Annotated in this window: 55 protein-coding genes and 1 pseudogene (1 of these 56 cut by a window edge); 37 read left to right on the forward strand and 19 right to left on the reverse strand. The window is 64.8% G+C overall.

What is annotated here, in order from left to right; all coding sequences use genetic code 11:
* Window positions 1-133: 133 nt before the first annotated feature.
* The 6 genes from ACODSP_RS16120 (at window position 134) to ACODSP_RS16145 (ending at window position 7,359) form a co-directional block, all read left to right on the forward strand.
* Complete coding sequence (locus tag ACODSP_RS16120; RefSeq protein WP_488966682.1) at window positions 134-1,066, forward strand: hemolysin family protein; 933 nt, start codon at window positions 134-136, stop codon at window positions 1,064-1,066.
* 108 nt (window positions 1,067-1,174) lie between these two features.
* Complete coding sequence (gene lnt / locus ACODSP_RS16125) at window positions 1,175-2,776, forward strand: apolipoprotein N-acyltransferase (protein ID WP_488966590.1); 1,602 nt, start codon at window positions 1,175-1,177, stop codon at window positions 2,774-2,776.
* Between the two features lie 156 nt (window positions 2,777-2,932).
* Window positions 2,933-3,382: a helix-turn-helix domain-containing protein gene (locus ACODSP_RS16130; protein ID WP_054165993.1), complete on the forward strand. Its 450-nt coding sequence runs from the start codon at window positions 2,933-2,935 to the stop codon at window positions 3,380-3,382.
* Between the two features lie 150 nt (window positions 3,383-3,532).
* Window positions 3,533-4,702, forward strand: coding sequence for a methionine adenosyltransferase (gene metK / locus ACODSP_RS16135; RefSeq protein WP_488966591.1), 1,170 nt, complete (start codon window positions 3,533-3,535; stop codon window positions 4,700-4,702).
* 106 nt (window positions 4,703-4,808) lie between these two features.
* On the forward strand, window positions 4,809-5,519 hold the full coding sequence (gene trmB, locus ACODSP_RS16140) for a tRNA (guanine(46)-N(7))-methyltransferase TrmB (protein ID WP_488966592.1): 711 nt from the start codon (window positions 4,809-4,811) through the stop codon (window positions 5,517-5,519).
* A 151-nt stretch (window positions 5,520-5,670) separates the two neighbouring features.
* Window positions 5,671-7,359, forward strand: a complete 1,689-nt coding sequence (locus ACODSP_RS16145) for a methyl-accepting chemotaxis protein (protein WP_488966593.1) — start codon at window positions 5,671-5,673, stop codon at window positions 7,357-7,359.
* 157 nt (window positions 7,360-7,516) lie between these two features.
* Here ACODSP_RS16145 and ggt read toward each other — a convergent pair whose 3' ends face one another.
* Both ggt and ACODSP_RS16155 read right to left on the reverse strand, forming a co-directional pair.
* Window positions 7,517-9,283: a gamma-glutamyltransferase gene (gene ggt, locus ACODSP_RS16150; protein WP_488966594.1), complete on the reverse strand. Its 1,767-nt coding sequence runs from the start codon at window positions 9,281-9,283 to the stop codon at window positions 7,517-7,519.
* 486 nt (window positions 9,284-9,769) lie between these two features.
* Window positions 9,770-10,393, reverse strand: a complete 624-nt coding sequence (locus ACODSP_RS16155) for a cold-shock protein (RefSeq protein ID WP_054165749.1) — start codon at window positions 10,391-10,393, stop codon at window positions 9,770-9,772.
* A gap of 443 nt (window positions 10,394-10,836) precedes the next feature.
* Between ACODSP_RS16155 and ACODSP_RS16160 the strand changes: the two genes are divergently transcribed.
* From ACODSP_RS16160 to ACODSP_RS16205, 10 genes are all read left to right on the forward strand, one after another.
* On the forward strand, window positions 10,837-11,796 hold the full coding sequence (locus tag ACODSP_RS16160; RefSeq protein WP_488966595.1) for an SAM-dependent methyltransferase: 960 nt from the start codon (window positions 10,837-10,839) through the stop codon (window positions 11,794-11,796).
* A gap of 137 nt (window positions 11,797-11,933) precedes the next feature.
* The gene (gene ykgO / locus ACODSP_RS16165; RefSeq protein WP_029014073.1) at window positions 11,934-12,059 is read left to right on the forward strand and encodes a type B 50S ribosomal protein L36; all 126 of its coding nucleotides are present in this window, start codon (window positions 11,934-11,936) and stop codon (window positions 12,057-12,059) included.
* Between the two features lie 155 nt (window positions 12,060-12,214).
* Complete coding sequence (locus ACODSP_RS16170) at window positions 12,215-13,693, forward strand: FAD-linked oxidase C-terminal domain-containing protein (protein WP_488966683.1); 1,479 nt, start codon at window positions 12,215-12,217, stop codon at window positions 13,691-13,693.
* Between the two features lie 195 nt (window positions 13,694-13,888).
* Window positions 13,889-15,496 (forward strand): ABC transporter substrate-binding protein, encoded by a 1,608-nt coding sequence (locus ACODSP_RS16175; protein WP_488966596.1) that lies wholly within the window; start codon window positions 13,889-13,891, stop codon window positions 15,494-15,496.
* Between the two features lie 10 nt (window positions 15,497-15,506).
* The gene (locus ACODSP_RS16180) at window positions 15,507-16,517 is read left to right on the forward strand and encodes an ABC transporter permease subunit (RefSeq protein WP_488966597.1); all 1,011 of its coding nucleotides are present in this window, start codon (window positions 15,507-15,509) and stop codon (window positions 16,515-16,517) included.
* 199 nt (window positions 16,518-16,716) lie between these two features.
* Window positions 16,717-17,565, forward strand: coding sequence for an ABC transporter permease subunit (locus ACODSP_RS16185; RefSeq protein WP_488966598.1), 849 nt, complete (start codon window positions 16,717-16,719; stop codon window positions 17,563-17,565).
* Window positions 17,566-17,574: 9 nt separating this feature from the next.
* Entirely contained in the window at window positions 17,575-18,534 is a 960-nt protein-coding gene (locus ACODSP_RS16190) for an ABC transporter ATP-binding protein (protein ID WP_488966599.1), read from the forward strand.
* Between the two features lie 178 nt (window positions 18,535-18,712).
* Entirely contained in the window at window positions 18,713-19,669 is a 957-nt protein-coding gene (locus ACODSP_RS16195; protein ID WP_488966600.1) for a peptide ABC transporter ATP-binding protein, read from the forward strand.
* A 71-nt stretch (window positions 19,670-19,740) separates the two neighbouring features.
* The gene (locus ACODSP_RS16200; protein ID WP_488966601.1) at window positions 19,741-20,622 is read left to right on the forward strand and encodes an SPFH domain-containing protein; all 882 of its coding nucleotides are present in this window, start codon (window positions 19,741-19,743) and stop codon (window positions 20,620-20,622) included.
* A 14-nt stretch (window positions 20,623-20,636) separates the two neighbouring features.
* Window positions 20,637-20,822 (forward strand): type II toxin-antitoxin system antitoxin, encoded by a 186-nt coding sequence (locus ACODSP_RS16205; RefSeq protein ID WP_054165759.1) that lies wholly within the window; start codon window positions 20,637-20,639, stop codon window positions 20,820-20,822.
* Window positions 20,823-20,825: 3 nt separating this feature from the next.
* Here the strand turns inward: ACODSP_RS16205 and ACODSP_RS16210 are convergent, their stop codons facing one another.
* Together ACODSP_RS16210 and ACODSP_RS16215 are read right to left on the reverse strand one after the other, a co-directional pair.
* Window positions 20,826-21,383 (reverse strand): molecular chaperone DnaJ, encoded by a 558-nt coding sequence (locus ACODSP_RS16210; protein WP_488966602.1) that lies wholly within the window; start codon window positions 21,381-21,383, stop codon window positions 20,826-20,828.
* A gap of 8 nt (window positions 21,384-21,391) precedes the next feature.
* A complete protein-coding gene (locus ACODSP_RS16215) occupies window positions 21,392-22,504 on the reverse strand; it encodes a cysteine desulfurase family protein (protein WP_488966603.1) in 1,113 nt (370 codons plus the stop codon).
* A 313-nt stretch (window positions 22,505-22,817) separates the two neighbouring features.
* On the opposite strand from ACODSP_RS16215, the gene ACODSP_RS16220 reads away from it, so the two are divergent.
* Window positions 22,818-23,480 (forward strand): alpha/beta hydrolase, encoded by a 663-nt coding sequence (locus ACODSP_RS16220; protein ID WP_054165761.1) that lies wholly within the window; start codon window positions 22,818-22,820, stop codon window positions 23,478-23,480.
* Between the two features lie 158 nt (window positions 23,481-23,638).
* Here the strand turns inward: ACODSP_RS16220 and galU are convergent, their stop codons facing one another.
* Window positions 23,639-24,508 carry a UTP--glucose-1-phosphate uridylyltransferase GalU gene (gene galU / locus ACODSP_RS16225; RefSeq protein WP_488966684.1) on the reverse strand — a complete coding sequence of 290 codons (870 nt, stop codon included), beginning with the start codon at window positions 24,506-24,508 and terminating at the stop codon, window positions 23,639-23,641.
* 331 nt (window positions 24,509-24,839) lie between these two features.
* Between galU and ACODSP_RS16230 the strand changes: the two genes are divergently transcribed.
* Together ACODSP_RS16230 and ACODSP_RS16235 are read left to right on the forward strand one after the other, a co-directional pair.
* Complete coding sequence (locus ACODSP_RS16230) at window positions 24,840-25,496, forward strand: LuxR C-terminal-related transcriptional regulator (protein WP_488966604.1); 657 nt, start codon at window positions 24,840-24,842, stop codon at window positions 25,494-25,496.
* A 22-nt stretch (window positions 25,497-25,518) separates the two neighbouring features.
* Entirely contained in the window at window positions 25,519-26,457 is a 939-nt protein-coding gene (locus tag ACODSP_RS16235) for an SAM-dependent methyltransferase (protein WP_488966605.1), read from the forward strand.
* A 106-nt stretch (window positions 26,458-26,563) separates the two neighbouring features.
* On the opposite strand, the gene ACODSP_RS16240 is transcribed toward ACODSP_RS16235, so the two are convergent.
* From ACODSP_RS16240 to ACODSP_RS16255, 4 genes are all read right to left on the reverse strand, one after another.
* Complete coding sequence (locus ACODSP_RS16240; RefSeq protein ID WP_488966606.1) at window positions 26,564-27,745, reverse strand: aspartyl/asparaginyl beta-hydroxylase domain-containing protein; 1,182 nt, start codon at window positions 27,743-27,745, stop codon at window positions 26,564-26,566.
* A gap of 349 nt (window positions 27,746-28,094) precedes the next feature.
* Entirely contained in the window at window positions 28,095-28,427 is a 333-nt protein-coding gene (locus ACODSP_RS16245; RefSeq protein ID WP_488966607.1) for a DUF1905 domain-containing protein, read from the reverse strand.
* Window positions 28,428-28,436: 9 nt separating this feature from the next.
* Window positions 28,437-29,345: an AraC family transcriptional regulator gene (locus ACODSP_RS16250; protein WP_488966608.1), complete on the reverse strand. Its 909-nt coding sequence runs from the start codon at window positions 29,343-29,345 to the stop codon at window positions 28,437-28,439.
* Between the two features lie 91 nt (window positions 29,346-29,436).
* Window positions 29,437-30,405, reverse strand: coding sequence for a patatin-like phospholipase family protein (locus ACODSP_RS16255; RefSeq protein ID WP_488966609.1), 969 nt, complete (start codon window positions 30,403-30,405; stop codon window positions 29,437-29,439).
* 108 nt (window positions 30,406-30,513) lie between these two features.
* On the opposite strand from ACODSP_RS16255, the gene ACODSP_RS16260 reads away from it, so the two are divergent.
* The 7 genes from ACODSP_RS16260 to ACODSP_RS16290 all read left to right on the forward strand — a co-directional run bounded on the left by ACODSP_RS16260 (window position 30,514) and on the right by ACODSP_RS16290 (window position 36,413).
* Complete coding sequence (locus tag ACODSP_RS16260; RefSeq protein WP_488966610.1) at window positions 30,514-31,395, forward strand: sterol desaturase family protein; 882 nt, start codon at window positions 30,514-30,516, stop codon at window positions 31,393-31,395.
* A gap of 93 nt (window positions 31,396-31,488) precedes the next feature.
* Entirely contained in the window at window positions 31,489-32,832 is a 1,344-nt protein-coding gene (locus tag ACODSP_RS16265) for a UDP-glucose dehydrogenase family protein (RefSeq protein WP_488966611.1), read from the forward strand.
* A gap of 51 nt (window positions 32,833-32,883) precedes the next feature.
* The gene (locus tag ACODSP_RS16270; RefSeq protein ID WP_488966612.1) at window positions 32,884-33,162 is read left to right on the forward strand and encodes a type II toxin-antitoxin system RelE/ParE family toxin; all 279 of its coding nucleotides are present in this window, start codon (window positions 32,884-32,886) and stop codon (window positions 33,160-33,162) included.
* Entirely contained in the window at window positions 33,137-33,454 is a 318-nt protein-coding gene (locus ACODSP_RS16275) for a HigA family addiction module antitoxin (protein ID WP_488966613.1), read from the forward strand. The genes ACODSP_RS16270 and ACODSP_RS16275 overlap by 26 nt, the downstream gene beginning before the upstream one ends.
* A gap of 150 nt (window positions 33,455-33,604) precedes the next feature.
* Window positions 33,605-34,999 (forward strand): phosphoglucomutase/phosphomannomutase PgmG, encoded by a 1,395-nt coding sequence (gene pgmG / locus ACODSP_RS16280; protein ID WP_488966614.1) that lies wholly within the window; start codon window positions 33,605-33,607, stop codon window positions 34,997-34,999.
* Window positions 35,000-35,157: 158 nt separating this feature from the next.
* On the forward strand, window positions 35,158-35,982 hold the full coding sequence (locus ACODSP_RS16285) for a helix-turn-helix domain-containing protein (protein WP_488966615.1): 825 nt from the start codon (window positions 35,158-35,160) through the stop codon (window positions 35,980-35,982).
* Between the two features lie 20 nt (window positions 35,983-36,002).
* Window positions 36,003-36,413 carry a DUF2000 family protein gene (locus ACODSP_RS16290; RefSeq protein ID WP_488966616.1) on the forward strand — a complete coding sequence of 137 codons (411 nt, stop codon included), beginning with the start codon at window positions 36,003-36,005 and terminating at the stop codon, window positions 36,411-36,413.
* Between the two features lie 4 nt (window positions 36,414-36,417).
* Here the strand turns inward: ACODSP_RS16290 and malQ are convergent.
* A pseudogene (malQ, locus tag ACODSP_RS16295) lies at window positions 36,418-37,938 on the reverse strand (4-alpha-glucanotransferase); the annotation flags it as partial.
* Between the two features lie 163 nt (window positions 37,939-38,101).
* Here malQ and ACODSP_RS16300 point away from each other — a divergent pair.
* Together ACODSP_RS16300 and ACODSP_RS16305 are read left to right on the forward strand one after the other, a co-directional pair.
* Entirely contained in the window at window positions 38,102-41,305 is a 3,204-nt protein-coding gene (locus ACODSP_RS16300; RefSeq protein ID WP_488966617.1) for a glycoside hydrolase family 15 protein, read from the forward strand.
* Between the two features lie 246 nt (window positions 41,306-41,551).
* Entirely contained in the window at window positions 41,552-42,163 is a 612-nt protein-coding gene (locus tag ACODSP_RS16305; RefSeq protein ID WP_488966618.1) for a GNAT family N-acetyltransferase, read from the forward strand.
* Window positions 42,164-42,233: 70 nt separating this feature from the next.
* On the opposite strand, the gene ACODSP_RS16310 is transcribed toward ACODSP_RS16305, so the two are convergent.
* From ACODSP_RS16310 to ACODSP_RS16320, 3 genes are all read right to left on the reverse strand, one after another.
* Window positions 42,234-43,031, reverse strand: a complete 798-nt coding sequence (locus ACODSP_RS16310; RefSeq protein ID WP_488966619.1) for a lysophospholipid acyltransferase family protein — start codon at window positions 43,029-43,031, stop codon at window positions 42,234-42,236.
* 30 nt (window positions 43,032-43,061) lie between these two features.
* Complete coding sequence (locus tag ACODSP_RS16315; RefSeq protein ID WP_054165776.1) at window positions 43,062-43,880, reverse strand: GNAT family N-acetyltransferase; 819 nt, start codon at window positions 43,878-43,880, stop codon at window positions 43,062-43,064.
* Window positions 43,881-44,237: 357 nt separating this feature from the next.
* The gene (locus ACODSP_RS16320; RefSeq protein WP_488966620.1) at window positions 44,238-44,660 is read right to left on the reverse strand and encodes a Ros/MucR family transcriptional regulator; all 423 of its coding nucleotides are present in this window, start codon (window positions 44,658-44,660) and stop codon (window positions 44,238-44,240) included.
* A gap of 55 nt (window positions 44,661-44,715) precedes the next feature.
* On the opposite strand from ACODSP_RS16320, the gene ACODSP_RS16325 reads away from it, so the two are divergent.
* The gene (locus ACODSP_RS16325; RefSeq protein WP_082371901.1) at window positions 44,716-45,006 is read left to right on the forward strand and encodes a sulfurtransferase TusA family protein; all 291 of its coding nucleotides are present in this window, start codon (window positions 44,716-44,718) and stop codon (window positions 45,004-45,006) included.
* A gap of 10 nt (window positions 45,007-45,016) precedes the next feature.
* Here ACODSP_RS16325 and ACODSP_RS16330 read toward each other — a convergent pair whose 3' ends face one another.
* Together ACODSP_RS16330 and tsaB are read right to left on the reverse strand one after the other, a co-directional pair.
* Window positions 45,017-45,490, reverse strand: a complete 474-nt coding sequence (locus ACODSP_RS16330) for a GNAT family N-acetyltransferase (protein ID WP_488966621.1) — start codon at window positions 45,488-45,490, stop codon at window positions 45,017-45,019.
* Between the two features lie 3 nt (window positions 45,491-45,493).
* Entirely contained in the window at window positions 45,494-46,186 is a 693-nt protein-coding gene (gene tsaB / locus ACODSP_RS16335; RefSeq protein WP_488966622.1) for a tRNA (adenosine(37)-N6)-threonylcarbamoyltransferase complex dimerization subunit type 1 TsaB, read from the reverse strand.
* A 169-nt stretch (window positions 46,187-46,355) separates the two neighbouring features.
* Here tsaB and ddpX point away from each other — a divergent pair, with 169 nt between their 5' ends.
* Complete coding sequence (ddpX, locus tag ACODSP_RS16340; RefSeq protein WP_488966623.1) at window positions 46,356-46,931, forward strand: D-alanyl-D-alanine dipeptidase; 576 nt, start codon at window positions 46,356-46,358, stop codon at window positions 46,929-46,931.
* Here the strand turns inward: ddpX and truA are convergent.
* Complete coding sequence (truA, locus tag ACODSP_RS16345; protein ID WP_488966685.1) at window positions 46,862-47,665, reverse strand: tRNA pseudouridine(38-40) synthase TruA; 804 nt, start codon at window positions 47,663-47,665, stop codon at window positions 46,862-46,864. The two genes, ddpX and truA, sit on opposite strands and share 70 nt — an antisense overlap.
* A 176-nt stretch (window positions 47,666-47,841) precedes the next feature.
* Between truA and ACODSP_RS16350 the strand changes: the two genes are divergently transcribed.
* Window positions 47,842-48,489, forward strand: a complete 648-nt coding sequence (locus tag ACODSP_RS16350) for a calcium-binding protein (RefSeq protein WP_488966624.1) — start codon at window positions 47,842-47,844, stop codon at window positions 48,487-48,489.
* A gap of 97 nt (window positions 48,490-48,586) precedes the next feature.
* On the opposite strand, the gene ACODSP_RS16355 is transcribed toward ACODSP_RS16350, so the two are convergent.
* Both ACODSP_RS16355 and ACODSP_RS16360 read right to left on the reverse strand, forming a co-directional pair.
* A complete protein-coding gene (locus ACODSP_RS16355; protein ID WP_488966625.1) occupies window positions 48,587-49,258 on the reverse strand; it encodes a sensor histidine kinase in 672 nt (223 codons plus the stop codon).
* A gap of 85 nt (window positions 49,259-49,343) precedes the next feature.
* A complete protein-coding gene (locus tag ACODSP_RS16360) occupies window positions 49,344-50,309 on the reverse strand; it encodes an NAD(P)H-dependent flavin oxidoreductase (protein ID WP_488966626.1) in 966 nt (321 codons plus the stop codon).
* Window positions 50,310-50,503: 194 nt separating this feature from the next.
* Here ACODSP_RS16360 and ACODSP_RS16365 point away from each other — a divergent pair, with 194 nt between their 5' ends.
* From ACODSP_RS16365 to yihA, 6 genes are all read left to right on the forward strand, one after another.
* Complete coding sequence (locus ACODSP_RS16365) at window positions 50,504-51,469, forward strand: pseudouridine-5'-phosphate glycosidase (RefSeq protein WP_488966627.1); 966 nt, start codon at window positions 50,504-50,506, stop codon at window positions 51,467-51,469.
* Window positions 51,470-51,599: 130 nt separating this feature from the next.
* Complete coding sequence (rpmH, locus tag ACODSP_RS16370) at window positions 51,600-51,734, forward strand: 50S ribosomal protein L34 (RefSeq protein ID WP_029013881.1); 135 nt, start codon at window positions 51,600-51,602, stop codon at window positions 51,732-51,734.
* A 10-nt stretch (window positions 51,735-51,744) separates the two neighbouring features.
* Window positions 51,745-52,173, forward strand: a complete 429-nt coding sequence (gene rnpA / locus ACODSP_RS16375; protein ID WP_488966628.1) for a ribonuclease P protein component — start codon at window positions 51,745-51,747, stop codon at window positions 52,171-52,173.
* On the forward strand, window positions 52,170-52,439 hold the full coding sequence (yidD, locus tag ACODSP_RS16380; protein WP_488966629.1) for a membrane protein insertion efficiency factor YidD: 270 nt from the start codon (window positions 52,170-52,172) through the stop codon (window positions 52,437-52,439). The genes rnpA and yidD overlap by 4 nt, the downstream gene beginning before the upstream one ends.
* 83 nt (window positions 52,440-52,522) lie before the next feature.
* The gene (gene yidC / locus ACODSP_RS16385) at window positions 52,523-54,250 is read left to right on the forward strand and encodes a membrane protein insertase YidC (protein WP_488966630.1); all 1,728 of its coding nucleotides are present in this window, start codon (window positions 52,523-52,525) and stop codon (window positions 54,248-54,250) included.
* A gap of 210 nt (window positions 54,251-54,460) precedes the next feature.
* The gene (gene yihA / locus ACODSP_RS16390) at window positions 54,461-55,144 is read left to right on the forward strand and encodes a ribosome biogenesis GTP-binding protein YihA/YsxC (RefSeq protein WP_488966631.1); all 684 of its coding nucleotides are present in this window, start codon (window positions 54,461-54,463) and stop codon (window positions 55,142-55,144) included.
* A gap of 223 nt (window positions 55,145-55,367) precedes the next feature.
* Here yihA and ACODSP_RS16395 read toward each other — a convergent pair whose 3' ends face one another.
* A protein-coding gene (locus ACODSP_RS16395) for a sensor histidine kinase (RefSeq protein ID WP_488966632.1) crosses the window boundary here: on the reverse strand, window positions 55,368-55,618 show its 3' portion. It continues 1,093 nt past the right edge of the window; only the last 251 of its 1,344 coding nucleotides appear in the window; its start codon lies beyond the right edge, outside the window; the stop codon is at window positions 55,368-55,370.

The following is a 55,618-nucleotide window of genomic DNA, read 5'->3' on the forward strand; positions in this document are numbered from 1 at the left end:
CCGCCGCGAATGGTCCCGGCGGCTCCGCCGCGAATGGTCCCGGCGGCTCCGCCGCGAATGGTCCCGGCGGCTCCGCCGCTTATGATCCGGGGGACATGTCTCCCGGACCCGTCCCCTTAACCCAAGAAAGATGATGGCCGACCTCAGCGACAGTCGATCGCCCCGCGAAGACGGGGCGGAAGAAAATGGAACCCTCGCCCAGCACCTGCGTGGCTGGCTGCGATCAATCCTCGGGGTGCGCGGTGGTGACACGCTGCGCGACACGATCGAGGAACTGATCGAGGAGACGGGCCCCAGGGAGCCCTCCATGGCGGAGGGAGAGCGGGCCCTGCTCGCCAATATCCTGAAGCTGCGCCACCGCACCGTGGCCGATGCCATGGTGCCGCGCGCCGATATTGTCGGCGTGCCCATGGACATTACCCTGCCCGACCTGATCAAGCGTTTCTCTGAAGAAGCGCACAGCCGCATGCCCGTGTACCGGGAGGAGCTGGATGACGTGGTCGGCATGGTCCATATCAAGGACGTTCTGGCCTGTGTGGCCGGTGCCCGCAGCTTTGATATGCAGGCCATCACCCGCGAGGTGATGATCGTCGCCCCCTCCATGCCCGTTCTCGACCTGTTGCTGAAGATGCGGCAGAAGCGCCAGCATCTGGCGCTGGTGGTCGATGAATTTGGCGGCATCGACGGTCTGGTTTCCATTGAGGATCTGGTGGAAGAGATCGTGGGTGAGATCGAGGATGAACATGACGATGCCGAGGCAAGCGCCCTGACCCCGCGCGCCGATGGCACCGTCGATGTCGATGCCCGTATCCCGGTGGAAGAGTTCGAGGCGCAGCTGGGCCGCTATTTCGATGCGGACGAGTTGGAGGATGTCGACACGCTGGGCGGGCTGGTCTTTGCCATGGCGGGTCGCGTGCCCTCGCCTGGTGAGGTGCTGAAGCATCCGGGCGGGCTGGCGTTCGAAATCCTGGATGCCGATCCGCGCCGCATCAAGATGCTGCGCGTCCACAATCTCGTCACGAACAAGGACGATGATGCGGACGAGCCCCAGCGGGCGGTTGGGTAACGCGGTTTTCGCGCCCTTATCGTTCCTTTCCCATCCCCGTTCTGGCCTTGTGTCGCGACGGGGATGGCATGCTGGCCCGTCCGCACTTTCCTTGTCTGGATATTCCTCATGACCGATCCCGCCGTTTCGCCCCGTCTTGCCATTCTGGCCAGCCGGGTAACCGGCCTGACGGGATGGAAGCGATGGGGGCTGGCGGCCCTGGCGGGTGCCTTGGCCACCCTGGCCTTGCCGCCGGCCCATGCCCTGCCCCTGCTCTCGCTGGCCTTTCCGCTGCTGGTCTGGCTGTTGCGCGGGTCGGCCCGGGGGCGGACGGACTTCGCCATCGGCTTTGCTTTCGGCGTTGGTCATCATGTGCCGGGCCTGTACTGGATCAGTGCGGCCCTGTTCACCGATATTGGCCGCTTCTGGTTCATGCTGCCCTTTGCCCTGCTGGGGCTGCCGGCGCTGCTGGGCCTGTTCCTGGGCGCCGGCACCGCTGCCTTCGGTTGGGCCCGGCGGCGGTTCGGCCTGACGGGGTGGGCGGAAGCGGTTGCCCTGGCGCTGGCCTGGGTCGCGGTGGAATATGCGCGCGGGCATCTGTTCACGGGCTTTCCCTGGAACCTTTTGGGCTATGGCTGGGTGCCGGTCCTGCCGGTACTTCAGTTTGCATCCGTGGCCGGCATCTATGGCTTGTCGCTGCTGACGGTCCTGGTGGCGGTGCTGCCGGCGACGCTGGCGGGGCCGAAGCCGTCCTGGCGACCGGCGCTGGTGGGAGTGGCGGTTCTGGCGCTGGTGGCTGGCTGGGGCAGCTGGCGCATGGCGGGGCAGGGGCTGAGTGATGTGCCCGGCGTCATGCTTCGCATCGTGCAGCCCAATATTCCGCAGGAACAGAAATGGAAGGAAGAGGCGAAGATCAACAATCTGCGCCACCTGATTTCCATGTCCGGTGCGGAGGGCTGGGACCGCATCACCCATGTCATCTGGCCGGAAACAGCCGTACCCTATTTCCTGTCTTCAGACAGCTCGAATGCTGATCAGCAGCCACTGACCCGGCTTCTGACACAGATAGCGCCGCCGGGTGGCGCCCTGATCACGGGGGGGAACCGGCTGGCGACTGATGCCGCCGGTAATTATGTCTATTTCAACAGCCTTTTCGCCCTGACCCAAGGTGGGCAGGTTGCAGCCAGTTTCGACAAGTTTCACTTGGTGCCGTTTGGCGAATATTTGCCGCTGCGTGCCCTGCTGCCCAAAGGCATGAAGGCCGTGGCGGCGGGAGCGGATTTTTCCGCCGGCCCCGGTCCGCAGGCCCTGTCACTGCCCGGCGCACCCACGGCCAGTCCGCTCATCTGTTACGAGGTGATCTTCCCAGGTGCGGTGATGCCGCGTGGGGGAGAACGCCCGCACTGGCTGCTGAACCTGACCAATGATGCCTGGTATGGACAGACCGCAGGGCCCCACCAGCATTTTGCCATTACTGTCGTGCGGGCGGTGGAAGAGGGGGTGCCCCTGGTACGCGCCGCCAATACCGGCATCTCGGGTGTTATCGACGCATACGGGCGGGTCAGGGGCAGTATACCGCTCGGCGATAGCGGAAATCTGGATATTTCACTACCTCAGCGCGCCGTTTTCGTGCCATTGTATGCAGACTTTGGCGATTTAATCCCCGCCCTGATCTGGCTGGGTCTGTTACTGGCCGTCGTCATGCAGGCGCGTCGTCGGGTAACGGCCTGATGCCGGCTTCTCAGTGAGTTTTTGGATGCTACGTGCATATGTCCTTCTGGATACAGACAGGGATGTGCAACATACCAAAGAATAGAGCTTAATCGCTTGACGACATGCAAACGTATGTCGCAGGATCGGGATAACGCCATTCTGGAGGTTGTCCGCATGCAAACCGAAACCCGTGGCCGTCGTGGTGGCGGTCGACCCAAGCTCGGCAAGCCGAATCCCATTGATGTTCATGTCGGCACGCGTGTGCGTCTACGTCGTACTCTGCTGGGCATGAGCCAGGAGAAGCTGGGTGAGGCCATTGGCCTGACGTTCCAGCAGGTCCAGAAATATGAGCGCGGTGCCAACCGCATCGGCGCTTCCCGCCTGTTCGACCTCAGCCGTGTTCTGGATGTGCCGGTGTCGTTCTTCTTTGACGACATGCCGAATCCCGATGGTTCGCCCAATCCGGCCCCGACGCCGATGCCGGAGGCGGGCGAACCCGATCCGATGGCCAAGCGTGAGACGCTGGAACTGGTGCGCGCCTATTACCGGATTACCGATCCGGCCGTGCGCAAGCGCATCTTCGAGTTGACGAAGGCTGTCGCTGGGCCTGCCGACGCCGGTTGATCGGATGCAAGGGGCGGCGATGCTGTTCGGTTAGATCTTCGCCTGCACCCTTGACCCTTCTGTAAAAGATTGCGACAAACACGCGGCCCCATTTGCTCTGGGGCGGCGTGTTTTTCCATGCCCGGAAACAGATCAGCTGAGGCGACCCAAGTGGCCAAGTCGAACTACGTCTTTACGTCCGAATCCGTGTCCGAAGGTCATCCGGACAAGGTCTGTGACCGTATCTCCGACGCTGTCGTCGATCTCTACTTGGCGGAAGACCCTTTCGCCCGCGTGGCGTGCGAGACGTTGGCCACGACCAACCGTATCGTGATCGCGGGTGAGGTGCGTGGCCCCGGCAGCCTGCTGAAGAAGGTCGAGGAAGTGGCCCGCGAGGCTGTCCGCGACATCGGCTATGAGCAGAAGGGCTTCCACTGGGCCACAGCCGAGGTTGCTGTACATCTGCATGCGCAGTCCGCCGACATTGCTGTCGGCGTCGATGCCGCCGGCAACAAGGATGAGGGTGCGGGCGACCAGGGCATCATGTTCGGGTATGCCTGCACCGAGACGCCGGCCCTGATGCCGGCCCCGATTTATTACAGCCATCAGCTGCTGAAGAATCTGGCCCAGGTGCGTCACTCGGGAGCAACCCCCTGGCTGGGTCCCGATGCCAAGAGCCAGTTCTCGCTCCAGTACCGCGATGGCAAGCCGGTGGGCGCCACCTCCGTGGTGCTGTCCACGCAGCATTCCGAGACGGTGAGCCAGGAAGAAATCCGCGAGACGGCGCGCAAGCACGTCCTGGATATTCTGCCCGAAGGCTGGATGTGCCCGGAAGAGGCGTTCTATGTGAACCCGACGGGCCGGTTCGTGATTGGCGGTCCCGACGGTGATGCCGGCCTGACCGGTCGCAAGATCATCGTGGATACCTATGGCGGTGCCGCACCGCATGGCGGCGGCGCCTTCTCCGGTAAGGACCCGACCAAGGTTGACCGTTCCGCCGCCTATGCCGCGCGCTATCTGGCCAAGAACGTTGTTGCTGCCGGTCTGGCCGACAAGTGCACGATCCAGCTCAGCTACGCCATCGGCGTTTCGCACCCGCTGTCGGTCTATATCGACACCGCCGGCACCGGTCGTGTGGACGAGGACAAGTTGTCCGACGTGCTGCGCCAACTGATGAACCTGTCCCCGCGTGGCATCCGTGAGCATCTGAAGCTGAACCGTGCCATCTATGCCCGCACGGCGGCCTATGGCCATTTCGGTCGTGAGCCGGATGCCGATGGCGGCTTCAGCTGGGAAAAGACCGATCTGGTTGCCGATCTGAAGTCGGCGTTCGGCGCCTGATCCTTTCGGGCGGCTCCCGCCTGCCCGGCACCATATTGGCAGCGGCCCGCCTAACCGGCGGGCCGTTTGCTATTCCGCCCATCTGTTGAACGATCCGAGTCGCATCATGTCCGAGGACAGCACCCCCCACCGCAAGGTTCTTTATGGCCGCCGTCTGGGACGTCCCCTGCGTAAGCAGCGGCAGGAGGTGATGGAGACGCTGCTGCCCAAGATGAAGCTGACGGCGCCGGTAGAGGGGGAGCAGCTGGACCCCGCCAGCCTGTTCGACGCGCCCAAGCGCGACCTGTGGTTCGAGGTTGGCTTCGGCGGCGGGGAGCATCTGGCCTGGCAGTCGGAACGTAATCCCGATATCGGCTTCATCGGCTGTGAGCCCTTTATCAATGGCGTCTCGTCCCTGCTGAAGCATGTGGCGGAAGCCGGCCAGACCAATATCCGCGTCGTTCCCGACGATGCGCGCCCCATCCTGGATGCGCTGCCCGACGCGTCGGTGGGCCGTGCCTTTGTGCTGTTCCCCGACCCCTGGCCCAAGGCGCGCCATGCTTTCCGCCGCTTCATCGGACCGGTCAACCTTCCGCGCTTGGCCCGCGTCCTGAAGGATGGGGCGGAGTTGCGTATCGCGTCGGATGATCCGCAGTTGCAGCGCTGGATGCTGGAACATACATGGCGCTATCCGGACTTCGAATGGACGGCCAGAACCGCCGAAGACTGGCGTGTCCGCCCCGAAGATTGGCCCCAGACAAGGTATGAGCAGAAAGCTCTGGATGCGGGCCGCGTTCCGATGTTCTTGAGATTCATTCGTAAGAAGAGAGCGACCTGACCTTTATCGCTGAGTGGATACCTGCGGTTTTAGCACTACCTAACCCTTTGGACCCGTTAAAATCGCACGGCTCCACGTCATCATTCCGATCCTATGATTTTTGTTCCGGGTGAAACGGCCCGGCGCCGTTCAGACGGTAGGGGAGGGATGAATGAAGCAGCTCCGCGATCTGCGCATCGGCATGAAGGTCAACATCGCCATGGGCATGCTGGCGTTGGTGGCGATCATCATGGCTGTGATGGGTCTGTCCGCCATGTCGGTCTATCAGGGTGAGGTAGAGCGGATGGGGCGCGACACCCAGCGTGCCGTCCTGTCCGAACAGATCAATGGCCTGATCAACGGCATCGTCATGGATAGCCGCGGAATCTACATGGCCCGTGACGCCGCCGAGGTGGAGAAATTCGCCAAGCCGATGACGGCCAGCCTGGATCTGCTGGACAAGCGTCTGGGCGAATATCAGGCCCTGGCCCAAGGCGCCCAGAAGGCGGCCATGGATGAGGCGGTGGCCAAGGGGCGTGAATTCGTGACCTTCCGCCGTGAACTGATCCGTCTGGGGCAGGCGGAGGGGTCGGCATCGGCCCGTGCGTATGGCGATAATGACGCCAACCGCGCTAACCGTCAGGCCTTCAACAAGGCGATGGTTGCGCTGTCGGAACAGCAGGTTGCCCGCGTTACGACCGTCATCGCCGAACTTGACAGCTTTGGTGACCGCGAACGCATGACCATGCTGGCCATTGCCGCCATCGGCATCCTCGGCTCTGTCGGCTTTGCCATATGGCTGGTGTCGCGTCAGGTCACAGGTCCGCTGGGTTCCGTGACGGGGACCGTGCGTCAGATGGCCAATGGCGACCTGTCCGCCCATGTGCCGGAAACCGGCCGCGGGGATGAGATCGGGCAGATCGCCGATGCGCTGGACGTGTTCAAGCGGGGACTGGCCGAAGCCAAGCGTCTGGAAGCCGCCCAGAAGGCCGAACAGGCCGCCAAGGAGGAGCGCCAGCGCCGGCTGGAGAAGCTGACCAACGACTTCGCGTCCAAGCTGGGCGAGGTGTCTACAGCCCTGGCCCGGTCTGCCCAGGATATGCGCGACAGCGCCGAGGGTCTGACCGGCGCCGCCAAGGCCGCCGCGACTCAGGCCGCCGAAGTGGCCAGCGCGTCGGATGAAAGCGCCGCCGGCGTGCAGAGCGTCGCCGCCGCCACGGAGGAGATCAATGCCTCCATCGCGGAGATCGCACGGCAGGTCGTGGAGGCCAATAATGTCGCCCGGGCCGCCGTGGAGGATGCGGGCGAGACGAGCCGCACCATGGATGGCCTGCAGGGTGCCGCTGGCCGCATTTCCGAAGTGGTGGGCCTGATCCAGGGTATCGCGGCGCAGACCAACCTTCTGGCGCTCAACGCCACCATCGAGGCGGCGCGGGCGGGTGAGGCTGGCAAGGGCTTTGCCGTCGTCGCGTCGGAGGTGAAAGCCCTGGCCATGCAGACGGGCAAGGCGACGGAAGATATTACCGGCCAGGTGGCCAACATTCAGCGCGAGACGAGTGCCGCCGTGACCGCCATCGCCCGCATCGCCAACACCATCGACAAGATCGGGGAGATCACGACGGCGTTGGCCGCCGCCATCGAGGAACAGCAGGCCAGCACCAACGAGATCGCCCGCACCGTGCAGGATGTCGCCAACGGCACCCAGGCCGTCTGCGATGCGGTGCAGGGGGTCAGTCAGGCGGCGGCCAATACCGGTGGTGCGGCAGCCACCGTTCATGGCACCGCATCTGACGTGACCCGTCAGTCCGTGGTGCTGAACACCGAGGTCGACCGCTTCGTGAAGACCATCATCGCCGCCTGATAATGTTCATCCATGGGGCATGGAGCATGCCCCATGGAGGCCGCCGACCGGCGGCCCGCGCACCCATGTACGTGTGAAGCCCAAGCCGCCGGATGGCGGCACCCGGCGCCTGAGGGAAAATGCAAAGACCAAGAGCCATGGGACATGGCTCCTGGTATCAATCCCCTGCCGCGATACCGTCGCGGCGGGGGTCGGCGCCACCCTGAATGCCGGCTGGGGTGACGCGAATGATGTGGATGCCGCTGTTGACATTGTCCCGCTTCACCTGATGGCCCATGGCCGTCAGCGCGCTCGCCAGATTGTCGGCGGCAGGTGCCGATTCGATCTGCGTGGCGCCATTGCGGTTCAGCAGAATGGGCAGGTTGACGGCGGCCTGTGGGTCCATATCCCAGTCCAGCATGGCCACCAGCGCCTCGGCCACGTAGCCGATGATGGCAGTGCCGCCGGGGGAGCCGACGGCCAGAACGGGATTGCCCTTCTGATCGAACACCACCGTCGGCGCCATGGAGGAACGCGGGCGCTTGCCCGGCCCCGGCGCATTGGCGACAGGCTTTCCGTCCTTGGTGGGGACGAAGGTGAAATCCGTCATCTGGTTGTTCAGGACGAAGCCACCGGCGATCAGGCCGGAACCGAAGGCGAATTCCACCGAACTCGTCATCGACACTATGCGTCCGGCATCATCGATGATGGAGAAATGCGTGGTGGAGGGGATGTCGGGCCCATCGGCGGCGGGGAACAGGGCGCCGGTGCGGAAGGGTGGCTCGCCCGGTGGCACGGGGCCTGTGGCGGCGCGGACGGGGTCGATCCCGGCGGCGCGGCTGGCGATATAGCCGGAATCGATCAGGCCACGCGTGGGCACCGGCACCTTGTCTGGGTCGCCCACATGCGCCTCCCGGTCGGCATGGGCGCGGCGGCTGGCCTCCATCAACAGGTGCCAGGCCTTGGGATCATCCTTGCCCATGGCGCGCAGGTCATATTGCGACAGCATGCCCAGGATCTGCAAAATCGCGACACCGCCCGCCGATGGCGGGGCCATGCCGCAGACCTTCCAGACGCGGTAGGGCATGCAGATGCCGTCCCGTTCCACCGCCTTGTAATTGGCCATGTCCTCCAGGGTCAGGACGGGCGTACCGCTGTCGCCGGCGGCCTGTTGCAGGCGGCTGACAATGGCCTTGGCGATCGGGCCGCGATAGAAGGCGTCAGGGCCGGCAGCCGCGATCAGACGCAGGCTGACGGCCTGCTCAGGCATGGGAATGCGCTCACCCAGGGCGGGCGGGCGCCCGCCCTCGCGGTAATAGACGCGCTGCAAGTCGGGTGCCTTGCCCAGCATGCGCTGCCACTCGGTCAGCACACCGACCATGCGCGGCCAGGCGGGTACGCCGGCATCGGCCAGATCGATGGCGGGCTTGAACAGGCTGTTCCAAGGCAGCTTGCCATGGGCGGCATGGGCCTGGGCCAGCATGGCAACGACACCCGGTACACCCACGGCGCGGCCCTGGGGCAGGGTGTCCAGGAACGGCATGGGCTTGCCATCGGCCCCGATGAAAAGGTTGGGCGTCACGGCGGCACCCGCCACCTCCCGCCCGTCATAGGTGGTCAGTTTGCCGCCCGGTTCGGCCAGCAGCATGAAGGCGCCGCCCGCCATGCCCGATGATTGCGGTTCGGCCAGACCCAGCACCGCCTGTACGGCCACCGCCGCATCCACCGCGGTGCCGCCCTGCCGCAAAATCTCCAGCCCCGCCTGCACTGCCAGCGGATTGGCGGCCACCACCATGTGGCGCTTTGCGGTGACCAGCTCCTTGACCTTCGCGGCGGAGGCCGGTTCCGGTGCCTGTTGGGCCAGGGTGACGGGGGCCGTCAGGCACAGGGTCAGCAGACCCGTAACCAAACGGCGGGTGAATAGCGGAAGATGTCTGGATCGCATGTGCCTGTCCGGGGCCAGTTTTTTACATGGTCACCCGGTGGAATAGGCGATGGCAAGGGCTTAAACCAGCAGCTGGAATTTTTGAGCGCTGGTAGGGCGGCCACCGCCGTGCAAAGGGGGAGGCGAAGCGCCATCGACCCCAGAATCGGAAGCGGGCCGCAAAGGGCCCGCCCGATACTTTAAGAGCGTATTTCCGGTGATCGGAAACTTCAGTTTCTCAAACGCCGGCGCCGCATCCGCGGCTTGGGCGCTACACGGCACACGCCGCACGGCGGCGGTCGCCGCCGGGCCTGTTTCTGGTCAAACGAATACAACTCTCGACCAACAGTCTTTCAAATGTACTTCGAGTTCGAGCCGAAAGCAGGAAATGAACTGACAGGAAAGCACTGAAACAGGAAAAAGGCTGGCAACGCCGCCCTTCTGGGCAGCGCTGCCAAACCTTCAACCACGTGACGCAAGAGCGTCAGGTCAAACGCGGATCAGAGATCAGAGGATCTCGACGCGGTTGGCCTGCGGGCCCTTCTGGCCCATGCTGGTCTGCAGACGCACGCGCTGTTCCGGGGTCAGCGAACGGACGCCCGAACGCTCCAGAGCGGTGATGTGGACGAACACGTCCTTCCCACCGCCGTCCGGCGTCACGAAACCAAAGCCCTTGTCGGCGCTGAAGAACTTGACCACGCCCTCGATCGTTTCCGACGGGCCGTTGTCGAAGCTGCGGGCAACGCGCGGCGGGCGCGGGCTGTCGCCGTAACGGTCGCCGCCAAAGCGGTCGCCGCCGCCAAAGCGATCACCGCCGCCACCAAAGCGGTCGCCGCCACCCGGACCACCCGGACCACGACGGGCCGGCTGAGCCGTCGACGTATCGACGCTGTGGATCGAAGCGACCTGCGGACCCTTCTGACCCTGCGACAGATCGCAGACGATGGTCGTGCCATCGGCCAGAGCGTCATGACCAACGGCCTGGACGACCGAGGCATGCAGGAAGGCATCGGGCGACCCATCGGACAGGGTCACGAAGCCGAAGCCCTTCGTGGGGTTGTACCATTTGACCGTGGCGGTGACGCTCCGGCGGGTGATCTGCGGGCTCTGCGGAGAACGGCGCTCGTACATGTGGTCTCGAACTCGACTGTCATAGTGTAGGGAACTTCACCGGGAAACCGGCTGCAAGGACAGTACACGGTTCAGCTCCGCGCGGAAAGTACATCCGCGTGGGCCTGTCCAGCAGCCATCCCTCCATGACCCTACACTGGATATCGACCGGATGCACTATCAAAGCCGTCGATTGTTACCGAATGATAGCAGGGCTGGCGGCCCGCGCACGCAAGGACCGCATGGCCCGATGGCGGTGTTTGATGCGCAATGCGCGCTGCTTTTTCCATGTCTGGCATGGGAAATACCAGGGCTAGTGCCCGTTCTTCTATTGACGGGCTATTAGAGCGGCATATTTCGGCTTGCACATTCCGTGCAACCGCCCCCGCCAAGACTGTTTCCCCTGAAACGCATAAGAGGTAATCTCCCTTGTGTCGCAACAGGCAAGCCACCCTAACGGACGCATGGCCGCTACCCGCAGCACCGAGGACGAAACGGTTGCCCCCACGCTGAAGGATCGATTCCTGGCGTGGTGGGAGGGCCATGACGTTCAGCGCCGCCGCCGCGAGGCCGAAGAAGAAGCTGCGGCCGCCGGGGCGGGTGCCGGTTCCTTGCAGGCCGGCGACGGCAAGCATATGAACCGCAAGGGCAAGCCGCTGTGGACCGCTACCCGGATTGAGGTGGTGGAGAAAATCTGGGGGCCTGGCTTCTCCTCCCCCGGTGGGGACGAGTTCATTCCGACCATTGTGAAGCCGCTGGGCCTGAACCCGGCCATGAGTGTGCTGGATATTGGTGCCGGCCTGGGCGGGGCCACGCGTGCGATGGCCAAGCAGTACGGCACCTGGGTCACCGGCCTGGAAGGCAATCCCGTTCTGGCCGAGGCCGGGATGTTCCGGTCCCAGAAGTCCGGCTTGGCCCGGCAATCGCCGGTCATGTCTACGGATTTGGAGAATTTCACCTGGACCAAACGGGTGGATGCCATCTTCTCCAAAGAGACTTTTTACATGATTCGCAACAAGGACAGGCTGATCGACAGTGTCGAGGCCATCCTGAAGCCGCGTGGCCAGTTGCTGTTCACCGATTACGTTATTGATCCCGGCCACGCGCGGGGCCGGGATTTCGATGGCTGGATCCATGCCGAACCGGTGGAGCCTGCGCCCTGGACCGTGGAGCAATATGCGGGCGCCCTGGCGCAGCGGAACCTCGATATCCGCATCACCGAGGATAATACCGACATGCACCGCGCTTTGATTCTGACGGCCATCCAGGAATTGGTGAAGCATCTGGAGACGGTCAGCATGGATCACGACACCAAGCTGGCGGTGGTGGAGGAGGTGGAGATGTGGGCCCGGCGTGTGGCGGCCCTGTCTTCGGGCCTGCGTTACTACCGATTCTATGCCCTGAAGCCCGCCGAACTGACCTGATCGGGGCTGAAAAGCCGGGGTTTTGCGGCGCGGGAGGGGGTTGCACGGGGTGATGCGCCTGCCCGGTTGACAGGGGGGCAACCCGCGACTATGTTCCGCGCCTCGCAAAGAACGCCTCCTGCGCCAGAGTGCTTATCATGAAGATCGTGAATTCGCTGAAGTCGATGAAGACCCGCCACAAGGCTTGCCGCGTCATCCGCCGCAAGGGCCGTGTCTACGTCATCAACAAGCTGAACCCGCGTTTCAAGGCCCGTCAGGGCTGATTGATCGCTGATTTGGTTTGCGCCGGGATGTAACAGTCCCGGCGGGCAGGAACCGCGCCTTTCGGCGCGGTTTTCGCATTTGGGGGTTCCGCATCTCCCCAACCCTGTCGCATGGTGTGGGCACAGGTCCCAGCCGATGATGCGCCATGCCCACGATGCCCGCCCCCGATCCCGCTGCCCTGTCCAAGGGGCCTGAGCTGCTGCGCCGGCTGCGCGCGGCTGTGCCCGGCGGCGTGATCGCGGACGAGGCGTCGCTGCGCACCTATGATACCGACGCGTTATCCGCCTATCGCCAGATGCCTATGCTGGTCACCCTGCCGCGCAGCACGGCGGAGGTGGCGTCCGTGCTGCGTATCTGTCACGCGATGGGGGTGAAGGTGGTGCCGCGCGGGGCCGGCACCGGCCTGTCGGGCGGTGCCCTGCCGCTGGCCGATGGGGTGCTGCTGGTCCTGACCAAGCTGTCGCGCATCCTGGAGATCGATTACGACAACCGCGCCGTTTTGGTGCAGCCGGGCGTGACCAACCTGGCCATCAGCGAGGCGGTGGGCGAGCGTGGCTTTTATTATGCGCCCGACCCGTCATCGCAGATCGCCTGTTCCATCGGCGGCAATGTCGCGGAAAATTCCGGCGGGGTGCATTGCCTTAAATATGGTGTGACGGCCAACAACCTGCTGGGCGTGGAATTCGTCACCATGGCGGGTGAGGTCTTGCGTCTGGGCGGCAAGCATCTCGATTCGGGCCATTACGATCTGCTGGGTGTCATCACCGGATCGGAGGGGCTGCTGGGTGTCGTGACAGAGGTGACGGTGCGCATCCTGCCCAGGCCGCCTGTGGCCCGCGCCCTGCTGGTCGGGTTTGACCGGACCGTGGATGCCGGCGACGCCGTGGCCGCCATCATTGCGGCGGGCATCATCCCCGCAGGTATGGAGATGATGGACCGCCCGGCCATCCACGCGGCGGAGGATTTCGTGAAGGCAGGCTATCCGCGCGATGTGGAGGCGCTGCTGATTGTGGAGCTGGACGGGCCGGCGGCGGAGGTCGATGCCCTGATCGCACAGGTGGCCGAGATCACGACCGCCCATCAGGGCCGTCCGCCAAGACTTTCCAGCAGCGAATCGGAGCGGTTGGCCTTTTGGGCGGGTCGCAAGGCGGCCTTTCCCGCCGTGGGGCGGATCAGCCCGGACTACATTTGCATGGATGGCACTATCCCGCGCAAGGCGCTGCCCACCGTCCTGTCGCGTATGGCGGCGATGGAGGGGGAGTTCGGCCTGCGCGCCGCCAATGTCTTCCATGCCGGCGACGGCAACCTGCATCCGCTGATCCTGTTTGATGCCAACAAGCCGGGCGAGTTAGAGAAGGTGGAGGCGTTCGGCGCCGCCATCCTGCGCCTGTGCGTGGAGGTGGGCGGGGTGCTGACCGGCGAACATGGGGTGGGCATCGAAAAGCGTGACCTGATGCCCGTTCAGTTCAGCGCGGAAGATCTGGAACAGCAGACGCGCCTGAAATGCGCCTTCGATCCGGATGGTCTTCTGAACCCCGGCAAGCTGTTCCCCGCCCTGCATCGCTGCGCCGATAGTGGCTGGATGCGGGTGGAGGGTGGGCGGCTGCCGTTCGAGGGGATACCGCGATTCTGAGTTTCGTAGCGCGGATTAGCGCAGCGTAATCCGCGGAAACCCCGGCTGATCATATCCCGCGGATTACGCTGCGCTAATCCGCGCTACGCATTGACGCCCCCCGTTGCCCCTGTTCTACTGCACCGCAATGCATGGCGCGCAGGGCGGACATACCCTGATCGTGCCCGACAAGAATGATGGCGGACGGGGTTCAGCATGGGTCGTGGAACGTGGCGTTACGCCATGATGGCGGGTGCCTTGGTGGCAGGTTTGGCCGGACCGGCCTGGGCGGCGCCCAAGATTCTGGTCTATTGTGCCGAGGGCAGCCCGGAAAATTTCAATGCGGCGCTGAATACCTCGGGCACCACCTTTGACGCTACACGGCCCCTCTTTGACGGGTTGGTGAAGTTCGAACGCGGCACAACCAGGATCGTGCCGGCCCTGGCCGAACGCTGGGAAATCTCGCCCGACGGGCTGACCTATACCTTCCATCTGCGCCGCAGCGTCAAATGGCAATCCTTCAAGGATTACAAGCCGACGCGCGATTTCAACGCCGATGACGTGCTGTTCAGCCTGAACCGGCAATGGAAGGCCGACCACCCGTACCATTCCATCTCCGGTGGCGGGTACGCCTTCTTCAAAAGCATGGGGCTGGGTGACCTGCTGAAGACGGTGGAAAAGCTGGACGATTACACTGTCCGAATCACCCTGACCAAGCCGGAAGCACCGTTCCTGGCCGATCTGGGCATGGATTTCGCCAATATTACCTCGGCTGAATATGCCGACTTCCTGATGAAGAAGGGCACGCCGGAACGCTATGACCAGGACCCGGTCGGCACCGGCCCCTTCCGCTTCGTCGTTTATCAGAAGGATGCGCAGGTAAGGTATCGGCGGTTTGATGAGCATTGGGGTGGCAAGACGCCGCTGGATAATCTGGTCTTCGCCATCACGCCCGATGCCGCCGTGCGCTATGCCAAGCTGAAGGCGGGTGAATGCCACCTGATCCCCTATCCCAACCCGCCCGACCTGCCGGCGATATCCAAGGACCCCAATCTGACCCTGATGCAGATGGAGGGGCTGAATGTCGGCTATCTGGCTTTCCAGACGCTGAAGAAGCCGTTTGATGACAAGCGGGTAAGACAGGCCATCAACATGGCCGTGGACCGCAAGGCCATCCTGGATCAGGTGTTCCAGGGCAGCGGCAAGCCCGCCAAAAACCCCATCCCGCCGGGCGTCTTCGGTTATCTGGCCGACAATAAGGACTATCCCTACGACCCGACCAAGGCGAAGGCCCTGCTGGCCGAGGCGGGATATCCCAACGGCTTTGAAACCGACCTTTACGCCATGCCTGTCCAGCGCCCCTACAACCCCAATGCGCGGCGCATGGCGGAGATCATCCAGGCCGATCTGGCCAAGATCGGCGTGAAGGTGAAGATCGTCAGCTTTGAATGGGGCGAGTATCGCAAGCGCATCCAGGATGGCGACCATCAGATGGCGCTCTATGGCTGGACCGGCGACAATGGCGACCCCGACAATTTCATGTACAACCTTCTGGGCTGTGCCGCGGCAAAGACCAGCGGCAGCAACATCGCCAAATGGTGCCACCAGCCTTATGAGGATCTGGTCCTGAAGGCCAAGCAGGTGCCCGATCAGGCCGCCCGCGCCAAGCTCTATGAGCAGGCGCAACGCGTCTTCAAGGAAGAGGCCCCCTGGGTCACCATCGCCCATTCTGTGGTGTTCGAGCCGGTGTCGAAGAAGGTGATCGGTTACAAACAAAGCCCCTTCAACCGCCATCAGTTCGATGGGGTGGATATGGCGGAGTGAGGGGCGCCCCATGCTGAAATTCATCGCCACCCGCATCGCCCTGCTGATCCCCACTTTCCTGGGCGTGACCTTGCTGGCCTTTTTCCTGATCCGGCTGGTGCCCGGCGACCCGATTGAGGTGCGGTTGGGGGAGCGCGGGATTGATCCGGCGCGGCTGGAGGAGATGCGGGCGCAGTTGGGCCTCAACAAGCCGCTGCTGGAGCAATATGCCGACTATCTGACTGGCGTGATGACGGGCGATCTGGGCAAGTCCCTGATCACCCAGACACCGGTACTGCATGAATTTGCCGAACTGTTCCCGGCCACCATCGAACTGTCGCTCTGCGCCATCCTGTTTGCCCTGATCATCGGCTTGCCGGCAGGGGTGCTGGCGGCGGTGAAGCGGGGTGGGCCGCTGGATCATGGGGTGATGGCAGCCAGCCTGACCGGCTATTCCATGCCCATCTTCTGGTGGGGGCTGCTGCTGATCCTGCTTTTCTCCGTCATCCTGGGCTGGACGCCGGTTAGCGGGCGGCTGTCGGCGGCATACTACGTCGAGCCGGTGACGGGCTTTCTGCTGATCGACAGTTTGATGTCGGAGGAAGAGGGGGCGTTTTTGGACGCGCTGCACCACCTTGTCCTGCCGTCCATCGTGTTGGGCACCATCCCGCTGGCCGTCATCGCGCGCATGACGCGGTCATCCATGCTGGAGGTGCTGGGCGAGGATTATATCCGGACCGCACGGGCCAAGGGGCTGGGCCTGTTCCGCATCGTGGGGCTGCATGCCCTGCGCAACGCCATGATCCCGGTGGTCACCGTCATCGGGCTGCAGGTGGGCACGCTTCTGGCCGGTGCCATCCTGACAGAGACGATCTTCGCCTGGCCCGGCATCGGTAAATGGCTGATCGAAAGCATCAACCGGCGGGACTATCCGGCCCTGCAGGGCGGGGTGCTGCTGATCGCCTGTGTGGTCATGTTGGTCAATCTGGCGGTTGACCTTCTCTACGGCCTGCTCAACCCCCGCATCCGGCACGCGACATGAGGGAGAGGTTGGTGGTGTGCGTTGTTCCCTCACCCTCCCAAACGCTGACGCGTTCGGGCCCCTCCCTCTCCCGCAAGCGGGCGAGGGGTGAAATTTCTCCCCTCGCCCACGAAGGTGGGAGAGGGAGGGGCCCGGGCCGGAAGGCCTGGGAGGGTGAGGGGGCCAGATCGGGTGAGGGCACAACGCCATGAACAGCCCCATGTCCGAATTCTGGAGCCACTTTCGCCGCAACAGGGGCGCCGTGCTGGGACTGATCATCGTCTTGGCGCTGTCCTTCGCCGCCATCTTCGCCGATTTCGTCGCCCCTTATGATCCGGCGGAACAGTTCCGCAACTTCGTGCTGCTGCCGCCGGTCTGGGTGGAGGGGGGAAGCTGGGCCTTCCCGCTGGGCACCGATGATATCGGACGCGATATGCTGTCCCGGTTGATCCACGGGGCGCGGCTGTCGCTGTTCATCGGGTTGCTGGTGGTGACCCTGTCGCTGGTGGTCGGTGTGGCGCTCGGGCTTCTGGCCGGGTTCTATGGTGGGGCGTCGGATACGCTGATCGCGCGCTTCATGGATATATTGCTGGCCCTGCCGTCCTTGCTGCTGGCCATTGTCGTGGCCGCCATCCTGGGACCGGGGCTGGTGAATGCGGCCATTGCCGTGTCGGTGGTGATCGTCCCGCACTATGCCCGCCTGACACGCGCCTCCGTCATGGCGGAACGCGGGCGAGAATATGTGACGGCGGCGCGGCTGGCGGGGGCCAGCGATACCCGCCTGATGCTGGTTACCATCCTGCCCAACTGTGCGGCCCCGCTGATCGTACAGGCGACATTGGGCTTCTCCACCGCCATCCTGGATGCGGCGGCGCTGGGCTTCCTGGGGCTGGGCGCGCAACCGCCGACGCCGGAATGGGGGACGATGCTGTCCTCCTCGCTGCAATTCCTGCAGCGCGCCTGGTGGGTGGTGACCTTTCCGGGGCTTTCCATCCTGGTCACGGTGCTGGCCTTCAACCTGATGGGCGACGGGTTGCGCGATGCGCTGGACCCGAAGCTGAAGCGCTGAGGGGGGACCATGCCGTTACTCGACATTAAGGACCTGTCCGTCAGTTTTGCCACCGGGCGTGGCCCCTTCCGCGCCGTGGACGGTATCGACCTTTCCGTGGAGCCCGGCGAGGTGCTGGGCATCGTGGGCGAAAGTGGGTCGGGCAAGTCCGTCACCTCGCTGGCCGTGCTGGGCTTGCTGGCCGACAATGCCAGCGTCACGGCGGGCCGCATGCAGTTCGACGGCCAGGATTTGCTGGCCCTGTCGCCCGGGGCCCGCCGCCGCCTGAATGGCGGGCAGGTGGCGATGATCTTTCAGGAGCCGATGAGCAGCCTGAACCCCTGCTTCACCGTCGGATTCCAGATCGGAGAGACGCTGGCCCAGCATGAAGGCCTGTCGGGCAAGGCGCTGCGCCACCGCTGTATCGCGCTGCTGGAACAGGTGGGCATTCCTGCGCCAGAGACACGCCTGTCGGCCTTTCCGCACCAATTGTCGGGCGGGATGAGCCAGCGGGTGATGATCGCCATGGCCATCGCCTGCAACCCGCGCCTGCTGATCGCCGATGAGCCGACCACGGCCCTGGACGTCACCATCCAGCGCCAGATCCTGGATCTGCTGCGCGATCTGCAACGGGAACGCGGCATGGCCATGATCCTGATCACCCATGACATGGGCGTGGTGGCCGAAAGCGCCCGCCGGGTCCAGGTGATGTATGCCGGCCAGGTGGTGGAAAACCGCCCGGCAGACAGCCTGTTCGCCAGCCCGCGCCACCCCTACACGGCGGCCCTGTTGGACGCGCTGCCTGAACGGGCCGTGGGCCGGCGGCGCCTGCCCACCATTGCCGGCACCGTGCCGGGCATCAGCGACCGTCCCGCGGGGTGCCTGTTCCAGCCACGCTGCGGCCTTGCCGATGAACGCTGTGGCATACGTCCGCCGCTGCTGGCCGATGGCGATGGCTGGACGCGCTGCGTGCGGATGGGGGAAAGATGATGGCGGCTTTTCCCCTCACCCTCCCACCCGCTGACGCGGGCGGGCCCCTCCCTCACCCGCAGGCGGGCGAGGGGCAAACTTCTCCCCTCGCCCACGAAGGTGGGAGAGGGAGGGGCCCGTTGGCGCCAGCCAAGGGGAGGGTGAGGGAACACCGCCCCCGCCATGCCGGAGGCCGCCCATGACCATCATCCTGGAAGCCCGCGACCTGAAGTGCCATTACCGCGTCAAACGCGGCCTGTTCCGCCCGCCAGCCATTGTGAAGGCCTTGGATGGCGCCAGCTTCACCGTTACCGCCGGAAAAACCCTGGCGGTCGTAGGCGAAAGCGGCTGTGGTAAATCCACCCTTGCCCGCCTGCTGACCCGGATCGAGGTGCCGACAGCAGGCAGCCTGCATTTCGACGGGCGCGATATCACATCCGTGCCCAAGGCCGATGAGAAGGCCCTGCGCCGGGCCGTGCAGATGGTATTCCAGAACCCCTATGGGTCGCTGAATCCACGGCAGAAGGTGGCGGATATCCTGGCCGAACCGCTGCTGATCAACACCGACATGCCCAAGGCGGAACGCCGCGACCGGGCCGTCGCCATGATGGCGAAGGTCGGCCTGCGCCCCGATCAGGCCGATCGTTATCCCCATATGTTCAGCGGCGGGCAGCGGCAGCGCATCGCCATCGCCCGCGCCCTGATGCTGGACCCGCGCGTGGTGGTGGCGGATGAACCTGTCTCGGCGCTGGACATCTCCATCCAGGCGCAGGTCTTGAACCTGATGATGGATCTGCAGGATGAATTCGCCCTCGCCTATGTCTTCATCAGCCATGATCTGTCCGTCGTCCGCCATATCGCGGATGAGGTGATGGTGATGTATCTGGGCCGGCCCGTGGAGCAGGGGCCGAAGGATGCGATCTTCTCCGATCCACGCCACCCCTATACACGTGCCCTGCTGGCCGCCATGCCGCGTGTCCATCGCGGTGGGGCCGCCGATGCACTGCCGCTGTCGGGCGAATTGCCCAGCCCCATGGACCCCCCGCCCGGTTGTGCCTTCCATAAACGCTGCCCGCTGGCCCAGCCCCGCTGTGCGCAGGAGGTGCCGGAGCCGCGCGTGGCGGACGGGCGGATGGTGGCCTGCCATCTGGTGTGAGTGAATCCCCTTGCATCTACGCTTCAAAGTGATATCAAATTTATATCACTTTGAAGCGTGGGGGGATCATAATGCAGAATTCACAACAGATCGGTGACCGGGACGTATTGCCGCCCAATGGTCTGGCCATGCTGGCCATCACCTTCCTTGGGATGATCCTGGGCATTGCCCTGACGATCATGAGTTTCAAGGCCGGCAATGGCGCCGTGTCGCTGCTCTGGATAGTGCTGACGGTGTTCAGCCTGTTCATGATGTGCGGCCTGTTCATCGTGCAGCCCAATCAGGCTGTGGCCCTGACCCTGTTCGGGGATTATCGAGGAACGGTCGGCACGCCTGGTCTGCGCTGGGTCAACCCGTTCGTCGCCAAGAACCGCGTCTCCCTGCGTGTGCACAATTTCGAGACCGGAACCTTGAAGGTGAACGACGCCGATGGCAGCCCCATCGAGATCGGGGCCATCGTTGTCTGGCAGGTCACGGACACGGCGGAGGCCCTGTTCAATGTCGAGGATTATAAGGGCTATGTCTCGATCCAGGCCGAATCGGCCCTGCGCCTGATCGCCACCTCCTACCCTTATGATGATCATGGCGGCGGCGCCCTGTCGCTGCGCGGCAATGGCGAGGAAGTGTCCGACCACCTGCAACGCGCCATCCATGAACGGCTGGCCCAGGCGGGTATCAAGGTGGTGGAGGCGCGTATCAGTCACCTCGCCTATGCGCCGGAAATCGCCAGCGCCATGTTGCAGCGCCAGCAGGCCAGTGCCATCGTCGCCGCCCGCGCCAAGATCGTGGAAGGGGCCGTGGGCATGGTGGAAATGGCGCTGGATCAGCTGGCCGCCCGCTCCGTGGTTCATCTGGACGATGAGCGCAAGGCGCACATGGTGTCGAACCTGCTGGTCGTGCTGTGCGGCGACCGGGCGACGCAGCCCGTGGTGAATGCTGGCACGCTTTATTGAATAGAGGACAGGTCTTGGCGGAGAAGAAGGCATATCCGCTGCGCATCGGCGCAGACGTGCTGGAGGCCATGCAGCGCTGGGCCGATGATGACCTGCGCAGCCTGAACGCCCAGATCGAATATGTGCTGCGGGCCCAGTTGCGTCAGGCCGGGCGGTTGCGACCGCCGGTCCCGACGCCGGCGGTGGAGGAGAAGGAGTAGGGGTTACCCCAGCCGCCGCGCGGCCTCCACCGCCAGAGCCATGGCCTCCACCCGCGTCAGGCGTGTGGCGGCCAGTGCCAGATCACCCAGGCGGAATGCGTCCAGCAGCAGGCGCAATTCTGCCGCCATCTCATCCTTTACCGCCGCCAGGGTTCGCGCCCGGCTGCCGGCATCCGGGGCGGCGGCGACGGCGATTTCCCATTGGCCGCCGGTGGTGGGCCGGGCGGCGGCCGCGTCGGCAAGGTCCAGCAGGGCGCGGGCGCGTGCCGCCGGATCGCGCAGAATGGCCGCCGCCTTTTCCCGTGCGGTCCGCTGCGCCGATGCCAGTTCCTGGGCCCGTTCGCCTTTTTCCTGAAACCGCGCCGGGGCCAGGATGCGGGTGAAGCCAGCCAGTTGCCGTTCGATGGAGGCGACATCCAGCTCAAAACTCGCGGCCACGCCCAGCAGGGTGAAGGGATCAACCTCCCCCGGTGGCTGGATCGACCCGCAGCCATGGCAGAACAGGGCGCGGGGAGAAACGTCGCCGGCGCAGTGCCAGCAGGGCAGGGTATGTTCCAACATCGGGTCTTTCAGGCGGCGGGCCGGGCGCGGGCGGCAAGGGGCAGGTAGCAGGCAAGGAACCGGTTGATATCGTCCGGTCGCGTGTCCCATCCCAGGCTGACCCGGATCGCCGATCCGGCAATGGCTTCATCAAATCCCATGGCGGCCAGGACGGGGGAGGTCTTGACCTTGCCTGACGAGCAGGCCGATCCGGCACTGACGGCGATGCCGGCCAGATCGAAGGCCATCAACTGGCTGTTGGCCGGCTGGCCGGGCAAGGCCAGGCAGCTGGTATTGGCCACACGCGGGCCGTCGGCCCCGATCACGCGCACCCAGGGGGCTGCCTCCATGACCGCCTGTTCCAGCCGGTCGCGCAGTGCAGCCAGGGCCTGATAGTCCACCAGTCCGTCACGGGCCGCCGCTGCCGCCGCGCCGAATCCGGCGATGCCGGCCACATTTTCCGTCCCGGCCCGCGTGCGCCGTTCCTGTCCACCGCCGCGCAGCAGGGGGGAGAGCGGGATCGACGGTGCCGTCAGCAGCGCCCCCACCCCCTGCGGTCCCCCGATCTTGTGCGCCGACAGGGTGACAAGGTCGAGGCCCAGTGCCGTGACATCGAACGGGATACGGCCCACTGCCTGCACCGCGTCGCTGTGCAGCCAGCTGCCATGCCGGTGGACCAGGGCGGCGATATCGGCCAGCGGCTGGATGATCCCCGTCTCGCTATTGACCGCCTGCACGCTGACCAGCGCCGGACCTGCGCGCAGCAGCCCTTCCAGTGCGTCGAGATCGATGATGCCGTTGGCCCGCACGGGGATGACCGCGCTGTCCGGGCCGGCGCATTCCAGCACCGATGGATGTTCCGTGGCGCCCAGAAGCAGGCGGCGGCCCTGCCGCGCGGCCAGTGCCAGGGCCTGATTATTGGCCTCCGTCCCGCCGCCGGTGAAGGTGATCCAGGCCGCCGGAATGCCCGCCAGAGCGGCAACCTGATCGCGTGCATCCTCCACCATCCGGCGGGCCTTTCGCCCGAATCCGTGGATGGAGGATGGGTTTCCAACCAGGTCCAACGCCGCCACCATTGCGGCCCGCGCAGAGGTGCGCAGGGGGGCGGTGGCGTTCCAGTCAAGGTAAAGGGGGGACCGCATGGGCTGCTTTTCCGCCAAAGGCTTGAATTCCCCTGCGAAGAGGCTTGAACACGAATATGGGCGCTGTGGTATAGTCCCGCCTCATACCATCGCGGTCAATGCGATGGAACAGTCCCGTGGACGGCGGGGCGTGTCCGTTCCGGGCACGGTTCGACGGCCCACAACCGCCTGAGGCAGTCCTATAGAATGACAGGGATGGACGGTCAAGAATCGCCCCTCTACCAAGACCGCCCGGTCTTGGGTCGTTCGACAATCACTGCCACCCGCCTGTTGACGCTCGCCCCTTGCATGTCTGACCGGGACCGGTGAATCGATGCCTGACGTGATCATGAACGGCCCTGCCGGCCGTCTGGAAGGTCGCTACTCCCACAGCAAGGTGCCCAACGCGCCCATCGCCCTGCTGCTGCACCCGCATCCGCAGCATGGGGGGACGATGAATAACCGCATCGTCTATACGATGTTCCATGCCTTCACGAAGCGCGGCTTCTCCGCCCTGCGCTTCAACTTCCGGGGCGTGGGCCGCAGCCAGGGCACCTATGACCGGGGGGAGGGGGAACTGTCGGATGCCGCGTCGGCGCTGGACTGGCTGCAGACCTATAACCCCAACGCTTCGGCCTGCTGGATCGGCGGGTTCAGCTTTGGTGCCTGGATCGGCATGCAGCTGCTGATGCGCCGCCCGGAACTGGATGGGTTCCTGTCGGTGGCGCCGCCGGCCAACATGTTCGACTTCTCCTTCCTGGCCCCGTGCCCAGCCTCCGGCCTGATCGTGCATGGTGACCGGGACGAGATCGTGCCAGAGGCGTCGGTGACCCGGCTGGTGAACAAGCTGTCCTCGCAGAAGGACATCAAGATCGATTACCGCCGCGTCGAAGGCGCCAACCACTTCTTCAATGAGAAGTCGGAGGAGCTCGGCCGTCTGGTCGATGATTACCTGGACGTGGCCCTGACCAAGCCGATGGGCCCCAACGCGGCGTAAGGATGACGGGTGCAGCAAAAAGGGGCGGTCCTGCGACCACCCCTTTTTCATGTCTGCTCAACTGTAGCGCGGATTAGCGAAGCGTAATCCGCGGACCGGGGCGCGGCTTTCGCGGATTACGGCTGGTGCCTAATCCGCGCTACCACCTTACTTCCAGCTTACAGCATGTCCTTCAGCGCGGCCCGCACCTTGTCCGACATGTCGGGACGGTTCAGGGCGTAGGCGACATTGGCCAGCACGAAGCCCAGCTTGTCGCCGCAATCGAAGCGCTGGCCCTCGAACTTGAAGCCGTGGAAGGGCTGGTTGCCGATCAGTTTGGCCATGGCGTCGGTCAGCTGGATCTCGCCGCCCGCACCCTTTTCGAACACCGACAGGTGCTTGAACACTTCGGGCTGCAGGATATAGCGGCCCTGAATCGACAGGTTGCTTGGTGCCACCGCCGGGTCCGGCTTTTCCACCAGCCCCTTGACCGAGACCAGCTTGCCATCCTCCGACGCGATATCGAGGATGCCGTACTTGTTGGTCTGTTCGCGCGGCACCTCGAACACCGACAGCAGATTGCCGCCGACCTGTTCATAGGCCTCCATCATCTGCGCCATGCAGGGCTTGGTCCCCAGCACCTGCTCGTCGGGCAGCAGCACGGCAAACGGCTCGTTGCCCACGAATTCGCGGGCGCACCAGACGGCATGGCCCAGGCCCAGCGGCTGTGCCTGCCGCACATAGGAGAGGTAGCCCGATTCGATCTGGATATCCTCGACGATCTTCAGAAGATCGTTCTTGCCACGGCGGCGCAGCGTCTCGTTCAGCTCGTAATTCAGGTCGAAATGGTCTTCCAGCGGGCTCTTGCCGCGGCTGGTGACAAAGCAGAACTGGTCGATGCCGGCGGCCTTGGCCTCGTCCACGGCATGCTGGATCAGCGGCCGGTCGGCCAGCGGCAGCATCTCCTTGGGAATGGCCTTGGTGGCCGGCAGGAAGCGGGTACCCAGACCTGCGACCGGAAACACGGCCTTGCGCACTTTTTGCGGCATCTTGATCCCTGTATTGACAGCCATGATCGTCTCTAACCCCGCCGGTCACGATGCCGACGGTACCTTCGTCTTTTGTGGCACGTCCACCCCCTTTCCCGCAACATGGCCGCACGCGGCAGACAGGAAGGAGGACGACGATATCGATAACCTTCCAGCGCCGCTTTTGTGCCATCGATGCGGACAAAAGCGATGGTTGTCACAGACAACCTCAAGATTTTGATTTATTAAGGGTACGATGCTGTCCGTAAGATGGCGGGATACAGGCCCGTCATCTTGATCCGCGTGGGGCGGCGCGGGTGGATGGGTGTGATAATCGGGCTGGGAACGACTGATGAAAATCCTGATTGGTGACGACCATCTTCTGTTCCGTGAAGGTTTGTGCCGCCTGCTGACCCAATTGGATGACCAGGCCAGTTTTGTGGAGGCCGGGACCTTCGACGATGTTCTGTCCCTGGCCCGTGACGGGCAGGATTTCGATCTGGTCCTGCTGGATTTGCAGATGCCGGGCTTCCCTGGTTTCTCCGGCGTGCAGGAGATCTGCGAGGCGCAGGCCGGAACGCCCGTCGTCATCGTGTCGGCATCGGAGGCGCAGGCCGATGTGCGCGCCGCACTGGATGCCGGGGCGTCGGGCTATATCCCGAAATCCTCTTCGGTGAAGATCATGCTGTCGGCCCTTAACCTCATCTTCTCTGGCGGCATCTATGTGCCGCCGGCGGCCATCCTGGGTGATGGGCCGGGTGTGAGCAGCGGGGGTAGCGGGGCGTCGTCGGGCGGTGCGGCGGCGGGGGCGCCTGGCACCCCATCCCTGACGCAGCGGCAGCGCGATGTGCTGCGCTGCCTGCGCGAAGGCAAGTCGAACAAGCAGATCGCCTATGAGCTGGGCCTTTCCGAAGGCACCGTGAAGATCCATGTCACAGCCGTCATGCGCAGCCTAGGCGTGCGTAATCGCACGCAGGCTGTTATCGCGTCCGGTGACATTCCCACCTGATACGACCGGCGCGTTCTGATCCATGACCCATGATGATGTGACGGCCCCGACGGCAACGCCGCTCGGGGCCACCGCCTATCTGGCGGACGAGGAATTTCTGGAACACCTGCTGGTGGAGTTGGGCGACGTGCGGTCGGTCCATGGACGGCTGGTCATTGCCGATGGCCCGCCGCGCCCCGCCGCCTGGGCCCAGAATATCTGGTACGATCCCGTCCTGATTCCCATCCAGTCCATCAAGCAGGGGGCCAAGGCCCTGCGCGCCATCCAGCGCAACTGGGCGCTTTACGGGTTTCAGCATCACCGCCGGGCACAGCTGATCCAGGACAACCTGCCCCATGTCTCGGCCAAGCCGGTCAGTTTCTTCACGCCCCCGCCGACGGCGCCGCTGGGGTCATGGACGCTGCTGAATGAGAGCACAATCCTGGCGGCGGCGCATTGTTCCAGCCCTTACCGCAATGGTGAGATCGAGCTGATCGAGGACAAGGTCACCCCGCCCAACCGCGCCTATCTGAAGCTGTGGGAAGCCTTTACCCGCATCGGCTACACGCCCAAGCCGGGCGAACAATGTATTGATCTGGGTGCCTGCCCCGGCGGCTGGACCTGGGTGATGCAAAGCTGCGGTGCCAATGTCATTGCCGTGGACAAGGCCCCCCTGGACCCCAGGATCGCAGCCCTGCCCGGCGTCAGCGAACGGCGGGAAAGCGCCTTTGGCATCAAGCCGGCGGATATCGGTCCCGTCGACTGGCTGGCCTGTGACGTTATCTGCTACCCGTCACGGCTTTACCGCATGATCCAGGGCTGGCTCGATTCGGGTCTGGCCCAAAACTATATCTGCACCCTGAAATTCCAGGGGGAGACGGATCATGAAACGGCCCGCGCCTTCGCTGCCATTCCGGGCAGCCAACTGGTCCATCTCTGCCAGAACAAGCATGAGCTGACCTGGATCAAGCTGGGGGCGTAGGCGCTGCATTGCCGCGGATTACGCTGACGCTAATCCGCTGTACAAAAGCCCAATCATCGTCGGACGTAGCGCGGATTAGCGTCAGCGTAATCCGCGGGAACTCTTCTCAAGCCCCCCATTCCCCCGACCCGGCGCCGTAATCATCGATGGCGGCCAGCATGGCCGCCACCATCTCCCGCTCGGCCTGCGTCAGTTCCGGGCGCCAGACATCGAACAGCAGGACGACGCGCGTCTCGCCGCTATCGTTCCAGGCTTCATGTTCGACCGTGTCGTCGAAGACCCAGGCCTGACCCTCCCGCCATTCCCGCGTCTCATTGCCCACCCGGAACCGGCATTGGCCGGGCACGATCAGGGGCAGGTGGCAGATCAGCCGGGTATTGACGAAGCCCGTATGGGCCGGGATATGCGTGCCCGGCTTCAGCAGGGAAAACAGCACCGACGGCGCCCGGCCCCGGATGCCGGTCAGGGGAATGCCGTCCAGCGCCGCCGCCGTGGCGGGGCAGCGGGCGATGTTTTCGTCCTGTGGCACGCCATTCTTCCACAGGTAGAAGGCGCTCCAGTCCGGGTTGCCGCGCAGGCCCGACCGGTCCACCTGCGCCCGGTTGGCGCTGGCCTCCAGATAAGGCTGGAACGCCTCCGGCCGCTGCATGACGGCCCGCAATTCCTGGCGGATAGCGTCGGTCTGCGCCTCCAGCCCCTCCAGCCAGGGGAAGGCGGCGCGGTCGTAGAACTGTACCTGTGGCAGCTCCGGGAACAGGTAGGCCTGCGGCTGCTGATAATAGACCTGCCGCCGTCCGAACAGGATATCCAGCGAGCGGCCAAACCGTCCGCCGCCCATCTCCGCCCCGAACCCGGCCTGTTCCAGGCTGGACAGGAGATGCGCCTCAAACCGCTGGGCATAATCCTGCGTCGCCGCCTGCACCCGCCGCAGCTCCGCCACCAGATCGGGCGGCAGCTGTGCCGCCGGCGGGGCCGCGCGCAGGGCGTTGTTATAGAAGGAGGTAGCGGCCTTGTGGTCGCCCTGGCCCCCGAAATGATCCCCCTTTAGGATCAGCGCCCGCACATTGCGCGGGTCCAGCGCCAGCACCTTATCCAGAGCCGCCAACATGCCCGCCGCATCGCCGATACCCCGGCAGCCATAGGCCAGCCCCAGCCAGATGCCCAGATCGTTGGCCCCCATCGCCACCGCCTGCCCAAAACCCGCCTTGGCCCCGGCAAAATCCCCCCGCTTCAATGCCTCGGCCCCGGCGCGGGCATGGGGAGTGGGGTCGGCGGGACGGGTGAACATGGTGGCAATCCTGGCTGCGGGCTGCCTCCATTGGACGGGATTGGTTAAGCCGGCGTCAACCCTGTTTGGGGGCGGTCATTCGGAGGGGGCGGTGGTTCGGTCCCGAATGAACCGTGCCCGTGCAACAGAATGGAACGGAAAATCAGGGGGTGTTTCTTGGAGCCTTGCTGCCGGGACCGGCCCGGCACGGGCATGCAACGCCGTGAAACGGAAAACACACCCCTGTTGCAGGGGCACAGGCGGCATGGATGGAGAGGGGCGGCATTATGGGCGCATCATGCCATGAAATAGGAATAATGTCTGCAATCGGCTGCCTTGCCCGCAGCCGTCGCCCAGTTCACCGCCCTCGCTACCACTCCTCCATCCCATCCTTTGCCGCCACCTGAATGTCGACCGTTACCGTGTCGCCCAGGGCGACCCCGGCATTCTTTCTGACCACCACCTTAAGGGGCAGAAGATAGCCGCCATCCTTTTGGAACAGCGATGTTGTGAAGGCGGTGTCGTTCACCGATGCCTGCACCGGCACAACACCCCAGCCATAGCTGGCCAGCCGTGCCGCCCGTCGCACCGTCTCCACCAGATCGGATGGTACCGCGATGAAGAAGAACGGCGACGGTCCCCGCCATTCGATGACGGTGCCGGTGAAGCGGATATGGGCGAGGGGCGGGATGTCGGATGGCATGGCGGCAGTTTAGGGCAAAGGCGGCGATGGTGACAGGGGCCGCAGCGGCAGGAACAGTTCCGCCACCGTCTCATGCTCCGGCACTTCCGGGAAGAACCGCAGGCGCTGGCAGTAAAGCGGGAAGTCGCCCGGTTCCTCCCCGCTGGTGGGCAACCAGTCACGGTAAAGGAACAGGGCGGCGGGTTCCAGATTATGGGTATGGCCCACGACGCGCAGCACGGCACAGCGGCCACCGGGGATGATCCCCGGCGTCACATCCGGGTCGTCGGGCGCAATGGGCAGGTCGGTGCCGGCGCATAGATGCATGCGGTAATCGGCGGGATTGTCCGGCCGGCGTTCGGAAAACCAGACATTGAAGGTCTGGCTGTTGCCGGGATGCAGGCCCACGGATTTGCGCCAGGCGATAAAGCGCTGGATGGTGGCGGGCAGGGTGGCCGGGTCGCCGTGATGTTCCATGATGGCGACGGGCGTGGGGGCCACGGTGCGGATGGTGACATCGGCGGGCGTGAAACGCTGTTGCATCAGAAGGCTCCGTGCATGGTCGAGCGGGTCGAAGGCATCCATCCAGGGCCGCCAGTCGGGCGATTTGCGGAAATCGGAAGGGGATTGCCCGAACCGCTGCCGGAAGACGCGGGCAAAGGCGTCCGGCGCCTCATACCCCGCATCCAGCGCGATATCGGTCACGCTGTCCCCCTCGCGGTAGGCCAGCCGGTAGGAGGCGCGTTTCAGACGCGCCAACTGCACATAACGATGCAGCGACAGGCCGAAACTGGCCGTGAACAGCCGGTGGAAATGAAATTTCGAATAGGCGGCGACGCCGCTCAACCGGTCCAGGTCCAGCGCGTCATCCAGATGCTGGTCGATATGATCCAGCACCCGCAGCATCCGCGCCTGATGACGTCGAAGCGCCGGATTCATGGGGTTCCTTCAGGCTGGGGGCGATGCGTGGAACCCTACCGCCGCTTGCCCCCGCCCGCTCGACCGATCTTGCTCTTTTGCGAAGGGGGTGTCACCGCACCATGGCCAGTTCCACCGCCGGGCGCATGGCGATGGCGGCGGTGTAGCCCAGTTGGATCAGTTCTTCGGCCCGCTCAAACTCCAGGATGCCGATATGGCCGATGCGCGGTGTGATCAGCACGTCTGGCGGCTCACCGGCCAGACGGGAGCGGGTGATGCGGTCCTGCATGATGTCCACTGAACTGGCCATCACCTCCAGGATGCCGGGGGCGGGCGGGCGCGGCGGCTTGACGAATCGGGCCTGGAACTGCTGGCGCGCATTCTCGCTCACCTCGTTCAGCTTGGCCGCAAGTTTGGCCAGCGGCTTTGGCACGGGGCGGGCGGGCATTTCGGCGTCGGCCGTGCCCTCGATCGGGTGTTCGGGCAGGGAGACATTGACGGGGCCCAGCTGCGCCTTGGACAGGCGGGGCATCTGTGACAGGTCGCCATTCAGGTTGATGGCGATCACCACCTCCGCCCCCAGCGCGCGGCAGAGCGAGACAGGAACCGGGTTCACCAGGGCGCCATCGGCCAGCCACATGTTCTGGTGCGGCACCGCCGGGAACATGCCGGGAATGGCGGCAGAGGCGCGGACGACATCCAGCAGGTGCCCCTCGCGCAGCCAGACCTCCTTGCCGGTCGACAGATCGGTCGCGACGGCGGCAAAGGGGATGGGCAGCGACTCGATGGCAATGTCGGTATGTTCGTTGCGGAACCGTTCATACGCCTTTTCCACGCTGACCAGGCCGCCGCGCGACAGGGTGAGGTCCAGCAGCTTGATCGTGTCCAGCATGCCGAATCCCATGGCAAACTGTTTCAGTTCCTCCAGCTGATCCGTCAGATAGGCGGCCCCGACCAGGGCGCCCACGGAGGTGCCGGCGATGACGTCGGGTTTCAGCCCGAATTCCGTCAGGGCACGCAGCACACCCACATGCGCCCAGCCGCGCGCCGCCCCGCTGCCCAATGCCAGACCGATCTTCATGCTGTTTGTCCGTTTCCGCTGTCTTTATCGTCTGCGACCGCGCGGAACCTTGCGCGAACGGGGGCTTGGGGGCAATACATCCAAGGTAATCTACCCAAAGGAAGATCGATGCGCGCCGTTATCGCCCATCTGTTATGGCCGTTGCTGGTCGCGGTCTGTATCGCCGGTTACTGGTATGGCGGGCAGGTGGGGCACCCCGTCCTGGCTTTCAACATCACCTATTTCGGGCTGGCGGTGACGCTGCTGATCCTGGAACGCGTCATGCCCTATGAACAGGCATGGATGAAAAGCGACGGGCAGCTGCTCAACGATATCGCGCATACGGTGCTGAACAAGGGGTTGGGGCAGGTGATCGCGGCGTCGGTCGCCATGCTGGGCCTGGCCGAGGCGGGGCCGAATGCTGCGTCGGGTTTCTGGCCCGGCGACTGGCCGCTCGGGTACCAAGTCCTGCTGGCCATGATCCTGGGTGAATTCGGCCTGTACTGGGCGCACCGTACATCCCATGAATTCCGCGCCATCTGGCACTGGCATGCCATCCATCACAGCGTCACCAAGCTGTGGATCGTCAATACGGGCCGATTCCATTTCCTGGACAGTATCTGGAAGACGGCCTTCGCGCTGACCATCGCCGCGCTGGCGGGGGCGCCCAAGGATGTGATCGTCTGGGTGCTGGCCATCACCACCTATATCGGCTTCCTGACCCACTGCAATGTCGACATGCGCTGTGGTCCGCTGAACTGGATATTCTCCACGCCGGAACTGCACCGCTGGCACCATAACCGCGATCCCGTTGAGGGCAACGTGAACTATGGGGAAAATTTCATCCTGTGGGACGTGGTGTTCGGCACCCGCCACCTGCCGTCCGACCGCAAGCCGCCGGTCAATATCGGCTGCAAGGATGCTGTGCCCGACAGCTTCCTGGGTCAGCTGGCCTATCCGTTCCAGGCCTGGGCACGGCGCGACTTCTATAACAAGAAGAAGGCCGCGTAACAGGAACGCCGCGCAACTGTCACAAGGGCGCAAGACCTCGGGCGATGGTTTGTGCTATGGCGTGAAAATGTTCTTTTCCAAGGGGGATTTCCGATGCGCATCGCCGTCATCGGCACCGGCTATGTCGGTCTGGTCTCTGGTGCCTGCTTTTCCGAATTCGGGGTGGAGACGATCTGCGTCGATAAGGATCAGGGCAAGATCGACCGGCTGCTGAAGGGGGAGATCCCGATCTATGAGCCGGGGCTGGAGGCGCTGGTGGAGAAGAACGCCAAGGCCGGGCGCCTGTCGTTTACCACCGACCTGCCGACCGCCGTGGCCGGGGCCGATGCGGTGTTCATCGCGGTGGGCACGCCGTCCCGGCGCGGCGATGGCCATGCCGACCTGTCCTATGTCTATGCGGCGGCAGCGGAGATTGCGGCGGCACTGGACCCTGACGACTATACTGTCATCGTGACCAAGAGCACGGTGCCCGTGGGCACGGGGCGCGAGGTGGCGCGCATCATCCGCAAGACCCGGCCAGAGGCGGATTTCGACGTGGCGTCGAACCCGGAATTCCTGCGCGAAGGCTCGGCCATCGAGGATTTCATGCGCCCCGACCGCGTGGTGATCGGCACCGACAGCGACCGCGCGCGGCAGGTGATGCGGGCGCTGTACCGCCCGCTGTTTCTGATCGAGACGCCGATGGTCTTCACCAGCCTGGAGACGTCGGAGCTGATCAAATACGCCGCCAACACCTTCCTGGCCGCCAAGATCACCTTCATCAACGAGGTGGCGGATCTGTGCGAGAAGGTGGGGGCCGATGTGCATGATGTGGCCAAGGGCATCGGCCTGGATAACCGCATCGGAAAGAAGTTCCTGCATCCCGGCCCCGGCTATGGCGGGTCCTGCTTCCCCAAGGACACGCTGGCCCTGGTGAAGACGGCGCAGGATTATGGCAGCCCGCTGCGCATCATCGAAACCGTCGTGGACATCAACGACAAGCGCAAGAAGGCCATGGCGACCCGTGTGATCGCCGCCTGCGGCGGGTCGGTGGCGGGCAAGCGCATCGGCGTGCTGGGTGTCACCTTCAAGCCCAACACCGATGACATGCGCGACGCCCCGTCGCTGGATATTGTTCCGGCTCTACAGGAAGCCGGCGCCATCGTCGCCGCCTATGACCCGGCGGGTCGGCATGAGGCGGAGAAGATGCTGCCCGGCGTGGAATGGGCGGACGATGCCTATGGCGCGCTGAACGGGGCCGATTGCGCCCTGGTCCTGACGGAGTGGAACGAATTCCGCATGCTGAACCTGTCCCGCATCTGCAAGGCGATGAAGGAGCCTGTGCTGGTCGACCTGCGCAACATCTTCAATCCCGAAGACGCGGAGATGGCCGGCCTCGCCTATCACTGCGTCGGCCGGTCGGGGCGGGTGAAGAAGGGGCGGGGTGAGGTTCATTGAGGGTGGCGGGCTTCCGCTTGACGGATACCGTTTGGCGTATAATTATGAGCCATGATCAAGTCCGCCGCTGACAAGCGTACCGCGCAGTTCCTGCAAGGCCAGCGTGTCCCGGCCTTTCAGGGATTTGAGCGTCAGGCACAGCGGCGGGTCGCTATCCTTAACGAAGCGACCTGTATTGAGGACCTGATGCATCTTCCGTCCAACCGGTTTGAAGCCTTGGGCGGTGACCGCAAGGGGCAGTTCAGTATCCGTATCAACGAGCAATGGCGGATATGCTTCACCTTTGAGAACGGGGACGCCCACGATGTCGCAATCGTCGATTACCATTGAGGCGGTTCGGCTGCCTGCCATTCACCCTGGTGAGATTCTGGCCGGAGAGCTGGAAGAGATCGGGGTTTCTGTCGCAGCACTTTCCCGTGCGATCGACGTACCGCAAAGCCGTATGTCGGAAATCATCCATGGTCGCCGTGCATTGACTGCCGATACGGCATTGCGGCTGGGCCGATATTTCGGCAACAGCGCGCGGTTCTGGATGAACCTGCAAGCGGCCTACGATCTGGCTGCGGCAGAGGCCGCGAATGGGGAGCGCATCGCGTCCGTGGTGCGTCCGCATGCGGCCTGACGCGGCTTGTAACGCCCCTAGGCCCACTACCTCCAACGCCCTGAAACAATCCCACCTTTTGGGCTGTTGAACAGGCTGGCGGGCGGTCGCGGCTTGTGCTTTGCTGCCGCCATAAACTTTTTAACCAACCTCTGTTCAGGTGACGGAAACATGACCCTGGCGCACAATTTCCATCCCACGGTCCTGCGCGAATACGATATCCGCGGCATCATCGGCAAGACGCTGACGACCGACGATGCCCGCGCCATTGGCCGGGGCTTCGGCACCATGGTGGTGCGTGGGGGCGGTAAGAAGGTTGCCATCGGCTATGATGGCCGCCTGTCCTCCCCGGACCTGGAAGCCGCCGCCGTGGAAGGGTTGAAGTCTGTCGGCTTGCATGTGGTGCGCATCGGCCTGGGCCCCACGCCCATGCTGTATTTCACGGCGCGCCACCTGAAGCTGGATGCCGGGATGATGATCACCGGCTCCCACAATCCGCCGGATTATAACGGCTTCAAGATGATGATCGGCAAGGCGCCGTTCTTCGGCAGCCAGATCCTGGAGATCGGCAAGATCGCCGCCGCCGGCGATTTCGAAGCCGGCGAAGGGTCGGAAGAGACGATCGACATCCAGGACGCCTATGTCGACCGCCTGGTGGCCGATTATGACGGTAGCCGCGACCTGAACGTTGTCTGGGACAATGGCAATGGCGCTGCCGGTGAAATCCTGCGTCGTCTGGTCAAGAAGCTGCCGGGCAAGCACACGCTGCTGTTCGACCAGATCGATGGCACCTTCCCCAACCACCATCCCGATCCGACCATTCCGGAGAATCTGGAAGACATCCTCCACAAGGTCGCCGAGACCAAGGCCGACCTGGGCATCGCGTTCGACGGCGACGCCGACCGTATCGGTGCCGTGGATGAAAAGGGCCGCATCGTCTGGGGTGACCAGCTGGTGGCCATCTATTCCAAGGATGTGCTGGCCAACCATCCCGGCGCCACCATCATCGCCGATGTGAAGGCCAGCCAGAGCCTGTTCGACCAGATCGCCAAGCTGGGCGGCAAGCCGCTGATGTGGAAGACCGGCCACTCGCTGTTGAAGGCCAAGATGGCCGAAACCAACAGCCCGCTGGCCGGTGAGATGTCGGGCCATATCTTCTTTGCCGACAAGTATTACGGCTTCGACGACGCGCTTTATTGTGGCGTTCGCCTGCTGGGCATCGTGTCGCGGATGGCCGCCCTGTCGGTCCTGCGCGATGAGCTGCCGGACATGCTGAACACCCCGGAAATCCGTTTCCAGGTGAATGAGGAACGCAAGTTCGCCGCCGTGGACGAGATCAAGGCCCGCGTGAAGGCGGAAGAAGCCGCCGGCGGGGCCGAGGTCAATGACATTGACGGCGTGCGTGTGAAGAGTGCCGATGGCTGGTGGCTGCTGCGGGCGTCCAACACCCAGGACGTGCTGGTGGCCCGCGCCGAAGCGTTCAGCCCCGAAGGGCTGGAGCGTCTGAAGGGCGCCATCAGGGACAATCTGGCCAAGAGCGGCATCGCCGCCCCGGCCGATTTCTGATGTGACGGCGGCGGGGGATGAACATCTTGTCCCCCGCCTCTCCCGTAGGTCAGGTCGAGGGCGAAGCCCGAGCCCTGACAAGCGACGGTGCCCGCGAATGTCAGGGCTCGCCTGCGGCTCGACCTGACCTACGGCAACAAACCGGAGATTGGGCGCAGTTGCGGCGCGATGGGGAGACGGGCATCGAGAGCATCCGCGCCCATTTCACGGGCCATGCCTATGACATGCATGACCATGACGAACTGCTGCTGGGCGTTACCGAACAGGGCGTGCAGTCGTTTCGCTGTGGCCGGCAGCAGGTGGTCAGCGTTCCGGGCCGCGCCATCCTGATCGAACCCGGTCAGCCGCATGACGGGCACAGTCCCGATCCGGCGGGCTTCACCTATCAGATGCTGCATCTGCCCCTGTCCTGGGTGCGGGAGCGGCGCGACCATGCTGCCTGGCCGCTGGCCCCGCTGGGGTTCCGACAGACGCTGTGGGAGGATGCGGGCCTGTGCCGGGACATTGCCCAGGCGTTCCGCGCCCTGCATGGGCGGGAGGGGCGTCTGGCCCGCGATCTGGCGCTGGACCGGCTGCTGGGCCGGCTATGGCAGCCCGATCTGTGGCGGACCGAACCCATCCTGCACCGCCCGCACCGGGCCGCCGCCCGGGCGCGCGACGCCCTGCACGACCATATGGAAACGGATATCGGTCTGGCCGAGCTGGCGGATATGGCCGGGACGGACCGGTTCCGTCTGAACCGGCAGTTCCGGGAGGCGTATGGACGCTCCCCCCATGCCTATCTTGTGCAACTACGGCTGAAGCGGGCCAAGGCGCTGCTGGCGGCGGGAGAGGCGCCGGCAGACGTGGCGGCCAGCGTCGGGTTCGCGGATCAAAGCCATCTGGGCCGCTGGTTCCGCCGCGCCTATGGCACCACGCCCGCCGCCTATCGCCAGATCTGCACAAATGTTCCAGACGGGCCGGGGGCAGCGTCGGCATCCTGAACCTCCATCACGGGAGGGATATGATGTTTGATACCAAGGTCGCCCTGATCATCCGCGACGATCTTCTGCCCTGGCAGCGGCTGAACGTGGCCGCCTTTCTGGCCACCGGTATCGCCGCCGGCGCGCCGGACGCGCTGGGCGAGCCCTATCTAGATGCGCAAGGGATGGCGTTCGGGCGCATGCTGGGCCAGCCCATCCTGGTGTTCCAGGCGGGCAAGGATGGTTTGGAGCAGGCGGCACGCGTGGCGCGGGAACGCGGGCTGCTGACCATCCCCTATGTCGCCGGCATGTTCCGCACCGGCAATGACGCCGATAACCGCGCCTGCTTCCAGGCGGAGGACCCGGTCGCCCCGGATTGGGTCGGCATCGGCCTGCGCGGGCCGAAAAAGGGCGTGGAGAAGGCGACCAAGGGGTTGTCGTTGCATCCGTAGGCGTTTACGCCGAAAGCCGCCCCGCCGCCGCCGTCAGGTCGCGCAGGCGGTCGGCATGATCCTCGCGCCATTGCCCTTCCTTGAGGCGCCAGCCCCAGTTGCCGTCGGGCAGGCCGGGGACGTTCATGCGGCCTTCAGTGCCCAGGCCCAGGACATCCTGCACGGGCGTGATGACCAGTTCGGAATTCACACCCAGCGCGAAGCGGATGAAGTCCCAGTGCAGTTCCCGCCCGTCGGTATTCAGGTAGGAGCGGATGCGCTGCCCCAGCTCCCCGTCAAGCCCACCGCGCGAGGCGACCCAGCCCAGGATCGTGTCATTGTCATGGGTGCCCGTGTAGAACACGGAATGCGCGGCATAGCGGTTGGGGTCGTAGTTCCAGGGTTCGAAATGGTCGCCCCATTCAAACGGCAGGACGCGCATGCCGGGGAAGCCGAAATGGTCGCGCAGCCGTTCCACCTCCGGCGTGATGACGCCCAGGTCTTCGGCGATGATGGGCAGTTCCCCGAACCGGTCCTTCAGCGACTGGAACAGCTCATAGCCTGGGGCGGGGACCCAGCGGCCATGGATGGCCGTCTCCTCATGTGCCGGGATTTCCCAATAGGCCTCGAACCCCCGGAAATGGTCGATGCGGACCATGTCGACGGTTTCCAGCGTCTTGGCGATGCGCCGGTGCCACCAGGAGAAACCCTCGGCCCGGTGTGCGTCCCAGCGGTAGAGCGGGTTGCCCCAGCGCTGCCCGGTGGCGCTGAAATAATCGGGCGGCACGCCGGCCACAATGGTGGGGCGGCCCGACCCGTCCAGTTCGAACAGGTCGCGGCGTGACCAGACATCGGCGCTGTCCCCCGCCACGAAGATGGGGATGTCGCCCATGATGCGGATGCCGCGCGCATTGGCATCCTTTTTCAGCGTCATCCACTGCCGGAAGAACAGGAACTGCTGCACCTTGATCTTCTTGATCTCGAACGACAGCGTGTGCCGCGCCTCCCCGATGCCGATCGGGTCGCGGCTGGCATAAAGCGCGTTCCAGTCCAGCCAGGCGGCACCGCTATGCTTTGCCTTCAACACGGTGTAGAGCGCGTAATCATCCAGCCATTCTGCGTCGTTGCGCGCCCGGAACAGCTCGAAATCGCCCCATTCCTCGTCATCGCTGCTGCGCTTCAGGAAGGTGCCGGCCACGATGTCCAAGGCCGCCAGCTTGGCCGCCGCCACCCCGTCATAATCCACCCGCTCCGCCTCGTTTCCCGGCAGTCCCGCCAGGATGGAGGCATCCGCAAAACCGTCGGCCACCAGATCATCAAAGCTGATCAGCAACGGGTTGCCGGCAAAGCTGGACAGGGCCGAATAGGGGCTGTTGCCCAGGCTGGTCGGGGCCAGGGGCAGTATCTGCCAGATGCTTTGTCCGGCGGTCTGCATGTCGGCCAGAAAGGCGCGGGCGGCAGGCCCCATATCACCGATGCCATGCCCGCCGGGCAGCGAGGTCGGGTGCAGGAGAAGGCCGCTGGCGCGCTGAATATTCATGATCGGGCGGGTCTTTCCTGTGGGGCCGGGGGCTGGCTCGTGATCCTATCATCCCGACCCATCCTGCCCATGATTTCGTATGCCATGCTGCATTGCAACAGTTGCGCGGACGTGTAACGCTGTTACTCTCAATGGGTATGCATGCAGTATGTTCGTTACGGGGTGCCAGATGCCGGAATCGCCGTTGCCACGCGGAGTGGCCAAGCAGGGCGGGCAGGCGGTGAAGACCGCGCTGGACCGGTTGTTCGACCATGTGAACCGGGTGATCCTGTCGCGCCAGCATCCGATCACGGGCCTGCTGCCGGCCAGCACGGCGGTTACGGTGCATGGCAATTACACCCATGCCTGGGTGCGCGATAACGTCTATTCGATCATCGGTCCCTGGGCCCTGTCGCTGGCCTATCGCCGCCGTGGCGACAGCACGGCCCGCGCCCGCCTGCTGGAACAAGGTGTGGTCAAGACCATGCGCGGCCTGTTGCAGGCCATGATGCGCCAGGCGGCCAAGGTGGAGCGGTTCAAGCATACCCAGGCCCCGCTGGACAGCCTGCACGCCATCTATTCGGCCAGCACGGGTGAGGCGGTGGCCGCCGATGATGGCTGGGGCCATCTCCAGATCGATGCCACCTCGCTGTTCCTGCTGATGCTGGCGCAGATGACGCGGTCGGGCATGTCCGTCATCTACACGATGGACGAGGTCTCCTTCGTGCAGAATCTGGTCCATTATATCGGCCCCGCCTACCGCATCGCCGATTTCGGCATCTGGGAGCGGGGGCGCAAGATCAATGATGGGGCCGTGGAACTGAACGCCAGTTCCATCGGCATGGCCAAGGCCGCCATGGAGGCGATGCAGGGCCTGGACCTGCTGGGCGAGGATGGGGGCCGGGTGGCCGTTATCCATGCCGTGCCGGATGAGATTGCGCGGGCGCGGGCCACCGTGGAGGCGCTGCTGCCGCGCGAATCCGGGTCGAAGGAGGTGGATGCCGCCACGCTGGGCATCATCGGCTGGCCTGCCTTCGCCGTGGATGCCCCCGATCTGGTGGAGCGGACGCGCAACGAGATCCTGACCAAGCTGGGTGGTCCCTATGGCTGCAAGCGCTTCCTGACCGACGGGCACCAGACGGTGCTGGAGGATCATTCCCGCCTGCATTACGAGGCGGGCGAGTTGGAGCGGTTTCGCGGCATCGAAAGCGAATGGCCGCTTTTCTACACCTATTTCTACGTCACGGCCCTGCTGACGGGGGATGCCCGCGACGCCGCCCATTGGCGGGAAAAGCTGGAAAGCCTGTTGGTCGAACGTGGCGGCGACGCCCTGCTGCCGGAACTGTTCATCGTCCCGGAAGAGGCGGTGGAGGCCGAACGCGCCCATCCCGGCAGCCAGACCCGTGTGCCGAACGAGAATGTGCCGCTGCTGTGGGCGCAGAGCCTGTTCATCATGGGCCTGCTTATCGATGAGGGGTTCCTGGCACCGGGCGATGTCGACCCGCTGAACCGCCGTGCCAAGCTGAAGCCCAAGCCGCCGGTGCCGCTGCGTCTGGTGGTTCTGGCCGAGGATGATAAGGTCCGCGCCCAGTTGAAGGAACAGGGTGTCAGCTGCCAGACGCTGGCCCAGGCCGGCGGGTCCATCAATATCTGCCATGTCGATGTACTGGTTGGCGCGCTGGCCGAACTGGGCCGGTGTGAGGTGCTGGGCCTGTCTGGGCGACCGCCGCGCCGGCTGGGCACGCTGATCACCGCCTGCGGCTTCCGCTTTGCGGGACAGCCAGCGGTGATCGTGCCCACCTTCGTCGATGAACAGGACGGGTTCTACTTCACTTATGACCACCGGTTCCTGGTCGATCGGCTGCTGTCTGAAATCGCCTATATCAACCGCACCTGGACCTTTACCAAGCCGCCGCTGCTGGTTTTCCCCGTGTCCAAGGGCATGGCGGCGGGCGAAGGCTTCGCGGAACTGGCGAGGACCTTGGCCGACCTCGTGTCGGGCCGTGTACCCGATCTGTGCGTGCGGGGCAGCGACCTGATCGATGCCTATGGTGGGGCGCGCATTGTCGGCTTTGACCAGATCGCGCCATCCTGTCCCGTCACGGCCCGGCCCGTGCGCGCCTGGGCCGGCGATGATGCCTATGATTTCAAGGCGCCGCCGCCGGGCGGGGAGGATCGCCGCTGGATTGAGGAGGGGGACACGCCCTGGCTGGCCAAGTCGCTGGAGGGGGAACGCCGCGCCGACTGGCACCTGCTGATGCTGACCTTGCTGTGGCAGCGGCAGGGACGGGATTTCGTGACGGAGGGTGGCGCACCCCTGTGGCAGCGGGCTGAGGACCTGTACCGCGCCGCCGGCCATGCCGGACGCTGGGATATCGTGCGGCCCCTGGCCCATCTGCTGAACCGCCATGACGAGCGGCTGCAGGATGCGGTGAAGGAGATCGTGGTCCGGCAGAAGCATGTGATCCTGGGGGCCAGTACCGTTGACCGCCCGCTGGCCAATGCCGACATTTCGGCCCGGTTGGCCACCATCGGCGGCGATCCGGCCACCCTGATGCTGCGCGAGGAGATGCTGCTGTTCAGCGGCACCCTGATCAAGGCCAGCCCGGACCTGTTTCGCTATACCCTGTCGCTGCGTCCCGCCGACCTTCTGGGCCTGCTGGTGCGTAGCGTGGCGCGGCAGTGCGGCCTGTCGGATGCGGCGGGTCTGGAGGTGCTGAAGGGCGAGGGACCGCACGCCATCCTGACGCGCCTGCGTCGCCTGATCTCCCGCTGCCCCGGCATGACGGGGGATTTCTGCCTGCCCGTGCTGTCGCGCGGCAGTGCCGTGGATCAGCCGGAATTTGCCATGGAGGGCGATTACTGGACGGCGACCGTGCTGACCGGCGGTGACTGGTGGGGCTGGCGTGATACAGCGGGTACGCTGCTGCCGGTGCCGGACGCGTTCTTTCAGCGGGTCTGGGGGGTTCTGCGCCATGGCGACGGCGTGATCATCGCCGATCCCAGCCACCAGGAAATGCGCCTGGACAGCGCCACCCTGCGCGCCGACCGCACGCCTGGCGAACGCGATTTCGCGCGCGAGGTGGAGGCGCGGCTGGACCGGATCATGAACCCGGAATACCGGCAATTGACGGTGGAGGCGCTGTGGGCCGTGTCGGAGATGCTGTCGGTGCACAGCAATGTGCGCCTGCCGGGCCTGATCTCCACCGACCGCATCATCGCCACCGCCGTGGAACGCCACTGGCGCCTGGCTCATCCGGGCCAGGGAGAGGTCGATCAGGCCGCGGCCTGGAAGGGCTTCTACAACCTGTCGCCCGTGAAGGCGGCGGAGCATCTGGCCATGGGTGCCCTGATCCTGGCCGGGCTGGCGGGGGCGGTGGCGGACGCGGCGTAGGAGACTAGCGTTGTTCCCTCACCCTCCCCCCGCTGACGCGGGCAGGCCCCTCCCTCTCCCACGTTCGTGGGCGAGGGACAAAATTTTAGCCCCTCGCCCGCTGGCGGGAGAGGGAGGGGCCCATCGGCGTCAGCCGATGGGAGGGTGAGGAGCGGCGGAATCTCGTCTCCCGGACAATGCCTTGATTGACCGCACGGGGGTGGTTTGGGGAAAGCTGTCGGCGGCTTTCCCCTGAACCGGTGCCCCATGTCCGACCGCCCTTATCCCGTCCATGATTTCAACCGTATCGACACAGCGCCCGTTACCCTGACGGGGACCGCCGCCCGGCTGGAGCCGCTGGGGGCGGAGCATCTGGATGCGCTGTGTGCGGTGGGGTTGGACGGGGATATCTTCCGCTGGTACCCGACCCCGGTGCGCAGCCGGGACGAGATGGCGGCCTGGATCGGGTTTGCGCTGGCCGAACAGCAGGCGGGCCGCATGCTGCCCTTCGTGACCATCGAACAGGCGACGGGCCGTATCGCCGGCTCCACCCGCTATCTGGCCATCGACAAGGCGAACCGGCATGTGGAGATCGGCTATACATGGCTGGGCAGGGAGTTTCAGCGATCAGGCGTGAACCGCGACGCCAAGCTCCTGATGCTGCGCCACGCGTTTGAGGTCTGGGGCTGTGTCCGCGTGGAATTCAAGACCGACAGCAACAATGTGCAGTCCCGCACCGCCCTGGCCGGCATTGGGGCCGTAGAGGAGGGGACGTTCCGCAACCATGTCGTCCGTGCCGACGGCAGCCTGCGCCACTCCGTCTATTTCTCGGTGACGGACCGGGAATGGTCGGACGTAAAGGGTCGTTTGGCGCATTGAGCGCCCGCGCGCCCATGCGCGCGCAAGCCAAGGGCGCGGATGCGCCCGCCCGGCGCTTGAGGTAACAATATTACGCCGCGCGGCCGGTAACGGCGCGTTCCACGCCCTGGGCCACCGATTGCCAGCAGATATCGGCCAGCGCCTTGCGGGTGCCGGCGGTATCCAGCGACTGTGCGGTGTGGAACTCCACGACGATGCGCAGGCGACCCGCGCGCACCATGCGCCACAAGTGCGGCGGCAGTTCCATGTCGCCATACCAGGCGTAAAGCTGCCGCCAGACATAGCCCAGCGGGATACCGTCCAGATGGGTGGCCGTCACGCTGACCGGCTGTACCGTCAGAGGCTTTTCGCCGATACGGGTGGAGGCGACGGCGAACAGGGCCGTCTTGAAGGGCAGGGTGCGGTTGCCGTCGCTGCTGGTCCCTTCCGGGAACAGGACAAGGCTGTCGCCCGCCTGCAAACGGCCCTGGATGCTGTCGCGCTGTTCATCGGCCTTGTGGCGCGCGTTGCGGTCCACAAAGACGGTGCGCTGCAAGCGGGCCAGCAGACCGAAGACCGGCCAGCCATTCACCTCCGACTTTGCGATGAAGCTGACGGGCATAACCGTGCTCAGCACCGGAATGTCGAGATAGGAGGAATGGTTGGCGATGAACAGGACAGGTCCGGCATTGCTGGCCGGCTGCCCCTTGACCACCACCTCGATGCCCAGGATGCGACAGCAGAGGCGGTGATAGAAACGCGGGAAGCGGGCGGCGGCCCCCTGTGGCGACAGGCGCAGCAGCACGACCTGCACCGGAATGCAGAGCAGCGTGAACAGCCCGTAGAGGGTGAGCCGCGTGAAACCCAGCAGGGTCGAGCCGATATCCATCCTGTCCGCCCGCCGCACCGGTTTCTGTGATCAGATCAGGGACGAGCCCCGGCGCTCATAATGGCGCAGGTACTTGTCGGTGATCAGGTCGGTCTTCACGACGATGGAGACGTCGGTGGTGTTGAACTGATGATCGACCACCGCCCCTTCACCGACGAAGCCGCCTACGCGCAGATAGCCCTTGATCAGGGCCGGCACCTCATTGATGCCGCGGCGCGGGTCGATCTCATGCTCTTCCATCATCGCCATTTCGACATAGCGGTGCGGCAGGGCCACCGGGCGCAGGGCCGGCGGGGCCAGATGATGGTAGTAGAGATAGGAGAGCGGCAAGGCCAGGGCCTTCGGGTCGGTGCCCGGCAGGCTGGCGCAGCCGAACATCAGCTTGATGTCGTAATGGGCCGAGTAGGCCGCGATCCCGCGCCACAGCAACTGCATCGTGCCCCGGCTGCGGTAATTCAGATCGACGCAGGAACGGCCCAGTTCCAGCACCTCTCCCGGATATTCCTCAATCCGGGAGATGTCATATTCATCGGACGAGTAGAAGGAGCCGGCGCGCGCCGCCGTGGCCCGGCGGATCAGGCGGTAGGTGCCGACAACCGCGTCGGTGCCATCGCCCAGGCTGCGGTCGATCACCAGCAGATGGTCGCACAGCGTGTCGAACATGTCGAAGTCGCGCCGCTGGGCCATCATCTCTGCCGTGGGCTTGGCCGCCATCTCCTCATAGAAGACGCGGAAGCGCAGGCGCTGGGCCGCAGTGACCTCGGCGGCGGTCTCCGCCAGACGGACCTCCAGATTGCCGGAACGAATTTCGCCGGAAATCAGGGCTTCGGTGGAAAAGATGTCAGCCATGCTCTCACATATTCTGGGTCGCCGGCATTTGTCGGCTGCGGCCGTTCCGGCCTCTGCTCCGTCTTTCACGAAGCATGGGTGCCACGGTCGCCGCCACACGCATTGGCATAACACGAAGCGACGCGGGCCGGTCAACCCACTGTGTCACAATGCAGGGGCCGATCACGAAAGTTTCATGCCCTTGTCCCGCAACTTTCAAAGATATAGCGGGATCGCGGGTAGGTTCGCCACGGTGCCATGCACAAATCACATTGGTTCGCGCACCAATATTGTCGTGCCGAAAGAGAAAGGGGCGACCCGCAGGCCGCCCCCTTGTACCGTCAGCATTTCCCGCGCAAGGCAGGAGCAAGCCGATCTCTACTCGTCGTCGCCGGCGCGGCGGGCGCGGGTGCCCAGACCGATCTGCTTGGCCAAACGCGAACGCTGCTTGGCATAGTTCGGTGCAACCATCGGATAGTCCGGCGGCAGGCCCCAACGCTCGCGGTATTCTTCCGGCGACATATTGTAGGCCGTCTTCAGATGGCGCTTCAGCATTTTCAGCTTCTTACCATCTTCAAGGCAGATAATATATTCAGGCGTGACGGACTTCTTGATGGCGACTGCCGGCTGCGGCTTCTCGCTCTGAACCACCGGCTCTGTGCCAATGTTGGCAAGGGCTCGGTAAACCTGATCAATCAAACCCGGAAGATCGTTGATCGCGACTGTATTGTTCGAGACATGGGCCGCGACGATTTCGGTCGTGAGAGACAAAAGTTCGGGCGAGGACGATGCGTTGGTCATGTATGATTGCTCCAACCAAGAAACTCGATCGTGATATAAGTCTTATCCCAACATCATGCAATATCGATTTGGTACGTCTTCAAAGGAATCGAGCATCGTGGAAAACATAGCAGACCAGTTTCTGGACATCACCTCGCTTGTCTGCCCTATGACATTCGTGCGTACGAAACTTGCCGTCGAACGGCTCAACTCGGGCCAAACCCTTGAAGTCCGTATGAATTATGGGGAACCTTCGCGAAATGTTCCGGCCAGTCTACGGGAACATGGCTACATCGTTGCCGACCTGCAACCGGAGAATCCCGCGAGTCCTGACGGGGTTCAGCGGCTTTTGGTCAAGAAGCCTTAACCAATACGGCTTAGGTCAGATCAGTCGCCATGACGTTTGCGTCAATTGACAGGCCCGCATGCTGATAATAACCGCGCCTGCGCCCGGCACTCGTGAAGCCCTGCGAAGCATAAAGTGACTGCGCCGCTGTATTTGTGACAGCAACTTCTAGGAAGACACGGGCGACGCCGTTTGCCCGCAGATGGGCTAGCCCATGGCGCAGCAGGGTGGCGCCATGGCCACGTCCGCGGGCGGCGGGATCGGTACCGATGGTCAGCAATTCCCCTTCATCCAGCACCTGCCGCCACAGCGACAGGGCGCAGGGTTCCCCATCCACCATCAGGATGAAACCCATGATGCCCGGCGTTGCCAGAAACCCGGCGAAGGCGGGGGCGTCCCAGGCGGGACCGGACAGGGCCGGGTTGGCGAAGGCCATTGCATGCAGCGTCGCCATGACATCGGCATGGGCGGGGGCGGCGGGAATGATCTCGACCATCGCCGCCATGGTTCAGCCTTGCTTCGGCAGGGTGACGTCGGGCGGGCGCAGATAGAAAGGATCGGCGATGCGAACCGCGATGCCGGCCCCATCCTGCATTGCCGCGATACGGGCGGTGGCCAGCGCCTCTGCGGCACCCGCCGTCTCGCGGATCACCACGGCACCGTTCCAGATCCCCAGCGCCTGTGCCGTGCGCGCGGCGGCATCGCCCACGATCAGCAGCGGACCCGCCGGCAGGTGGGCGGCGGCATAGGCGGGCAGGTCGGCGGGCAGCACATCCGCCGGTTCACTCAGGGGTGACAGGTCGGCGGTGAAGGGCTGCAGGAACAGGTCATCGCGCCGGCTTTCAATGGCGGCCAGCAGCGTGTGGCCGGCGCGGATATCGCCATCCAGGCCATGCACTGCCGCCTCCAGCGTCGTCACGCCCACCAGCGGGCAATTGGCGGCCAGGGCAAAGCCGCGCGCGGCGGCAAGTCCGACGCGCAGGCCCGTAAAGGTGCCGGGCCCCACCGTCACGCCGATGCGCGACAGGTCGGCAAAGCCGATCCCCGCTTCCGCCATGGTCTCCTGCACCATGGGCACCAGCTTTTCGGCGAGGCCGCGCTGCATCATCTCCGCCCGCACCGCCAGCATGCGGCCCGATGCGGCATCCCACAGGGCGACGGCGCAGGCGCTGGTCGCCGTATCCAGGCCAAGCGTGATCATGTTCTTCCGCTTCGCTTCATCTGTTCCCTCAAACGCCGGGCGCCGCCGTCCGGCGGCTTGGCTTACGCGACCACGCGGTCGCGGGCTGGCGGTCGCCAGCCTCCAACAGCATGCACCGAAGTCTCACGCTGTTGGTATAAGGTCGTTACAGCAACAACAAGGGTGAACCATGCGGTTCGTCACCATTGCCCCGCCGGTCTTCGATGTCGATCTCGACCTTCGCTATGCCACGGCGGATAATCTGACGGGAAGGCCGATCTTCGCGCGGTCGCTCTGCCTACTGCATCCCGATGCGGCGGCGGCGCTGGCGCGGGCCGTCCGGCTGGCGGCGGCACAGGGGCTGCGGCTGCATGTCTTTGACGGCTATCGCCCGCCGGCGGCGCAATGGGCGTTGTGGAACGTACTACCCGACCCGACCTTCATCGCCGATCCGCGCGTCGGGTCCAGCCATGGGCGCGGTGTCGCCATCGACCTGACCCTGGCAAAGGCGGATGGCGCCGTGTTGGAGATGGGGACGGGCTTTGATGATATGCGCCCCATCGCCTGGCATGCCGATACCAGCATCAGCGTGGAGGCGCAGCGTAACCGCGCCCTGCTGCTGGGTATCATGGCGGCGGCGGGCTGGCAGCATTACGCCTTTGAATGGTGGCACTATCAGTTGCCGGACGCGGCCTCTTACCCGTTGGTGGAGGACGGGGTGCTGGGCCCCTCGCTGATGGCTTCGGGGAAATCGTCGCCGGGGTAAAAGGCGCGGGTGAAATACAGGCCGTCGGCAGGGGCCGTCTGTCCCGCCGCTGACCGGTCGCGGGCTTCCAGTGCTGCCTGCACATCGTCGGCGGTCCAGCGTCCTTCGCCCACCATCTTCAACGTGCCGACCATGTTGCGGACCTGATGGTGCAGGAAGGATCGGGCGCGGGCCACGATGTGGATTTCCTCCCCCACCCGCGTCGCCGACAATTCCGCCAGGGTCTTCACGGGGCTGGCCGCCTGACACAGGGAGGCGCGGAAACTGGTGAAATCATGCCGACCGATCAGGCGCTGGGCTGCCGCATGCATGGCGTCGGCATCCAGGGGATGGGACACCAGCCAGGACCGCCCGGCATCCAGCGCCAGGGGCGCCCGCCGGTTGGTGATGCGGTACAGATAGGCCCGCCCGATGCAGGTGAAGCGGGCATGGAAATCACCCTCCATCGCCTCTGCCTTCAACACCGCGATGGGGTTGGGCTTCAGGTGATAATTCAGGGCGTCGCGGACCTTCTCCGCACTGACCGGCTTTTCCAGGTCAAAGCTGGCCACCATGCCGGTGGCGTGTACGCCGCTGTCGGTGCGCCCCGCCGCATGAACCGTCACCGTTTCCTGGGCGAAGCGGCGCACGGCCTCTTCCAGGCAGCTTTGGACAGACGGGCCATGGTCCTGCCGCTGCCAGCCCAGAAAAGGGCTGCCATTGAACTCGACGGTGATTTTCCAGCGCTGGGCCATGGGACGGGTGACTTTCGACAGGGGCGGCACAGCGATGCCGCCCGCAGGCCCGTCCGTCAACATTGAACATAATTCATTTGCCGTGGCGGCCATCACACCTGTGTCATGATGCCCATGATAGCGTCCGGCCACAGCCAAGGCCGGATGGCCGACAGGAAGAGGGGGAGAAGTGGGGAATGGCCAAATATGATTGGATCGGCGAGGCCGTGGTGAATTCCATCACCCAGGTCCTGGTGCCGACGTTTGTAGATCTGATGGCCGATCTGGGGCGCGACGCGGTGGATGCGGTGCGCGGGCTGAACCTGCAACCGATCCCCGGCACGATCTTCGCCGACAAGCTGTCGGGCACCGCCGGCAATGACCTGTTCGTGACGGGTGCCGGTGCCGATACGATCCGGGCTGGGGCAGGGACCGATGTGATCATCGCCGGCAAGGGCGATGACGTTATCGACGGCGGTGCGGGTTCCGACGTGATGTCGGGCGGCAGCGGCAATGACCGTTTCGTCTTCACCAGTGCCGCCTTGGTGGCCGGCGATCAGGACCTGCTGGTCGACGCCAAGGTTGGGGAGAGGCTGGATTTCGATGCCGCGTCCGAATCGCTGCTGCGCATCGGCGGGGTTGCCCTATCGGCCCTGACCGCCACCACCGCCGTTCCGACCTTCCTGCAGGCCGGCGTTACCAATGTCGCGCAGATCGACGGCCATCTGGTCATCGACCTGAACAATGATGGCCGTTATGACGCCGCCAATGATTACAAGATCATCATCCCCGATGGGCTGAGCTTGCGTTACGACGCCGGTGCCGACTGGTTCGTGATCGGCTAATTCATCAACCCGTAGGTCAGGTCGCGCGATGCGCGCGCCCTGACAGCATTGGATTGAAAGCCTTTTCAGTCAGGGCGAGGCTTCGCCTCGACCTGACCTACGGCTGAAAGCGCAATCGGACGATCAGGCCTCTGGCCCCGCCCAGCGTGATTTCATGGCCCAGCCGGTGGGCGATATGGTGGCAGAGCGTCAGGCCCAGCCCCAATCCCCGCCGGGTCGGCCCTGGCCTTTCCAACTGCCCGCCCGGTTCCAGAACCCGCGCGTGTTGATCCGCCGGGATACCCTCCCCATCATCGGCCACCAACAGGGTGGGGCCACCGGCACGGCGCACACCTACCAGGATGCGGGTGCCGGGCGCGCCATGGGTGATGGCATTGTCGATCAGGGCGCGCAGCAGCCGGTCCAGCATGACGGGATCGGTTTCCACCACCAGACTGGATTGGACAAGGCGGATCAGGCGCCCGGCCTGGGCCGCCCGTTCGGCCAGTTCGCCCGTGACACGGGCCAGCAGCGGTCCCAGCGGCACCTGTTCCCGGCGCAGCCTGGCGCTGCCGCTGGCGAGCGATGCCAGGGTCAGAACCTGATCCATCTGGGCCGCCCCGATCTCCAGCGCTTCTTCCAGCCGGTTGGCCAGTTCCGCCTGTTTGGGATCGACCAGCTTCATCTGCAAAAGGTTGAGGAACAGGCGCATGGCCTGGAACGGCTGCCGCAGGTCATGGCCGACGGAGGCGAGAAGACGGATCGGGTCGATCGGGGTGGGGCTGGTCATGCTCTGCTGCTGTCTTGAGAACCGGCCCGACTGTGGCCGGCTTTCGCCCCAGCGTCCAGCACGGACCCGCCCGCCCCGGAAAGGGTCACACGAAGGCGGCGGGCGTGGCGGCGGCGGCCCGGTACTCCTCCTTCATGCGGGCCACCAGTTCGGCCACGGGCGGGGCATCATGGATGGTGCCGATGCCTTGCCCTGCGGACCAGATATCCTTCCAGGCCTTCTTCTTGGACCAATCCTCGATGGACAGGTTGGGATCGGCCTGACCGCCGGAAATGGCCTTCACGTCGATGCCGTTGGCGGCAACGCTGGGCGCCAGATAATTGCCGGGAATGCCGCTGAACATCGGGGTGTAGACGATGTCGGCGCCGGCATGGTCGATGATCATCTGCTTATAGGCGTCGGGCGCATTGCCCTCTGCGGTGGCGATGAAGCGGGTGCCGATATAGGCGAAGTCGGCGCCCAGCACCTCTGCCGCCCGCACCTGCGCGCCCGACGACATGGCGCCGGCCAGCACGATGGTGCCGCTGAAGAATTCCCGCACCTCTGACAGAAGCGCAAAGGGCGACATGGTGCCGGCATGGCCGCCGGCCCCGGCGGCCACCAGGATCAGGCCATCCACCCCCGCCTCGACCGCCTTTCTGGCGTGGCGGATATTGGTGACGTCGTGGAAGACCAGCCCACCATAGGAATGGACCGCCTCCACAATGCCCACCGGTGCCCCGACCGAGGTGATGATCAGCGGCACCTTATGCTTGACCATCAGTTCCACATCGCCCTGCAACCGGGTGTTGGAGCGATGGACGATCAGGTTCACGCCGAACGGGGCCACCGGCTTGTCCGGGTTGGCAGCAGCATAGGCGGCCAGTTCGCCCGTGATCCTGGTCAGCCATTCATCCAGCATTTCCGGCTGGCGCGCATTCAGGCTGGGGAAGGTGCCGACGATGCCGGCCTTGCATTCAGCCAGGACCAGATCGGGATAGGAGACGATGAACATGGGCGACGCGATGACGGGCAGCGACAGCTTTCCCTGAAACTGGCTGGGCATGGGCATCTTCGGTCATTCCTCTCCGGCGGCGCTTAGGGCGCGCGATTGCTTGATTGATGGAGTGGTTTTAGCACGCTCGTTCGCAGGTCGCCAGAACCCCGGTCATGGGCGCATGGCGGCCCCGCCGGTGGGCGGCGTTGCGCGCCGTGCCGGTGGCGTTGCATTCTCCGCGCCGACCAAGATTCCAATGGGCCGGTGCCATGCAGGACTTCCTCTCCATCCATCCCGAAGTGTCGGCGGCGCTGAAGGCCGGTAAGGCCGTGGTGGCGCTGGAATCGACCGTGATCAGCCATGGCCTGCCCTATCCCGCCAATGTGGAGACGGCCAAGGCCCTGGAAGCCGCCATCCGCGCCGAAGGGGCGGTGCCGGCCACCATCGCGGTCCTGGATGGCCGTATCCGCGTCGGTCTGGATGCCGAGGATATTGAACGTCTGGCCCAGCCGGGCGTACGCAAGGTCAGCCGCCGCGACCTGCCCGTCGCCCTGGCCCAGGGTGCCGACGGCGCCACGACCGTGGCCGCCACCATGATCGGTGCGGCGCTGGCCGGCATTGCCGTGTTCGCCACGGGCGGCATCGGCGGTGTGCATCGCGGGGTGGAGACCACCCTGGATATCTCCGCCGATCTGGAAGAACTGGCCGCGACCGATGTGGCCGTGGTCTGTGCGGGGGCCAAGGCCATCCTGGACCTGCCGCGCACGCTTGAATATCTGGAAACCAAGGGCGTGCCGGTCATCGGCTTCGGCACCGACCGTTTCCCCGCCTTCTATACCGCCTCCCTGCCGCTGCCCGTCGATGGCCGCTGTGATTCGGCGGATGAGGCGGCCCGTGTCCTGCGCGCCAAATGGCAGCTGGGCCTGGGCGGCGGCGTCGTCATCGGCGTGCCCATCCCCGATGATGCGGCGCTCGATGCCGAAGCCGTGGAAGCCGCCATCGCCCAGGCCGTGGGCGAGGCTGAGGCGCAGGGCGTGCGCGGCAAGGCGCTGACCCCCTTCCTGCTGAAGCGCATGGAAGAACTGACGGGTGGCGCCAGCCTGGCCGCCAACCGCGCCCTGCTGCTGAACAATGCCAAGGTGGGCGCGCGCATCGCCGTCGCCTATGCCGCGCAGAAATCGGAATTCACCCTGCCCAAGAAGGTCGTTACCGCCAAGCGGCCGCCGGGTTACTAAACCCGTCCAGAACAGCGGAAGACCAGGGTTGCAGCCGTAATTCCTGTCCCCCGTTGACTCACAACCCCTTCACCACTATAGAACGCGCTTCGTTTTAGACGTCAGCAGTTCCAAGACCGGAGTAAGTACCGTGAAGCGTCCCTTTCAGCCGTCCAAGATCGTGCGCGCCCGCCGTCATGGTTTCCGCGCCCGCATGGCCACCGTCGCCGGCCGCAACATCATCAATAAGCGCCGCGCCCAGGGCCGCAAGAAGCTGAGCGCCTAAGGTTACCGGCATGGCGCCTCCCAAATCCAAGGTGGGGCGCCTGACCAGACGGCCGCAATTCCTGGCCGTCGCGGGCGCCCGTCGCAAATGGGCCACGCCGGGTCTGGTTCTTCAGGCCCGCGCCCATGATGAGCGGCAGCACCCGAACCCCGGCGAACCGCCGGTGCGGATCGGTCTGACGGCCAGCAAGAAGGTGGGGGGCGCGGTTGAACGCAACCGCGCCCGTCGCCGTCTGCGCGCGGCCCTGGCTGAGGTGCTGGCCCCCAACGCCACCCCTGGGCACGATTTCGTGCTGGTGGCGCGGGCGGAAACGGTGCGCCGGCCCTACGCCGACCTGAAGGCCGACCTGACCCAGGCTTTGAAGAAGCTCCGGGTGTGGAAGGGCAAGCGGGAAGCGGCACAGGCCGAATCGGTCCTGGCGAAGGATGAAAACGCATGAGCCCGGCGGCCTGGCTGCTCCGGGCTTTTGTGTTTTTCTACCGCTGGATTATTCGGCCAATGATGGGCCCGCCCCGTTGCAGGTATCACCCCTCATGCTCACATTACGCGCTGGAGGCTCTGGCGGCGCATGGGGCATTGCGGGGCGGTTGGCTGACCCTGCGGCGCTTGGCGCGCTGTCATCCCTGGGGTGGTGAAGGGTATGACCCGGTGCCGCCCCGGCATCCGGGGCACGCCCGGAACGAGAAATGTTGCGGCGGGCATTGATCGCCCGCCGTTTTCATGTGACCAACCGGGCGCGATCCCGGTATGTAACCGGCCATTGAATTCGGAACCTGGACCAAGCACCCATGACGGATCAGAAGAACCTTGTCCTGACCATCGTGATCTCCATCGCGATCCTGTTCGGGTTCCATTATTTCTATGAACGTCCGCGCCAAATGGCGGCACAGGCCGAGGCGCAGCGCCAGCAGGCGCTGGTGGCCGAACAGGCCCCGCCGGCTGTGCCGGGCACAACGCCGGGCATCGCCGGTGACGGTGCCGTGCCGGCTGTGCGCGACCGCGCCAGCGTGCTGGCCGAGACGGGCCGCGTCGCCATTTCCACCCCCAGCCTGCACGGGTCGATCAACCTGCGCGGCGGTCGCGTGGATGACCTGACCCTGGCCAAGTACAAGACCACCCCGGACAAGAACAGCCCGGAAGTGGTGCTGCTGGCCCCGGTCGGGACCGAGCATCCCTATTACGCCGAATTCGGCTGGGTCGCCGCCAATGCCGGCGACGGCGTGGCCCTGCCCAAGGCCGATACGGTCTGGACCGCCAATGCCAACAATCTGACGCCGGACAGCCCCGTCACCCTGTCCTGGGACAATGGCGCCGGTCTGGTGTTCGAGCGGACCTTCGCCATCGATGCCAACTACATGTTCACGGTGACGCAGCGCGTGCGCAACGAAACCGGGGCGCCCGTGGCGCTGAACCCCTATGGATTCGTGCAGCGCCGGGGTACGCCGAAGGTGGAAGGCACCTACGTCCTGCATGAAGGGCCGCTGGCCATCGTCGACGGCACCCTGAAGGAATATAAGTACAAGGACCTGGCCGAAGACGGGAAGACCGTCAACCTGTCCTCCACCGGCGGCTGGATCGGCATCACCGACAAATACTGGCTGGTCAGCCTGATCCCCGATCAGGCGCAGACCACCGACATGCGCGTCCTGCACCAGAAGGCCGCTACCGACATCTATCAGATCGATTACAAGGCCCCGGCTGTGACGGTCGCTGCCGGTGCCGCCGCCGAGACCACGCACCGCCTGTTCGCGGGCGCCAAGATCGTGGGCCTGCTGAACGAGTATAATGACAAGCTGGGCATCGACAGCCTGGACTATGCCGTTGACTGGGGCTGGTTCTACTTCCTGACCAAGCCGTTCTTCCACGGCCTGGACTGGCTGGGCGTGACCATCGGCAATTTCGGCATCGCCATCCTGGTCTTCACCGTCTTCCTGCGTCTGGCCTTCTTCCCCATCGCGAACAAGCAGTATGAGGCGTTCGCGAAGATGAAGAAGCTTCAGCCCAAGATGGAGGAGTTGAAGAAGAAGCATGGCGACAACCGCGAAGCCCTCTCCATGGAGATGATGAAGCTCTACAAGGAGGAGAAGGCCAACCCGCTGGCCGGCTGCCTGCCCATCCTGCTTCAGATCCCCGTATTCTTCGCGCTGTACAAGGTTCTGTACGTCACCATCGAAATGCGCCATGCGCCCTTCTATGGCTGGATTCATGACCTGTCGGCCTCCGACCCGACGACCCTGTTCAATCTGTTCGGCCTGATCCCGTGGGACCCGCCCAGCATGCTGCATATCGGCATCTGGCCGCTGCTGATGGGCTTCACCATGTGGCTGCAGCAGAAGATGAACCCGGCCAACCCGGACCCGGTGCAGCAGAAGGTCATGATGCTGCTGCCCTTCATCTTCACCTACATGATGGCCAGCTTCCCCGCCGGTCTGGTGATCTACTGGACCTGGTCGAACCTGCTGGCCATCGTGCAGCAATGGTTCATCATGCGCCGCATGGGTGTGAAGCCGACGTGATGTCTTGGGGTGAGGGGGCGCTCCCTCACCCTCCCATCGGCTGACGCCGACGGGCCCCTCCCTCTCCCGCCCTGCGGGAGAGGGTGTATTTTTTCCAAACCTGCCCTCGCCCACGAATGTGGGAGAGGGAGGGGCCCAAGCCTGCAAAGGCTTGGGAGGGTGAGGGTCAAGCCCCCATCCGTCATGTTCGAACAGCAAGGAGTTTCCGCCATGGCCAAGCCGCTGACCATCACCCCGTCCCTGATCGGTGATCTGACCGAGATGGAGATCGAGGCCGGGCGTCTGCTGTTCGCCAAGGAGTGCGACTTCTTCTGGGGCGCCGAGGCCGCGACCACATTGCCGGAGGCCGTGCTGCCGGAAATCTGCTTTGCGGGCCGGTCGAACGTGGGCAAGTCGTCGCTGGTCAATGCCCTGACGGGGCGCAAGACCCTGGCCCGTACCAGCCAGACGCCGGGCCGTACCCAGCAGCTGAACTTCTTCAATCTGGGCAACCGGCTGGTCATGGTGGACATGCCCGGCTATGGCTATGCCCAGGTGTCGAAGGAACGGTCCGCCGCCTGGGTCGATTTCATCAAATCCTATCTGCGGGGCCGCGTGACCCTGAAGCGCGCCCTGGTCCTGGTCGATGCCCGCCATGGGCTGAAGCCACATGATGTCGATATGATGAAGATGATGGACCAGACGGCGGTCGGTTATCAGATCGTGCTGACCAAGGCCGACACGTTGAAGCCCGGCGCCATTGACAAGATCCGCGCGCAGGTGGCGGTGGCCTTGAAGATCCACGGCGCCGCCCATCCGGAGGTTCTGGCCACCTCGGCGGAAACCGGTCTGGGCATTCCCGAGTTGCGCGGCTTCCTGACCCGTATGGCGGAGCCGGCGCTAGTTTCGGGGTGAGTGGGGACGTTGAACCCTCACCCTCCCATTGACTGGCGTCAATGGGCCCCTCCCTCTCCCACGTTCGTGGGCGAGGGGTGAAGTTTTGGCCCCTCGCCCGCTTGGCGGGAGAGGGAGGGGCCCACGCCTGCCAAGGCGTGGGAGGGTGAGGGGACCACGTAGGAAGGGGGATGCGCCACCGCATCCTAATCAGAACCGGACAACAACTGTCAGGCAGCGGACATCATCCGCGTGGCAGGGACAGCACGGCCCGCAGGCCCCCGCCCGCCGCCTGATCCAGGGTCAGGTCGCCGCCGTAAAGCCGGGCCAGATCGTCGACGATGGCCAGACCCAGGCCGCTGCCGGGCACCGCCTCATCCAGCCGCACGCCGCGTGCCAGGACGGCGGCGCGTTCGGCTGCCGGGATGCCCGGCCCGTCATCCTCAATAATCATCCGCAGCCTTTCCGCCCCGTCCGCCGCGACGGACAGGGTGA

Source organism: Niveispirillum sp. FG156 (assembly GCF_057809555.1).

Bases quoted from the DNA above. Each gene is read 5' to 3' on its own strand.
- yihA (WP_488966631.1), top strand. From the start codon at position 54,461: ATGGCCAAGCCGCTGACCATCACCCCGTCCCTGATCGGTGATCTGACC.
- ACODSP_RS16175 (WP_488966596.1), top strand. From the start codon at position 13,889: ATGGGTCGTGGAACGTGGCGTTACGCCATGATGGCGGGTGCCTTGGTG.
- ACODSP_RS16120 (WP_488966682.1), top strand. From the start codon at position 134: ATGGCCGACCTCAGCGACAGTCGATCGCCCCGCGAAGACGGGGCGGAA.
- ACODSP_RS16215 (WP_488966603.1), bottom strand. From the start codon at position 22,504: ATGCGGTCCCCCCTTTACCTTGACTGGAACGCCACCGCCCCCCTGCGC.
- yidC (WP_488966630.1), top strand. From the start codon at position 52,523: ATGACGGATCAGAAGAACCTTGTCCTGACCATCGTGATCTCCATCGCG.
- trmB (WP_488966592.1), top strand. From the start codon at position 4,809: ATGTCCGAGGACAGCACCCCCCACCGCAAGGTTCTTTATGGCCGCCGT.
- ACODSP_RS16290 (WP_488966616.1), top strand. From the start codon at position 36,003: ATGATGTTTGATACCAAGGTCGCCCTGATCATCCGCGACGATCTTCTG.
- ACODSP_RS16310 (WP_488966619.1), bottom strand. From the start codon at position 43,031: ATGGATATCGGCTCGACCCTGCTGGGTTTCACGCGGCTCACCCTCTAC.
- ACODSP_RS16260 (WP_488966610.1), top strand. From the start codon at position 30,514: ATGCGCGCCGTTATCGCCCATCTGTTATGGCCGTTGCTGGTCGCGGTC.
- ACODSP_RS16195 (WP_488966600.1), top strand. From the start codon at position 18,713: ATGACCATCATCCTGGAAGCCCGCGACCTGAAGTGCCATTACCGCGTC.
- ACODSP_RS16330 (WP_488966621.1), bottom strand. From the start codon at position 45,490: ATGGCGGCGATGGTCGAGATCATTCCCGCCGCCCCCGCCCATGCCGAT.
- ACODSP_RS16360 (WP_488966626.1), bottom strand. From the start codon at position 50,309: ATGCCCATGCCCAGCCAGTTTCAGGGAAAGCTGTCGCTGCCCGTCATC.
- ddpX (WP_488966623.1), top strand. From the start codon at position 46,356: ATGCGGTTCGTCACCATTGCCCCGCCGGTCTTCGATGTCGATCTCGAC.
- ggt (WP_488966594.1), bottom strand. From the start codon at position 9,283: ATGCGATCCAGACATCTTCCGCTATTCACCCGCCGTTTGGTTACGGGT.
- ACODSP_RS16250 (WP_488966608.1), bottom strand. From the start codon at position 29,345: ATGAATCCGGCGCTTCGACGTCATCAGGCGCGGATGCTGCGGGTGCTG.
- ACODSP_RS16155 (WP_054165749.1), bottom strand. From the start codon at position 10,393: ATGTACGAGCGCCGTTCTCCGCAGAGCCCGCAGATCACCCGCCGGAGC.
- yidD (WP_488966629.1), top strand. From the start codon at position 52,170: ATGAGCCCGGCGGCCTGGCTGCTCCGGGCTTTTGTGTTTTTCTACCGC.
- ACODSP_RS16130 (WP_054165993.1), top strand. From the start codon at position 2,933: ATGCAAACCGAAACCCGTGGCCGTCGTGGTGGCGGTCGACCCAAGCTC.
- ACODSP_RS16315 (WP_054165776.1), bottom strand. From the start codon at position 43,880: ATGGCTGACATCTTTTCCACCGAAGCCCTGATTTCCGGCGAAATTCGT.
- ACODSP_RS16355 (WP_488966625.1), bottom strand. From the start codon at position 49,258: ATGACCAGCCCCACCCCGATCGACCCGATCCGTCTTCTCGCCTCCGTC.
- truA (WP_488966685.1), bottom strand. From the start codon at position 47,665: ATGGCCCAGCGCTGGAAAATCACCGTCGAGTTCAATGGCAGCCCTTTT.
- ACODSP_RS16220 (WP_054165761.1), top strand. From the start codon at position 22,818: ATGCCTGACGTGATCATGAACGGCCCTGCCGGCCGTCTGGAAGGTCGC.
- pgmG (WP_488966614.1), top strand. From the start codon at position 33,605: ATGACCCTGGCGCACAATTTCCATCCCACGGTCCTGCGCGAATACGAT.
- ACODSP_RS16255 (WP_488966609.1), bottom strand. From the start codon at position 30,405: ATGAAGATCGGTCTGGCATTGGGCAGCGGGGCGGCGCGCGGCTGGGCG.
- galU (WP_488966684.1), bottom strand. From the start codon at position 24,508: ATGCCGCAAAAAGTGCGCAAGGCCGTGTTTCCGGTCGCAGGTCTGGGT.
- ACODSP_RS16265 (WP_488966611.1), top strand. From the start codon at position 31,489: ATGCGCATCGCCGTCATCGGCACCGGCTATGTCGGTCTGGTCTCTGGT.
- lnt (WP_488966590.1), top strand. From the start codon at position 1,175: ATGACCGATCCCGCCGTTTCGCCCCGTCTTGCCATTCTGGCCAGCCGG.
- ACODSP_RS16325 (WP_082371901.1), top strand. From the start codon at position 44,716: ATGCAATATCGATTTGGTACGTCTTCAAAGGAATCGAGCATCGTGGAA.
- ACODSP_RS16275 (WP_488966613.1), top strand. From the start codon at position 33,137: ATGTCGCAATCGTCGATTACCATTGAGGCGGTTCGGCTGCCTGCCATT.
- ACODSP_RS16365 (WP_488966627.1), top strand. From the start codon at position 50,504: ATGCAGGACTTCCTCTCCATCCATCCCGAAGTGTCGGCGGCGCTGAAG.
- ACODSP_RS16180 (WP_488966597.1), top strand. From the start codon at position 15,507: ATGCTGAAATTCATCGCCACCCGCATCGCCCTGCTGATCCCCACTTTC.
- ACODSP_RS16230 (WP_488966604.1), top strand. From the start codon at position 24,840: ATGAAAATCCTGATTGGTGACGACCATCTTCTGTTCCGTGAAGGTTTG.
- ACODSP_RS16190 (WP_488966599.1), top strand. From the start codon at position 17,575: ATGCCGTTACTCGACATTAAGGACCTGTCCGTCAGTTTTGCCACCGGG.
- ACODSP_RS16170 (WP_488966683.1), top strand. From the start codon at position 12,215: ATGCCCGCCCCCGATCCCGCTGCCCTGTCCAAGGGGCCTGAGCTGCTG.
- ACODSP_RS16320 (WP_488966620.1), bottom strand. From the start codon at position 44,660: ATGACCAACGCATCGTCCTCGCCCGAACTTTTGTCTCTCACGACCGAA.
- rnpA (WP_488966628.1), top strand. From the start codon at position 51,745: ATGGCGCCTCCCAAATCCAAGGTGGGGCGCCTGACCAGACGGCCGCAA.
- ACODSP_RS16235 (WP_488966605.1), top strand. From the start codon at position 25,519: ATGACCCATGATGATGTGACGGCCCCGACGGCAACGCCGCTCGGGGCC.
- ACODSP_RS16270 (WP_488966612.1), top strand. From the start codon at position 32,884: ATGATCAAGTCCGCCGCTGACAAGCGTACCGCGCAGTTCCTGCAAGGC.
- ACODSP_RS16160 (WP_488966595.1), top strand. From the start codon at position 10,837: ATGGCCGCTACCCGCAGCACCGAGGACGAAACGGTTGCCCCCACGCTG.
- ACODSP_RS16145 (WP_488966593.1), top strand. From the start codon at position 5,671: ATGAAGCAGCTCCGCGATCTGCGCATCGGCATGAAGGTCAACATCGCC.
- ACODSP_RS16210 (WP_488966602.1), bottom strand. From the start codon at position 21,383: ATGTTGGAACATACCCTGCCCTGCTGGCACTGCGCCGGCGACGTTTCT.
- ACODSP_RS16245 (WP_488966607.1), bottom strand. From the start codon at position 28,427: ATGCCATCCGACATCCCGCCCCTCGCCCATATCCGCTTCACCGGCACC.
- ACODSP_RS16200 (WP_488966601.1), top strand. From the start codon at position 19,741: ATGCAGAATTCACAACAGATCGGTGACCGGGACGTATTGCCGCCCAAT.
- tsaB (WP_488966622.1), bottom strand. From the start codon at position 46,186: ATGATCACGCTTGGCCTGGATACGGCGACCAGCGCCTGCGCCGTCGCC.
- ACODSP_RS16350 (WP_488966624.1), top strand. From the start codon at position 47,842: ATGGCCAAATATGATTGGATCGGCGAGGCCGTGGTGAATTCCATCACC.
- ACODSP_RS16240 (WP_488966606.1), bottom strand. From the start codon at position 27,745: ATGTTCACCCGTCCCGCCGACCCCACTCCCCATGCCCGCGCCGGGGCC.
- ACODSP_RS16185 (WP_488966598.1), top strand. From the start codon at position 16,717: ATGTCCGAATTCTGGAGCCACTTTCGCCGCAACAGGGGCGCCGTGCTG.
- ACODSP_RS16300 (WP_488966617.1), top strand. From the start codon at position 38,102: ATGCCGGAATCGCCGTTGCCACGCGGAGTGGCCAAGCAGGGCGGGCAG.
- ACODSP_RS16305 (WP_488966618.1), top strand. From the start codon at position 41,552: ATGTCCGACCGCCCTTATCCCGTCCATGATTTCAACCGTATCGACACA.
- ykgO (WP_029014073.1), top strand. From the start codon at position 11,934: ATGAAGATCGTGAATTCGCTGAAGTCGATGAAGACCCGCCACAAGGCT.